The 53344-nt window shown below is 67.2% G+C and carries 62 protein-coding genes and 1 pseudogene (2 of these 63 cut by a window edge); 36 read left to right on the plus strand and 27 right to left on the minus strand.

All coding sequences use genetic code 11. The features are described 5' to 3' along the window. Window positions 1-617, plus strand: partial view of a thymidine phosphorylase gene (gene deoA, locus ACSQ86_RS08465; protein WP_436303311.1) — the end only. The gene continues 724 nt to the left of window position 1, outside the view; the window shows 617 of its 1341 coding nt (coding positions 725-1341); its start codon lies off the left edge, out of view; its stop codon occupies window positions 615-617. 18 nt (window positions 618-635) lie between these two features. Here deoA and fliR read toward each other — a convergent pair whose 3' ends face one another. The 13 genes from fliR to fliF form a co-directional block, all read right to left on the minus strand. Next, on the minus strand, window positions 636-1430 hold the full coding sequence (gene fliR / locus ACSQ86_RS08470) for a flagellar biosynthetic protein FliR (protein WP_436308754.1): 795 nt from the start codon (window positions 1428-1430) through the stop codon (window positions 636-638). A gap of 7 nt (window positions 1431-1437) precedes the next feature. Next, window positions 1438-1707 carry a flagellar biosynthesis protein FliQ gene (gene fliQ / locus ACSQ86_RS08475; protein WP_093102001.1) on the minus strand — a complete coding sequence of 90 codons (270 nt, stop codon included), beginning with the start codon at window positions 1705-1707 and terminating at the stop codon, window positions 1438-1440. After that, entirely contained in the window at window positions 1704-2471 is a 768-nt protein-coding gene (gene fliP / locus ACSQ86_RS08480) for a flagellar type III secretion system pore protein FliP (RefSeq protein WP_436303312.1), read from the minus strand. The genes fliQ and fliP overlap by 4 nt, the downstream gene beginning before the upstream one ends. Then, a complete protein-coding gene (gene fliO, locus ACSQ86_RS08485; RefSeq protein ID WP_436303313.1) occupies window positions 2468-2953 on the minus strand; it encodes a flagellar biosynthetic protein FliO in 486 nt (161 codons plus the stop codon). Before fliO ends, fliP begins: the two co-directional genes overlap by 4 nt. Then, window positions 2950-3393, minus strand: a complete 444-nt coding sequence (fliN, locus tag ACSQ86_RS08490; RefSeq protein WP_093102006.1) for a flagellar motor switch protein FliN — start codon at window positions 3391-3393, stop codon at window positions 2950-2952. Before fliN ends, fliO begins: the two co-directional genes overlap by 4 nt. Continuing rightward, a complete protein-coding gene (fliM, locus tag ACSQ86_RS08495) occupies window positions 3386-4387 on the minus strand; it encodes a flagellar motor switch protein FliM (RefSeq protein WP_093102008.1) in 1002 nt (333 codons plus the stop codon). Before fliM ends, fliN begins: the two co-directional genes overlap by 8 nt. 12 nt (window positions 4388-4399) lie before the next feature. Beyond that, window positions 4400-4882, minus strand: coding sequence for a flagellar basal body-associated protein FliL (gene fliL, locus ACSQ86_RS08500; protein ID WP_436290800.1), 483 nt, complete (start codon window positions 4880-4882; stop codon window positions 4400-4402). A gap of 99 nt (window positions 4883-4981) precedes the next feature. Then, window positions 4982-6289, minus strand: coding sequence for a flagellar hook-length control protein FliK (locus ACSQ86_RS08505; RefSeq protein WP_436308755.1), 1308 nt, complete (start codon window positions 6287-6289; stop codon window positions 4982-4984). Window positions 6290-6310: 21 nt separating this feature from the next. Continuing rightward, entirely contained in the window at window positions 6311-6766 is a 456-nt protein-coding gene (fliJ, locus tag ACSQ86_RS08510; RefSeq protein ID WP_093102012.1) for a flagellar export protein FliJ, read from the minus strand. Window positions 6767-6774: 8 nt separating this feature from the next. Beyond that, window positions 6775-8184 (minus strand): flagellar protein export ATPase FliI, encoded by a 1410-nt coding sequence (fliI, locus tag ACSQ86_RS08515; RefSeq protein WP_436308756.1) that lies wholly within the window; start codon window positions 8182-8184, stop codon window positions 6775-6777. After that, window positions 8184-8945 carry a flagellar assembly protein FliH gene (fliH, locus tag ACSQ86_RS08520; protein ID WP_436308757.1) on the minus strand — a complete coding sequence of 254 codons (762 nt, stop codon included), beginning with the start codon at window positions 8943-8945 and terminating at the stop codon, window positions 8184-8186. The genes fliI and fliH overlap by 1 nt, the downstream gene beginning before the upstream one ends. Continuing rightward, complete coding sequence (fliG, locus tag ACSQ86_RS08525; protein WP_436303317.1) at window positions 8932-9933, minus strand: flagellar motor switch protein FliG; 1002 nt, start codon at window positions 9931-9933, stop codon at window positions 8932-8934. Before fliG ends, fliH begins: the two co-directional genes overlap by 14 nt. Beyond that, window positions 9930-11627, minus strand: coding sequence for a flagellar basal-body MS-ring/collar protein FliF (fliF, locus tag ACSQ86_RS08530; RefSeq protein WP_436303318.1), 1698 nt, complete (start codon window positions 11625-11627; stop codon window positions 9930-9932). Before fliF ends, fliG begins: the two co-directional genes overlap by 4 nt. A 284-nt stretch (window positions 11628-11911) precedes the next feature. On the opposite strand from fliF, the gene fliE reads away from it, so the two are divergent. From fliE to ACSQ86_RS08650, 24 genes are all read left to right on the plus strand, one after another. Then, window positions 11912-12229: a flagellar hook-basal body complex protein FliE gene (fliE, locus tag ACSQ86_RS08535; protein ID WP_436303319.1), complete on the plus strand. Its 318-nt coding sequence runs from the start codon at window positions 11912-11914 to the stop codon at window positions 12227-12229. Window positions 12230-12401: 172 nt separating this feature from the next. Further along, window positions 12402-13691, plus strand: coding sequence for a FliC/FljB family flagellin (locus ACSQ86_RS08540; RefSeq protein ID WP_093102020.1), 1290 nt, complete (start codon window positions 12402-12404; stop codon window positions 13689-13691). Between the two features lie 121 nt (window positions 13692-13812). Continuing rightward, window positions 13813-14172, plus strand: a complete 360-nt coding sequence (locus ACSQ86_RS08545) for a flagellar protein FlaG (RefSeq protein ID WP_436303320.1) — start codon at window positions 13813-13815, stop codon at window positions 14170-14172. A 188-nt stretch (window positions 14173-14360) separates the two neighbouring features. After that, the gene (gene fliD, locus ACSQ86_RS08550) at window positions 14361-15806 is read left to right on the plus strand and encodes a flagellar filament capping protein FliD (RefSeq protein ID WP_436303321.1); all 1446 of its coding nucleotides are present in this window, start codon (window positions 14361-14363) and stop codon (window positions 15804-15806) included. Between the two features lie 19 nt (window positions 15807-15825). Next, entirely contained in the window at window positions 15826-16248 is a 423-nt protein-coding gene (gene fliS, locus ACSQ86_RS08555) for a flagellar export chaperone FliS (protein WP_093102023.1), read from the plus strand. Window positions 16249-16272: 24 nt separating this feature from the next. Then, window positions 16273-16605: a flagellar protein FliT gene (locus tag ACSQ86_RS08560; protein WP_093102025.1), complete on the plus strand. Its 333-nt coding sequence runs from the start codon at window positions 16273-16275 to the stop codon at window positions 16603-16605. Between the two features lie 16 nt (window positions 16606-16621). Further along, window positions 16622-17881, plus strand: coding sequence for a flagellar hook-length control protein FliK (gene fliK / locus ACSQ86_RS08565; protein WP_436308758.1), 1260 nt, complete (start codon window positions 16622-16624; stop codon window positions 17879-17881). A gap of 58 nt (window positions 17882-17939) precedes the next feature. Beyond that, complete coding sequence (locus ACSQ86_RS08570; protein WP_436308759.1) at window positions 17940-18233, plus strand: EscU/YscU/HrcU family type III secretion system export apparatus switch protein; 294 nt, start codon at window positions 17940-17942, stop codon at window positions 18231-18233. Window positions 18234-18490: 257 nt separating this feature from the next. Further along, on the plus strand, window positions 18491-18844 hold the full coding sequence (flhD, locus tag ACSQ86_RS08575) for a flagellar transcriptional regulator FlhD (RefSeq protein WP_093102030.1): 354 nt from the start codon (window positions 18491-18493) through the stop codon (window positions 18842-18844). Between the two features lie 115 nt (window positions 18845-18959). Further along, complete coding sequence (gene flhC, locus ACSQ86_RS08580; protein ID WP_436306275.1) at window positions 18960-19550, plus strand: flagellar transcriptional regulator FlhC; 591 nt, start codon at window positions 18960-18962, stop codon at window positions 19548-19550. A gap of 81 nt (window positions 19551-19631) precedes the next feature. Further along, window positions 19632-20492: a flagellar motor stator protein MotA gene (motA, locus tag ACSQ86_RS08585; protein WP_093102034.1), complete on the plus strand. Its 861-nt coding sequence runs from the start codon at window positions 19632-19634 to the stop codon at window positions 20490-20492. A gap of 19 nt (window positions 20493-20511) precedes the next feature. Then, window positions 20512-21450 carry a flagellar motor protein MotB gene (motB, locus tag ACSQ86_RS08590; protein ID WP_436303325.1) on the plus strand — a complete coding sequence of 313 codons (939 nt, stop codon included), beginning with the start codon at window positions 20512-20514 and terminating at the stop codon, window positions 21448-21450. Window positions 21451-21480: 30 nt separating this feature from the next. Further along, a complete protein-coding gene (gene cheA / locus ACSQ86_RS08595; RefSeq protein WP_436308760.1) occupies window positions 21481-23526 on the plus strand; it encodes a chemotaxis protein CheA in 2046 nt (681 codons plus the stop codon). Window positions 23527-23551: 25 nt separating this feature from the next. Next, window positions 23552-24880 (plus strand): EAL and HDOD domain-containing protein, encoded by a 1329-nt coding sequence (locus ACSQ86_RS08600; protein WP_436308761.1) that lies wholly within the window; start codon window positions 23552-23554, stop codon window positions 24878-24880. A 99-nt stretch (window positions 24881-24979) separates the two neighbouring features. Continuing rightward, window positions 24980-25801: a CheR family methyltransferase gene (locus ACSQ86_RS08605; protein ID WP_093102041.1), complete on the plus strand. Its 822-nt coding sequence runs from the start codon at window positions 24980-24982 to the stop codon at window positions 25799-25801. Next, complete coding sequence (cheD, locus tag ACSQ86_RS08610; RefSeq protein ID WP_436303328.1) at window positions 25798-26406, plus strand: chemoreceptor glutamine deamidase CheD; 609 nt, start codon at window positions 25798-25800, stop codon at window positions 26404-26406. The genes ACSQ86_RS08605 and cheD overlap by 4 nt, the downstream gene beginning before the upstream one ends. Beyond that, the gene (locus ACSQ86_RS08615) at window positions 26403-27488 is read left to right on the plus strand and encodes a protein-glutamate methylesterase/protein-glutamine glutaminase (protein ID WP_436303329.1); all 1086 of its coding nucleotides are present in this window, start codon (window positions 26403-26405) and stop codon (window positions 27486-27488) included. Before cheD ends, ACSQ86_RS08615 begins: the two co-directional genes overlap by 4 nt. Before the next feature lie 31 nt (window positions 27489-27519). Then, complete coding sequence (gene cheY / locus ACSQ86_RS08620) at window positions 27520-27915, plus strand: chemotaxis response regulator CheY (RefSeq protein ID WP_170855469.1); 396 nt, start codon at window positions 27520-27522, stop codon at window positions 27913-27915. Between the two features lies 1 nt (window position 27916). Further along, complete coding sequence (gene cheZ, locus ACSQ86_RS08625) at window positions 27917-28570, plus strand: protein phosphatase CheZ (protein ID WP_093102048.1); 654 nt, start codon at window positions 27917-27919, stop codon at window positions 28568-28570. Between the two features lie 111 nt (window positions 28571-28681). Then, window positions 28682-29824 carry a flagellar biosynthesis protein FlhB gene (flhB, locus tag ACSQ86_RS08630; RefSeq protein WP_093102050.1) on the plus strand — a complete coding sequence of 381 codons (1143 nt, stop codon included), beginning with the start codon at window positions 28682-28684 and terminating at the stop codon, window positions 29822-29824. Next, entirely contained in the window at window positions 29821-31917 is a 2097-nt protein-coding gene (gene flhA, locus ACSQ86_RS08635; RefSeq protein WP_436290786.1) for a flagellar biosynthesis protein FlhA, read from the plus strand. The genes flhB and flhA overlap by 4 nt, the downstream gene beginning before the upstream one ends. Then, entirely contained in the window at window positions 31914-34316 is a 2403-nt protein-coding gene (flhF, locus tag ACSQ86_RS08640) for a flagellar biosynthesis protein FlhF (RefSeq protein ID WP_436303331.1), read from the plus strand. Before flhA ends, flhF begins: the two co-directional genes overlap by 4 nt. Next, complete coding sequence (locus ACSQ86_RS08645; protein WP_436308762.1) at window positions 34313-35152, plus strand: MinD/ParA family ATP-binding protein; 840 nt, start codon at window positions 34313-34315, stop codon at window positions 35150-35152. The genes flhF and ACSQ86_RS08645 overlap by 4 nt, the downstream gene beginning before the upstream one ends. 34 nt (window positions 35153-35186) lie before the next feature. After that, the gene (locus ACSQ86_RS08650) at window positions 35187-35921 is read left to right on the plus strand and encodes an RNA polymerase sigma factor FliA (protein ID WP_436303333.1); all 735 of its coding nucleotides are present in this window, start codon (window positions 35187-35189) and stop codon (window positions 35919-35921) included. Window positions 35922-35924: 3 nt separating this feature from the next. Here ACSQ86_RS08650 and ACSQ86_RS08655 read toward each other — a convergent pair whose 3' ends face one another. Then, the gene (locus ACSQ86_RS08655; RefSeq protein ID WP_093102057.1) at window positions 35925-36104 is read right to left on the minus strand and encodes a hypothetical protein; all 180 of its coding nucleotides are present in this window, start codon (window positions 36102-36104) and stop codon (window positions 35925-35927) included. Between the two features lie 152 nt (window positions 36105-36256). Here ACSQ86_RS08655 and ACSQ86_RS08660 point away from each other — a divergent pair, with 152 nt between their 5' ends. The 4 genes from ACSQ86_RS08660 (at window position 36257) to ACSQ86_RS08675 (ending at window position 39322) form a co-directional block, all read left to right on the plus strand. Beyond that, entirely contained in the window at window positions 36257-37429 is a 1173-nt protein-coding gene (locus ACSQ86_RS08660; RefSeq protein WP_436308763.1) for a DUF3182 family protein, read from the plus strand. Continuing rightward, window positions 37429-38223: an alpha/beta hydrolase family protein gene (locus tag ACSQ86_RS08665; protein ID WP_436303336.1), complete on the plus strand. Its 795-nt coding sequence runs from the start codon at window positions 37429-37431 to the stop codon at window positions 38221-38223. Before ACSQ86_RS08660 ends, ACSQ86_RS08665 begins: the two co-directional genes overlap by 1 nt. A 119-nt stretch (window positions 38224-38342) precedes the next feature. Continuing rightward, a complete protein-coding gene (locus tag ACSQ86_RS08670) occupies window positions 38343-38771 on the plus strand; it encodes an FHA domain-containing protein (RefSeq protein ID WP_436308764.1) in 429 nt (142 codons plus the stop codon). 161 nt (window positions 38772-38932) lie between these two features. Further along, complete coding sequence (locus ACSQ86_RS08675) at window positions 38933-39322, plus strand: hypothetical protein (RefSeq protein ID WP_436303338.1); 390 nt, start codon at window positions 38933-38935, stop codon at window positions 39320-39322. A 39-nt stretch (window positions 39323-39361) separates the two neighbouring features. On the opposite strand, the gene ACSQ86_RS08680 is transcribed toward ACSQ86_RS08675, so the two are convergent. Further along, on the minus strand, window positions 39362-39865 hold the full coding sequence (locus ACSQ86_RS08680; RefSeq protein WP_093102063.1) for a CDGSH iron-sulfur domain-containing protein: 504 nt from the start codon (window positions 39863-39865) through the stop codon (window positions 39362-39364). A 140-nt stretch (window positions 39866-40005) separates the two neighbouring features. Continuing rightward, on the minus strand, window positions 40006-40392 hold the full coding sequence (locus tag ACSQ86_RS08685) for a hypothetical protein (RefSeq protein ID WP_436303339.1): 387 nt from the start codon (window positions 40390-40392) through the stop codon (window positions 40006-40008). 121 nt (window positions 40393-40513) lie between these two features. On the opposite strand from ACSQ86_RS08685, the pseudogene ACSQ86_RS08690 reads away from it, so the two are divergent. Both ACSQ86_RS08690 and ACSQ86_RS08695 read left to right on the plus strand, forming a co-directional pair. Then, window positions 40514-40702: pseudogene (locus tag ACSQ86_RS08690) on the plus strand (winged helix-turn-helix domain-containing protein); the annotation flags it as partial. 58 nt (window positions 40703-40760) lie between these two features. Beyond that, complete coding sequence (locus ACSQ86_RS08695; RefSeq protein ID WP_436308765.1) at window positions 40761-42203, plus strand: hypothetical protein; 1443 nt, start codon at window positions 40761-40763, stop codon at window positions 42201-42203. Between the two features lie 33 nt (window positions 42204-42236). Here ACSQ86_RS08695 and ACSQ86_RS08700 read toward each other — a convergent pair whose 3' ends face one another. The 5 genes from ACSQ86_RS08700 to ACSQ86_RS08720 form a co-directional block, all read right to left on the minus strand. Further along, window positions 42237-42608 (minus strand): hypothetical protein, encoded by a 372-nt coding sequence (locus ACSQ86_RS08700; RefSeq protein ID WP_436308766.1) that lies wholly within the window; start codon window positions 42606-42608, stop codon window positions 42237-42239. 28 nt (window positions 42609-42636) lie between these two features. Beyond that, a complete protein-coding gene (locus ACSQ86_RS08705) occupies window positions 42637-43182 on the minus strand; it encodes a hypothetical protein (RefSeq protein WP_436308767.1) in 546 nt (181 codons plus the stop codon). Window positions 43183-43383: 201 nt separating this feature from the next. Further along, window positions 43384-43989: an Isoquinoline 1-oxidoreductase subunit gene (locus tag ACSQ86_RS08710; protein ID WP_212733603.1), complete on the minus strand. Its 606-nt coding sequence runs from the start codon at window positions 43987-43989 to the stop codon at window positions 43384-43386. Next, window positions 43989-46184, minus strand: a complete 2196-nt coding sequence (locus tag ACSQ86_RS08715; RefSeq protein WP_436303342.1) for a molybdopterin cofactor-binding domain-containing protein — start codon at window positions 46182-46184, stop codon at window positions 43989-43991. Before ACSQ86_RS08715 ends, ACSQ86_RS08710 begins: the two co-directional genes overlap by 1 nt. Window positions 46185-46187: 3 nt before the next feature. Beyond that, on the minus strand, window positions 46188-46649 hold the full coding sequence (locus ACSQ86_RS08720) for a (2Fe-2S)-binding protein (RefSeq protein ID WP_436303343.1): 462 nt from the start codon (window positions 46647-46649) through the stop codon (window positions 46188-46190). A 176-nt stretch (window positions 46650-46825) separates the two neighbouring features. Here ACSQ86_RS08720 and ACSQ86_RS08725 point away from each other — a divergent pair, with 176 nt between their 5' ends. Next, window positions 46826-47560 carry a DnaJ domain-containing protein gene (locus ACSQ86_RS08725; RefSeq protein WP_436303344.1) on the plus strand — a complete coding sequence of 245 codons (735 nt, stop codon included), beginning with the start codon at window positions 46826-46828 and terminating at the stop codon, window positions 47558-47560. A gap of 5 nt (window positions 47561-47565) precedes the next feature. Here ACSQ86_RS08725 and ACSQ86_RS08730 read toward each other — a convergent pair whose 3' ends face one another. Next, a complete protein-coding gene (locus ACSQ86_RS08730) occupies window positions 47566-48237 on the minus strand; it encodes a protein-L-isoaspartate(D-aspartate) O-methyltransferase (RefSeq protein ID WP_436303345.1) in 672 nt (223 codons plus the stop codon). A gap of 216 nt (window positions 48238-48453) precedes the next feature. Between ACSQ86_RS08730 and ACSQ86_RS08735 the strand changes: the two genes are divergently transcribed. From ACSQ86_RS08735 to ACSQ86_RS08745, 3 genes are all read left to right on the plus strand, one after another. Continuing rightward, window positions 48454-49128 carry a Crp/Fnr family transcriptional regulator gene (locus ACSQ86_RS08735; protein WP_436290774.1) on the plus strand — a complete coding sequence of 225 codons (675 nt, stop codon included), beginning with the start codon at window positions 48454-48456 and terminating at the stop codon, window positions 49126-49128. Window positions 49129-49231: 103 nt separating this feature from the next. Beyond that, window positions 49232-50431 carry a DesA family fatty acid desaturase gene (locus tag ACSQ86_RS08740; RefSeq protein ID WP_436303346.1) on the plus strand — a complete coding sequence of 400 codons (1200 nt, stop codon included), beginning with the start codon at window positions 49232-49234 and terminating at the stop codon, window positions 50429-50431. After that, on the plus strand, window positions 50428-50586 hold the full coding sequence (locus ACSQ86_RS08745; RefSeq protein ID WP_093102076.1) for a DUF3309 family protein: 159 nt from the start codon (window positions 50428-50430) through the stop codon (window positions 50584-50586). The genes ACSQ86_RS08740 and ACSQ86_RS08745 overlap by 4 nt, the downstream gene beginning before the upstream one ends. 63 nt (window positions 50587-50649) lie before the next feature. Here ACSQ86_RS08745 and ACSQ86_RS08750 read toward each other — a convergent pair whose 3' ends face one another. From ACSQ86_RS08750 to ACSQ86_RS08760, 3 genes are read right to left on the minus strand one after another with little or no spacing between them, the layout of a single operon-like run. After that, window positions 50650-50916: a glycine zipper domain-containing protein gene (locus tag ACSQ86_RS08750; RefSeq protein WP_436308768.1), complete on the minus strand. Its 267-nt coding sequence runs from the start codon at window positions 50914-50916 to the stop codon at window positions 50650-50652. 20 nt (window positions 50917-50936) lie between these two features. Next, on the minus strand, window positions 50937-51191 hold the full coding sequence (locus tag ACSQ86_RS08755; protein WP_436303348.1) for a hypothetical protein: 255 nt from the start codon (window positions 51189-51191) through the stop codon (window positions 50937-50939). Further along, complete coding sequence (locus ACSQ86_RS08760; protein ID WP_436303349.1) at window positions 51188-52126, minus strand: LysR family transcriptional regulator; 939 nt, start codon at window positions 52124-52126, stop codon at window positions 51188-51190. The genes ACSQ86_RS08755 and ACSQ86_RS08760 overlap by 4 nt, the downstream gene beginning before the upstream one ends. A gap of 91 nt (window positions 52127-52217) precedes the next feature. On the opposite strand from ACSQ86_RS08760, the gene ACSQ86_RS08765 reads away from it, so the two are divergent. Beyond that, a complete protein-coding gene (locus ACSQ86_RS08765; protein ID WP_093102081.1) occupies window positions 52218-52637 on the plus strand; it encodes a nuclear transport factor 2 family protein in 420 nt (139 codons plus the stop codon). Window positions 52638-52677: 40 nt separating this feature from the next. Here ACSQ86_RS08765 and ACSQ86_RS08770 read toward each other — a convergent pair whose 3' ends face one another. Both ACSQ86_RS08770 and ACSQ86_RS08775 read right to left on the minus strand, forming a co-directional pair. Beyond that, window positions 52678-52989 carry a hypothetical protein gene (locus tag ACSQ86_RS08770; protein WP_093102082.1) on the minus strand — a complete coding sequence of 104 codons (312 nt, stop codon included), beginning with the start codon at window positions 52987-52989 and terminating at the stop codon, window positions 52678-52680. A gap of 137 nt (window positions 52990-53126) precedes the next feature. Then, window positions 53127-53344 carry the 3' portion of an OST-HTH/LOTUS domain-containing protein gene (locus tag ACSQ86_RS08775; RefSeq protein WP_436306276.1) on the minus strand. It continues 10 nt past the right edge of the window, so 218 of the gene's 228 nt are visible here — the last part of the coding sequence; its start codon lies off the right edge, out of view; the stop codon is at window positions 53127-53129.

The following is a 53344-nucleotide window of genomic DNA, read 5'->3' on the forward strand; positions in this document are numbered from 1 at the left end:
AGGTGCTGGGCCGCAGCGCGGGCAATGCGCTCGAAGTGCGCGAAGCGATCGATTTCCTGATGGGCGCTGAACGCGAGCCGCGGCTGCTCGAAGTGACCCTGGCGCTCGCGGCGCGGCTGCTGCGCCTGGGCGGCCTCGCGGCCGACCTGCCCGAGGCCAGGGCCCACGCCATGCGCGCGCTCGACAGCGGCGCGGCCGCCGAGCGTTTCGCGCGCATGGTGTCGGGCCTGGGTGGTGCGAGCGACCTCGGGCAAGCAGTGCGCCAACTGCCGGAGGCGCCGGTGCAATGCGATTTGCCGGCACCGCAAGACGGCGTACTGGTGGCGGCGGACGTGCGCGCCATCGGCCTGGCCATCGTTGCCCTGGGCGGCGGCCGGCGCCGCGCCGAAGACCGCATCGATCCGCGCGTCGGGCTCACGCAGGTGCTGCCGCTGGGCAGCAAGGTACGCAAGGGCGAGCCGCTGGCGCGCGTGCATGCGGCCAGCCAGGCCGATGCCGAAGCGGCGATCGCGGCGCTGCAGGCGGCCATGCGCATCGAAGAAGACGGCACGCAAGGGTCGGCAGCGCCTGATGTGCCGGCCCCGGTGATCTGCGCGGAGATCACGCGGGCGCCGTAGCGCGCCCCATGCCTGGACTCAAGGCCGCAAAGCCTGCGTCAACTCCATCACCGACGACAAGCCCGCCGCGATGCGCGGCGCGAGGAAGGCGCCCATCTGCGGTATCAGCAGTTGCAGCATGCCGATGCCCGCGAGCAGCGTCAGCGGAAAGCCCACCGCGAAGATGCTGAACTGCGGCGAGGCGCGGTTCAGGATGCCCATCGCCAGGTTGAGCGTGAGCAGCGCCGTGACCAGCGGCAGCGCCAGCATCAGGCCGTTGGCGAAGATCTGGCCGGCGCCCGCGACGAGGAACATCCAGCCGCGCGCGGCCAGCGGCGCGTCGGCGATCGGCAGGGTCTGGAAGCTCTCGGCGAGCGCGGCGAGCAGCAGCAGGTGGCCGTCGAGCGCGAGGAAGATCAGCATCGCCAGCATGTGCAGCAGGCGCGCGACCACCATGGTGGCGCCGCCGCTCATCGGATCGAAGAAGGACGCGAAGGACAGGCCCATCTGCAGGCCGATGTACTCGCCCGCCGCCAGCACGGCGGCGAACACCAGCCGCATCGCGAAGCCGATGGCGCCGCCGATGAGCACCTGCTGCACCAGGATCCAGACGCCGCCCGCGGACACCACCGGCACCGGCGGCATCGGCCCGATGGTGGGCGCGACTGCCACCGCGAGCAGGGCCGCGATCGCGACCTTGATCTGCCGCGGCACGCCCGGCTCCCCGAAGATCGGCGCGGTGCTGACCAGCGCCAGCATGCGCACGAAGGGCCAGAGGAAGGCCACCATCCAGGCGTTGAGTTCCCCCGAGGTGACCGAAAAGACCGGCGGCATTGCGCCTCTAGGTCACGAGCTGCGGAATGCTCGAGAACAGCGTCCGCATGTAGTCCACGATCTGGCCCAGCATCCAGGGCCCGGCGATCACCAGCACAGCGAACACCGCCAGCAGCTTCGGGATGAAGGACAGCGTGGCTTCGTTGATCTGCGTGGCGGCCTGGAAGATGCTGATGACCAGGCCGACCACCAGCGCCACCAGCAGCAGGGGCGCGCCGAGCAGCAGCGACACATGGATCGCCTGGCTGCCGATGGCCATGACGGATTCGGGCGTCATAGATAGAAACTCTCGGCCAGCGCACCGATCAGCAACTGCCAGCCGTCGGCCATGACGAAGAGCATCAGCTTGAAGGGCAGCGCGATGGAGGCGGGTGGCACCATCATCATGCCCATCGACATCAGCACGCTGGCCACCACGAGGTCGATGATGAGGAAGGGGATGAAGATGGTGAAGCCGATCTGGAACGCGGTCTTCAGCTCGCTGATCACGAAGGAGGGCAAGAGGATGCGCAGCGGCACTTCCTCAGGCCCTTCCATCGCCGGCACCTTGGCCAGCCGCGCGAAGAGCGCGAGGTCGTTCTCGCGGGTCTGCTTCAGCATGAAGGTCTTGAAGGGGCCGATGCCGCGTTCGAGCGCGCGCTCGGCGCTGATCTTGTTTTCGGAGAAGGGCTTGTAGGCCTCGTTGTAGACCTTGTCGAAGACCGGCGACATCACGAAGAAGGTCAGGAAGAGCGACAGGCCCACCAGGATCTGGTTGGGCGGCGACGATTGCGTGCCGATGGCGGTGCGCAGCAAGCCCAGCACGATGAGGATGCGCGTGAAGCTGGTCATGCACAGCAAGAGCGCCGGCAGGAAGGACAGCGAGGTCAGCAGCACCAGCGTCTGCACGCTCAGCGACCAGGTCTGGCTGCCGCCCGGGCCGGGCGTGCTCACGAGGCCGGGCAGGCCCTGCGCCCAGGCGGCGATCGGCAGTGCAGGCAGCACGAGCGCCAGCAGCAGGCTCGCGCGACGCAGGCAACGACGACGGTGGCCCTGCATCATTCGCCCGGCCGCGGCCTGACGCCGAGCGATTCGCGCAGCTTCTGCGCGAACAGGCCGAGCGCCTGGGAGGTTCTCGCATCCAGCGGCGTGGCCGCCGGCGCCGAGGCCACGGCTTGCGCCGGCAGCGTGTGCAGGGTGTTGATCTGGCTGGCCGTGACGCCCAGCACCAGCCAGGTCGCACCCACTTCCACCACCACCACACGCTCGCGCTGGCCGACCATGGAGCTCGACACCACCTTCACGAGATTGCCGCCGCCGAAGCGCTGCAGGCCGAAGCGGCGTGCCATCCATGCGCACGCAAAAATCAGCGCGAGCACCACCAGCATGCCGAAGCCGGCCTGCAGCAGGCCGGAGGCGCCGACTGCCGGCGCGGCCTCGGCGGCGGGTGTCGGCACGGTGGGCAGCGCCGCGCGCGCCGGCAGCGTGCATGCCCACGCAAGAAGAGAGGCCGCGGCCCGCAGCGGTCGCCTGCAAGGAATCATGAGCGGCTGAGCTTCTGCATGCGCTCGGAGGGCGTGACGATGTCGGTCAGGCGGATGCCGTACTTCTCGTTCACCACCACCACCTCGCCCTGTGCGATCAGGTAGCCGTTGATCAGCACGTCCAGCGGCTGGCCGGCCAGGCCGTCGAGCTCGACCACCGAACCCTGCGAGAGCTGCAGCAGGTTCTTGATGGTGATGCGCGTGCGGCCGATCTCGGCCGTGAGCTGCACCGGCACATCGAGGATGCGTTCGATGTCCACCGGCGAGCTGTGGGCCGTCGGCGCGTTCTGGATCGGCTGGAAGACCTGTGCGCCGGCCGGCGCCGCCACGGGTGCGGGTGCGGCGGCCTGCAGGGGCGCAGGCGCGGAGGCCGCGGTCTGCTCGGCCAGCGCGCTGGCCCAGTCGTCCGCATCGCTGCTGGAAGGAGTGTTGTCAGTCATGGTCGTTCTTCAGATCGCTGTCTTGGTGGGAGATCATCTGTTGCACGCGCAGCGCATAGCGTTCGTTCGAGACGCCGAAGCCGCACTCCATCACCGGAATGCCGTCGACGCGCGCGACGACGGAGCTCGGCAGCTCGATCGGCAGCACGTCGCCGACCTGCAGCTTCATCAGCTCGCCGATGGTCGAGGGGATGGTCACGAAGTCGGCGCTGAGCTCGACGTCGGCGCTCTGCATCTGCTGCGACATCTGCTTGACCCAGCGCTTGTCGACCTCGATCTCGTCCTGCACCGGGTTGGACAGCAGGTCGCGGATCGGCTCGATCATCGAGTAGGGGATGCACACGTGCACGAAGCCGCCGACCGGGCCGAACTCGACCTGCAGCGTGGTGGTGATCACCACCTCGTTGGGCGCGACGATGTTGGCCAGCTTGCCGTGCATCTCGGCGCGCACGTAGTCGAAGGCGAGCGGAAACACCGGCTGCCAGGCGTCGCCGTAGCACTGCAGCGTGAGGTTCAGCAGGCGCTTGATGATGCGCTGCTCGGTGCGCGTGAAGTCGCGCCCTTCCACGCGCACGTGGTAGCGGCCGTCGCTGCCGAACAGGTTGTCCACCACCAGGAACACCAGCTTCGGATCGAACACGATCAGGGCGGTGCCGCGCAGCGGCTTGAAGTGCAGCATGTTGATGTTGGTCGGCACCGGCAGGTGGCGCACGAACTCGCCGTACTGCTGGATCTGCACCGGCCCGACCGAGATGTCGGCGCTGCGCCGCATGAAGTTCAGCAAGGAGCTGCGCAGATGGCGCGCGAAACGCTCGTTGATGACCTCCAGCGTGTGCATGCGGCTGCGCACCACGCGGTCGGGCGCACCGAGGTCGTAGGCCGGCAGGCCGTCGGTGGCCGGCGTGGGCGCGCGGGTCTGGTCGACGGCTCCGCCGGTGACGCCTTGCAGCAGCGCATCGACCTCGTCCTGCGAGAGCACCTGTTCATAGGCCATGCCAGGAGACCCTTACTGCACCACGAAGGTGTTGAAGGAAACGCTGGAGATGTCCTGCGCGGGCAGGTTGGGACCGAGCGGCTTGTTGAGCTCGGCGCGGATCTCCTCGGCCAGCCGGGCCTTGTCCTGCGTGGACAGCAGCGACTCGGGCTGGCGGTTCGACAGCAGCAGCAGCAGCCGGCTGCGCAGCTCGGGCATGGATTCGACGATCTGCGTCTTGGCCTGCTCGTCGCGCACCTTGAGCGCCATGCCGATGTGCAGGAAGCGGCCGCGGCCTTCGGACTGCACGTTGACGGTCAGCGGTTCGAGCGTGACGAAGATGGGCTTCTGCGGCACCGGCGCGGCGGCTTCGCGCGCGAAGAGGTTGCTGCGGCTCAAGGCATAACCGCCGCCGCCGAGGGCGCACAGGCCGACGGCGATCAGCAGCCCGATCAGCAGCTTCGACGAGCGCGGCGCGGAGGGAGCGACTTGGGTGAGTGAGGGACTGGTGGCCATGGGTGGGAGCTGCTGCAAAACGATTCGGTCTATTCTTGGCCGGCGCACGCGCAAGCGAAGCGCCGATCAAGCGGGGGAAAGGGCCTCAGATCTCGCGTTTCAGGCGAAGGTATCGAGTCCGGCGCTGCCGGTACTGCGCGCGGCCACAGGCATGCGAGGCGCAATGGCATCGGTGCCCGTGTCCGCGCGCCCGGGATACGCCGCCTGCCGCGAGGACGAGGGCTGCTGCTGCGGCTGGCCGAAGCCGTCGCCTTGTCCGGCCCAGGGCCGCGACTCGGCTCCGACCGAGGTCTGGCCCAGGCTGATGCCCTGCTCGGCGAGCGTGCTGCGCAATTGCGGCAGCGCGGCCTCGACGGCCTTGCGAACGGATTCATGGGCCGACACGAACATGGCCTGCGCCTGGTTGTCGCCGAGACTGAGCGTGACCTTGAGCGGGCCGAGGCCGGCCGGGTTGAGGTTGAGCTCGGCCACCTGATGGCCGCCAGTGCTCATGCGCAGCATCTGCTGGCCGATGGCCGGGCCCCATTCGTCGCTGCCGACCGGCGGTGCGACGGTCAACACGGGTGTGGGGCTGGCGGGTGCGCTGGCGCGCTCCACCGCCTGCGGCATGAAAGACGTCGATGTGGGGACCAGAGTCGGGGATGCCGGGCTCTGAGCTGCGGCTGCATCGGCACGCTCGGTGCTCGTCGCGGCAGCCGGCACCGTCTTCGTCTCGTCGACGGAGGGCAGCGCGGGCGATGCCTTGGCCTGCTGTTGCGCGGCCGTGCCGGCGGCCGGGGCTTTCGCCGAGGGGAGGGCGCTCGCGGCCGGCGGCGGCGGTGTTGCAGCGACGGCTGTCGGCGCGGCGGCGTCGGCAACGCTCGCATCCGCTGCCACGGGCACCGACTTGGCGGTGTTGGCCTGTGCCGCAGCTGCTTGTGCAGGAAGCGTTTTCGCCTCCGGGCCTGCATCTTGCGTTGCGGGGAGGGTCTTGGCTGCTGCTTCGGTGCCGGCTTCGGTCAGGGCGGTCGCCGGCGGCGTCTGCGCAAGCAAGGGGTCTTGGGCAACATCCGTTGCCATCGACACCTCTGCCTTGGCTTCGCTCGGCAGGCTGGCGGCGGGCGTCGCCACGGCCGTCGGTTGAGCCGCGACCGGCGCGGGCGCGAACAGCGCGAAGGCCAGCAGATCGGAGACGAGCTCGTCCTTCTTGTCCGCGCCGCGCTCCGGCTTCGGAAGCGCAGCGGCCTCGGCAGGCGCTGCGTCCGGCGATGCCTCGGACTTCCGCGCACCGGCGGCGCGCGAGCGCTCGAGCACCTCGCCGAAGCGCTGTCCCTGCGGCTCGTCGGCCGGGCGGCCGCGCGGGCCGGAGGATGTGAGCGGCTGGCTGGGCGCGGCCGGGCCGGCAGAAGGAGCGATGAAGGTGGACATGGCGGTTCCAGGTAGATGAGATCAGGGGCTCGAATGCGCCGCGCGGTCGATGAACTTGCGCGCCGCGCGCTCGTCGCTGTCGCGCTGTTCGCGCTTGGCCTGCACCATCGCTTCCTGGCGACGCAGGCGGTCGGCCAGGGTGTCGAAGGAGTTGAGGCGGCGCGCATGGTGCTGCCAGTCGCCACGGCCATGGTCGAGCCGGACATTCGTCTGGACGGCGATGGCGCGTTGCTGCTCGATGGCGCCGTCGAGCGTGCTGAGGAAGTTGCGGTAGTTGCGCCACTGCGAGGCGGGCAGGCCGCTCTCCATCAGCAGCTGAAGCTGGTGGCTGTAGTCCTGGCGGTATTGCAGCAGCAGGTCCAGCTTCTGGTGCGCGCTGACCTGCGCGCTCTGCAAGGCACCCAGGCGCCGCGCGGCCTCTTCCTTCTGCGTGCGGGCCAGTTCGGTCAGGGTGTCGAGGGGGAGCTTCTTGGACATAACAGGTCCTATTTGCTTTCGAACAAACCGGTGATGTGCGCGATCGAGCCCGCGTAGTCGGCGCGCTCGTGCATCGCCTGCTGCAGGAAGGCTTCGATCTTGGGATACATCGCGATCGCCTGGTCCAGCTGCAGGTCGTGGCCGGCCGCATAGGCGCCGACGCTGATCAGGTCGCGGTTGCGCTGGTAGCGCGAGAGCATCTGCTTGAAGCGGCGCACGGTCTCGAACTGCGAGGGCGGAATCAGCGCGGTCATCGCGCGGCTGATGGAAGCCTCGATGTCGATGGCCGGGTAGTGGCCGGCCTCGGCCAGCGTGCGCGAGAGCACCACGTGGCCGTCGAGGATGGCGCGCGCCGAATCGGCGATCGGGTCCTGCTGGTCGTCGCCTTCGGACAGCACGGTGTAGAAGGCGGTGATGGATCCGCCGCGGCCTTGTGCATCGCGCGCGCCGTTGCCGGCACGCTCCACCAGCGCAGGCAGCTTCGCGAACACCGAAGGCGGGTAGCCCTTGGTGGCCGGCGGCTCGCCCACAGCCAGCGCGATCTCGCGCTGCGCCATCGCGTAGCGGGTGAGCGAATCCATGATCAAGAGCACGTCCTTGCCCTGGTCGCGGAAGTACTCGGCCAGGCAGGTCGCATAGGCCGCGCCCTGCAGGCGCAAGAGCGGCGAGTTGTCGGCCGGCGCGGCGACCACCACCGCGCGGGCCAGGCCTTCCTCGCCCAGCGTGTTCTCGATGAAGTCCTTCACCTCGCGGCCGCGTTCGCCGATCAGGCCGACCACGATCACCTCGGCGCTGGTGTAGCGCGCCATCATCCCGAGCAGCACGCTCTTGCCCACACCGGAGCCCGCGAACAGGCCCATGCGCTGGCCGCGGCCGACGGTGAGCATGGCGTTGATGGCGCGCACGCCGACATCGAGCACCGAGTCGATGGGCGCGCGCGAGAGCGGATTGACCGGCGGCGAGGAGAGCGGCACCTTGCGGGCGATGTCGAGCGGGCCGAGCCCGTCGAGCGGGCGGCCGGCCGCATCGACCACGCGGCCGAGCATGCCTTCGCCGACCGGCAGCCGCTTGGTGTGCGAATCGCCGCCGGCGCCGGGCCCGCCCGTGCCGGGCCGCGCGAAGACGCGCGCACCGGGCAAGAGACCCGCCACTTCGCTCTGCGGCATCAGGAACAGGCGATCGCCGGCGAAGCCCACCACCTCGGCTTCGGCATGGCGCTGCGGATAGCCGGGCGGCAGCTCGATCAGGCAGTCGCTGCCCACGGGCAGCTGCAGGCCCACGGCTTCGAGCACCAGGCCCACCGCGCGGGTCAGTCGGCCCGAGTGGGTGGTGGTCGTGCAGTGGCTGACCTCGCTGCGCGCCTGGGCGAGCATGCCGCGCCAGGATTGCAGATGGGGGTTGGGTGTGAGCGTCGACATCAGATGTCCAGCGCATCCACATCGCGGTGCAGTGCGGCAGTCACGCTCTTCCAGCGGGTTTCGAGGCTGGCATCCATCTCGCCGCTGGCGGACTGGACGCGGCAGCCGCCGCGCGCCAGCGTGTCGTCGGCGCGCACCTGCCAGCCGGCGATCTGCAGTTCGTTGCCCAGGCTGTTCTTGACCAGCGCCACGTCCTCGGGATGCAGCAGCAGGCGCGGCTCGCCCTGCAGCGCAGGCTCGGCATGCAGCAGGTCCTGCACCAGCGGCAGCACCCATTCGGGCTCGGCGCGCAAGGTGCGGTGCACCACCTGGCGGGCCACGTCGAGCGCGAGCGTGAGAATGGCATCGGCCAGTTCGCTCTCGGCGCGGCGCAGTGCGTCCGGCAGCGTGGCGGCCAGCGCGCGCAGCTGCTCGGCATGCGCGCTGGCGGCGGCCAGGCCCGAGGCCAGGCCGGCGGTGCGGCCCTCGGCATGGCCCTGTGCCCAGCCTTCGCGGCGGCCTTCGGCTTCGCCCGCGGCGCGCGCTTCGAGGCGCAGGCGTTCGAGTTCGGTGTCGCGCGCCAGCGCCGCGGGATCGATGCGCTGCGCGTTGGCGGCTTCGACAACGTGCTGCGGCGGCGCGGTGTCTTCATCCAGCGTGCCCATTTCCCAGCGCTGCCAGGCGGAGAGCACCGGCTTGGGCGGCGTGGCCGGCCGCGTTGGCGCATAGGCTGCGGACAGCCGTGCACGGGCGCCGAAGGAGGAGTGGCTAGACGAAGTCATCGGTTCCCGGCGCAGCGACTGTGATCTCGCCCGAATCGGCAAGGCGGCGCACCACCTGCAGGATGGCCTTCTGCTCGGCTTCGACCTGCGAGACCCGCACCGGGCCGCGCAGCTCGATGTCCTCGCGCAGCGTCTCGGCGGCGCGCTGCGACATGTTCCGCAGGAACTTGTCGCGCAGCTCCTGCGGCGAGCCCTTGAGCGCGACGATGAGCGAATCGGATTCGATGTCCTTGAGTAGGCGCTGGATGAAGCGGTCCTCGAGATCGAGCAGGTTCTCGAACACGAACATCTCTTCGAGGATGCGCTGCGCGAGGGCCTCGTCGTGCTCGCGCACGTGGGCGATGGCCTCGTCTTCCTGCGCGCTGTTCATGAGGTTGACGATCTCGGCGGCGGTCCGCACACCGCCCAGGCGGCTGCGCTTCAGGCCTTCGCCGGAGAGCATCTCGGTCAGCACGTCGGTCAGCTCGGCCAGCGCCGCCGGCTGCACGCCACCGAAGGTGGCCACGCGCATGATCACGTCGTGGCGCAGGCGCACGGGCAGCTTCTCCAGCACTTCCGAAGCCTTCTTGCGGTCCAGGTGCACCAAGAGCGTGGCGAGGATCTGCGGATGCTCGTCGCGGATCAGTTCCACCACTTCGCCGGCCTCGAGATCGTTGAGCCGCTCGATGCCGCCGTGCGGCTCGTCGGGCTGCAGGATGTCTTCGAGCAGGTTGCTGGCGCGGTCGTCGCCCAGCGCCTTGCGCAGCACCGCGCGGATGTAGCTGCCCGAACCCAGGTGCAGAGCCGAGAGCTGCTCGGTCTCCATGCGGAACTCGGACAGCACGGCCGCCAGCTCCTCCTTGGACACCTGGCTCAGCTTGGCCATCGCGACGCCCAGCGCCTGTACCTCGGTGGTGGGCAGGTGGTGCAGCGTGGCGGCGGCACGGTCCTCGCCCAGCGACATCAGCAGGATCGCGGCCTTGCGGGTTCCCAAGTTGATATTGCTCATGGGTTCATCCAATGCTTGATCAGCGTGGCCACCAGCCGCGGATCGCTGTCGGCGGTCTGGTGGGCGTAGTCGAGGTCGGCCTTCTGGCGCTCGGCTTCGCGCTGGCGTGCGCTTTCCTGCGCGGAGCCGGCGTCGTCGGGATCGCCGCCGGGGGCCATGGCCTTCTGTGCCGGTTCGGCGGAAGCGGGCGCTGCCGGCGGTGCCAGGTGCTTGCGCAGCAGCGGCCGCAGCACGGCGAACCAGGCGAAGAGGGCGAGGGCGGCGAGCAGCAGGTACTGGCCGATGGTCTTGGCAAGCTCGATGTTGTCGGGGTCGCGCCAGTTCGGCACGTCCCGTGCCACTTCATCGTGGCCCTCGCGGGCGAAGGCGCTGTTGACCACGTTGAGCGAGTCGCCGCGCTCCTGGCTGTAGCCCATGGCTTCCTTGACCAGGTTGCGGATCTGCTCGATCTCTGCCGGCGCGAGCGCGCGCGCGCCGGCCTTGCCGTCCGCGCCCTCGCGGTTGTTCACCACCACCGCTACCGACAGGCGCTTGACCGCACCGGCGCCCTGCTGCACATGGCGGATCGAGCGGTCGAGCTCGTAGTTGGTCGTCGTGTCCTTGCGCAGGCTGGAGGGCGCGCCGGGCGCCGTGCTGGTGGCCGTCGTGGTCGTCGATGCGGCCGCGGGCGGCGTCGCGGCGGTGCCGGGCCGCGGCGCTGTGATCGGCGCGTTCGGCGTGGTCGGCGGCTGGTTCGACAGCGCGCCCGGCACGCCGCCCGGGGGCGTCGCGCCGTGCTGGCTCGATTCGCTCGATTGCTGGCTGCGGACCGCGGCATTGCGCGGATCCTGGTTGGGGCTGTATTTCTCGTCGGTGCGTTCGACCACCGAGAAGTCGATGTCGGCCGCGACCTGCGCCCGCACATTGCTCGCGCCGACGATGGGCTGCAGGATGGCCTCGATGCGGCGGATGTAGCCCTGCTCGATCTCCTGCGCGTACTTGAGCTGGCTCACGTCCAGGCCGCGCGCGCCGGCATTGGCCGCCGACAGCAGGTTGCCGCGCTGGTCGACCACCGTCACGCTCTTGGCGTCGAGCTCGGGCACGCTGCTGGAGATCATGTGGACGATGGCGCTGACCTGGCCTTCGTCGATGCTGCGGCCGCGGTGCAGGCTCAGCACCACCGAGGCGGAAGGCTTCTTCTGGTCGCGCACGAAGAGCGAGGGCTTGGGCAGCGCCAGGTGCACGCGCGCCGACTCGACCGTGGCTATCGACTCGATGGAGCGCGCGAGCTCGCCTTCGAGCCCGCGCTGGTAGTTGACCTGTTCGGCGAACTGGCTGGTGCCGAACTTCTGGTTGTCCATCAGCTCGAAGCCGACCCCGCCGCCCTTGGGCAGGCCCTGGGCCGCGAGCTTCAGGCGCACTTCGGGCACCTTGTCGCCGGCGATCAGGATCGCGCCGCCGCCTTCGGCGAACTTGTAGGGCACGTTCATCTGCGTGAGCGACGCGATGATCGCGCCGCCGTCGCGGTCCGAGACGTTGGTGTAGAGCACCTTGTAGTCGGGTGCGCGGCTCCAGAGCATGAAGGCCGCGGCGGCCGCGACCACCGCGGCGGCGCCGACGATCAGCGGCAGCTTCGGCTGCGCGCGCATCCGTTCCATGAGAGGCGGGAGGGCCGGCGCCGTCGGCGCGGCGCCCGCGGGCGCCGTCGCACTCATGTGCGCGCCTCCGGCGCGGCCGGCCGCGCCGGATTCATGGAGAGGAAAGAGAGTCGTCGATGTGGAGGAGTCATGCCGCAGGGCCGTTGATGTCGTCAGCAGGCTTTCTTGTTCGCAGTCGATTCTCGGCAGCCGGTGCGGATTCGATTGGTCGAACAACCGCGGGTTTTGCCGTCAGTTGGGCGCATCTGCCGGCAGCCTTGGCTGATACGCTGAAAACACGCGGGAGTGCCTTGGCGCTTCCTTTGTCAATACGGAAGTTCTAGAAGAGAAAAGGTTTGCTCATGTCGATTGCCGCCATCGAGTCCGTCCTGCAGCAGATGCGGGTCACCGCGCTCCGGTCCGGCTTCACGCCGCCCGCCGCCGAGGCGGCCCAGCCGGGCGGCTTCGCAGCCGAACTCCGGCGCTCGCTCGACAACATCAGCACGGCGCAGACCAAGGCTTACGGCCAGGCCGAGGCCTTCGAGCTGGGGCGTCCGGGCGTGGCGCTCAACGATGTCATGGTCGACCTGCAGAAGGCCAACGTGGCTTTCCAGACCGGGCTGCAGGTGCGCAACCGGCTGGTGGCCGCCTATCAGGAAGTGATGAACCTGCCCGCTTGAGCCCTGAAGGTTGTGGAAAGGGCCGCGCGCATCTTTTTGGCGCACCGGCCTAAATGTTTGGAAAGCCCTGCCGATAACTAATCCAACGATGGCTTGAGTCTCACGGTGGGAAGCGGGTCCAGCGTTGCGGCCATTGGCCGAAGTCCACAACCTTTGTCTACAGGAGTCGAACATGGCGCAAGTCATCAACACCAATAGTCTCTCGCTGCTCACGCAGAACAACCTCAACGCGTCGCAGTCGTCGTTGAACACCGCGATCCAGCGCCTGTCTTCGGGCCTGCGGATCAACGGTGCCAAGGACGACGCGGCCGGCCAGGCGATCGCCAACCGCTTCACGGCGAACATCAAGGGCCTGTCGCAAGCCCAGCGCAATGCCAACGACGGCATCTCGCTGGCGCAAACGACGGAAGGCGCACTGAAGGAAGTGAACAACAACCTGCAGCGCGTTCGCGAACTCGCCGTGCAAGCCGCCAACGGCAGCAACTCGGCCAGCGACCTGAAGTCGATCCAGGACGAAATCACCCAGCGCATGAGCGAAATCGACCGTGTCTCGGCACAGACCGATTTCAACGGCGTGAAGGTTCTGTCGGCCGGCGCGAAGCCGCTGACCGTGCAAGTCGGTGCCAACGACGGCGAAACCATCAAGATCGACCTCAAGCAGATCGACTCGACGACGCTCGGCCTCGGCGGCTTCTCGGTGAGCAACAACGCTCTCCCCGTGAGCGAGGCCATCACGCAGACCAACCTGGCTGCCACGCCTGCCGCTGTCGATCTGAGCGCTGCTGCCACGTCCCTGGGCGTCGCTGCGAGCTCGTTGAGCCTGCACAACGTGAAGGACGCCACCGGCGCCGCCACGGCCAACTTCGTGGTCAAGTCGGGTGACAGCTTCTATGCCGCCTCGGTCGCCGACGCCACCGGTGCCGTGACGCTGAACGTCGCCGACATCGACTTCACCGATCCGTCCAACGGCGTGACCGCTGCCGTGACGCTGGCCGACCAGCTCGTCAAGGTCGGTGTCGATTCCACCGGCGCCACCACCGCCTACGTGGCCGTGCAAGGCAAGAACTTCAGCGTCGGCGCAGGCGCGCTGGCCAACGGCGGTGCAGGCGGGACCGACTTCGACAACACCGCCACCGACATCGTGCTGAGCGGCGCCGGCGCCACGGCCGAATTCACGGGTGCGGCTTCGGTCGACCCGATGAAGAAGCTCGACGCAGCGCTCAAGATGGTCGACGACCTGCGCAGCTCGCTGGGTGCGGTGCAGAACCGTTTCGACTCGACGATCGCCAACCTCGGCACCACGGTGACCAACCTGTCTTCTTCGCGTTCGCGCATCGAAGACGCCGACTACGCGACCGAAGTGTCGAACATGACCCGCGCGCAGATCCTCCAGCAAGCCGGTACCTCGGTGCTGGCCCAGGCCAACCAGACCACGCAGAACGTGCTGTCCCTCCTGCGTTAATCGAAGAAGGAACCATCGCAGGCGTCCGGGCGAAAGCCCGACAGCGCCTGCGCTGTTCTCTGCGGCCTGGTCCTGGCCAGGCCGCAGACGACAGCGAAGCAAGCAACCAAAGGTGAAGACCATGTCGATCCCCGTAGCTCCGGCAGCAGACAACGGCCAGTGGTGGGTGCAGATGCTCTCGGGCCGGCCGATCGGCGCGGGCGCAGCGGCATCGCCGGAGGGCGCGACCACCGCGGCCGATGCCGTGGAGGCGGCGACGCCGACGCAGGTCGAACAGGCGGTGCGCGAGGTCAATGCCTCGCTGCAGAGCCGCTCGGTCGGCCTGCAGTTCGAGGTGGACCAGGATACCGACAAGGTCATCGTCAAGGTGGTCGACCGGGCGAGCGGCGAAATCATTCGCCAGATCCCGACCGAGGAAGTGGTGCGCATCGCCAAGGTGCTGGGCAAGGCGCCCGGCCTGCTGGTGAGCCAGTCGGCTTGATATGAACCACCCCCAGGCTTGCCCACTTCGTGTGGCCTCCAACCCCCTCGCCGGGGGCAACACCAGCGGCCCGGCAAAGCCGGTTCCGCGGTGTTCCCCGAAGGGGCCTGGCTTCGCTGGCCGCGGGTTCGGCCATCGTGGGCCACAGGCATGCGTTTGTCGCACTCATTAGAAACAGGAATTCATTCATGGCATCGATCAGCAGTCTCGGCATCGGCTCCAACCTCGACCTGAGCAGCCTGCTCACCAACCTCGAAACGGCGGAGAGCCAGCCGCTGGTGCTGCTGCAGCAGCGCCAGGTCAGCTACACGAGCAAGCTGTCGGCCTACGGCCAGCTGCAGAGCGCGCTCGGCACGCTGCAGACGGCGGCCAAGAAGCTGTCGGACCCGGCCTTCTTCCTGGGCGTGAAAGCCACCTCCAGCGCCACTGACGTGATGTCCGCGAGTGCCGGCAACACGGCAGCGGCCGGCATCTACAACATCAACGTCACCCAGCTCGCGCAGGCGCAGTCGGTGGTGGCGGCCGGGCAGGCGAGCGCCAAGACGGCCATCGGCACCGGCACCATCACGATCGACTTCGGCACCATCGCCGGCGGCAGCTACGACGCGGTGAGCGGCAAGTACACGGGCGCAGGTTTCACGCCGGACGCGAGCCGCACGGCTGTGCCGATCACCATCGATGCGGCGCACAACACGCTCGAGGGCATCCGCGACGCGGTCAACGCGGCCAAGGCCGGCGTGACGGCGAGCATCGTGAACGACGGCAGCGGCACGCCCAACCGGCTGGTGCTGACATCGACCGAGACCGGCAAGGCCTCGAGCATGCGCGTCTCCGTGGCCGGCGACGCGGCGCTGGCGAACCTGCTGAACCATGATCCGGCAGGCACGCAGAACCTGCAGCAGACGGTGCAGGCGCAGAACGCCGAGCTCACGGTCAACGGCATCGCCGTCACGAGCGCGAGCAACACCGTGAAGGAATCGATCCAGGGCACGACGCTGACGGTGCTGAAGACCGGCACCAGCACGCTGAGCGTGGCGCGCGACACGGCCTCGGTCGAGACGGCGATCAACGATTTCGTCAAGGCCTACAACGCCCTGCAGAGCACGGCCAGCACGCTGACCACCTTCGACACCGACAAGAAGACGGCCGCGGCGCTGGTCGGCGATTCGACCTTGCGCAATCTCCAGACCAGCATCCGCAACACGCTCACCTCGCCGCAGGCCGGCGGTACGGGCGACCTGACGATGCTGTCGCAGATCGGCGTGAGCTTCCAGAAGGACGGCACCATGAGCGTCGACTCGGACAAGCTCAAGAGCGCGCTCGCCACCAACCTGGACGGCGTCTCCAAGCTCTTCTCGAGCGCGACCGGCAGCACCACCGGCTACGGCAAGCAGCTCGACGCGCTGGTGACCAAGGCCACTTCCACCGGCGGCGTGCTCAAGGTGGCGACCGACGGCATCAACACCTCGCTCAAGCAGCTCGACGAGCAGTACACCGACATGCAGGCGCGCGTGGATGCCAAGGTCGAGTACTACCGCGCGCAGTTCACCCAACTGGATCTGCTGGTCAGCAAGATGAACAGCACCAGCAGCTACCTCACGCAGCAGTTCGCGAGCATGAGCAGCGACAACTAAGCCCCACGCGGAGCAGCGCATGTACACACCCCACACCTTCAGAACCGGCGCCAACGCCTATGCACGCCTCGGCGTGGAAACGCAAGCGATGAGCGCGTCGCCGCACCAGCTCATCTGCATGCTGTTCGACGGCGCCGTCACGGCCATCGGCATGGCGCGGCACCACATGGCGAGCGGCGATGTCGCGGCCAAGGGCAACGCGATCTCCAAGGCGGTCGGCATCGTCGACAACGGCCTCAAGGCCAGCCTCGACGCCAAGGCGGCCGGGGCGGCCGGCGAGGGCCTGGTCGCCAATCTGTCGGCGCTCTACGACTACGTCATCCGGCGCCTGCTGCAGGCCAACCTGCACAACGATGCGCAAGCGCTCGACGAAGCCGAGGCGCTGCTCGAGAACATCGCCTCCGCATGGCGCGAGATCGATGGCGTTGCCGCCGGCCACTGAATACGAATCGAAGAAAGAAGAGACATGGCCGCCCGCAGTGAAATCGTCCATTGCTACGTGCAACTCGCCTCGACCACGTCGCTGATGGCGGCGCTGGCGCGGGCCAAGGAGTGGGACCGCCTTCCGGCCCTGGAAGAGCAGTGCGCGACGGTGGTCGAGCGATTGAAGCAGATCGGCCCCACGGAAGCGCTGGAACCCGCGCAGCTCGACCAGGCGCAGCGCCTGATGGAGCGCATCCGCGCCGACCAGGATGAAGTGCGTCGGCTGGTCAAGCCGCAGCTCGAACGCCTCGTCGCCACGATGGCCCGGCTGCAGAAGCAGGGCGAGCTTGACAAGGCCTACGGGCTGCCGCGCTGAACGGTATATCGCTGCCATGAACAGACTTTCCGGCCTGGTCGATACGCTGCTGAGCGCAAAGCTCGCGCCGCGGCTGGAACTGCTCGCGCTGCAGCAGAGCCAGGTCGGGACGGATGCGGCCACGGGGCCCGTGGTGGGGGTGCGGGAGGTCGTCAACGACATTCGCCTGCCGCCCGAGATGGCCCTGGGCCGGCACGCGCCGACCGCGGGCGCAGCGGCAGCGCCAGGCCAGTCCGCTCCAGGCCAGCCCGATGCGGCCGGGCCGGCCGCCGCGCGGTTGTCGGTGGCGGCGCGCGTCATCGGCGCCTTGCTGGCGGAGTTTCCCGACGCCGGCCCGCTGCGGGGGGCATCGCCGATGTGGCCGTCCTCGCAGCAGCAGCCTTCGGCCGCCGCGCTCGCCGGCACGCTGGCGCAGACCGTGAACGCGAGCGGCCTGTTCTACGAATCGCATTTGCGCGAGTTCGCAGCCGGCACCCGCACGCTGGCGCAGCTGGCGCAGGAGCCGCAAGCGCGCTGGGCGCCTGTAAGGAGCGCGGGGCCCGAGACCGCCGCCCAACCCCTTGCTACCGCCACAGCCATCGCGGCCGAGACGCTGAAGCCGGTGCTGCCGGCGGCCGGCGCGCCCGGTGCGCCCGGTGCGCCCGGTGCGCCGCGCTCGCCCGCCGAGGCCGGCGCGAGCGATGGTGCGCTGCCGCCGCGCGCACCGGCGCCTCAGGTTCACGCCGAGACCGTCGCGCCTGCGGCCGATGCCGCGCGCGTGCAGGCGGCCTATCGCCGGGGCGAGGCGGCACCGTCCGCCGCACCACCGGAGGCGCCGCCTGTGCCGCGTGCGGAAGAGGCGACGCTGCGCCATGCCGCCGCGGCACCGGTTCAGGCGCTGCCTGCCGGCGAAGTGATCCACCCGCAAGCCGCGACCGTGGTGCACCAGCAGCTCGACCTGCTGGCCACGGCGGTGTTCCGCTGGAGCGGTCAGGCGTGGCCGGAGGTCCCGATGACGTGGTCGATCCAGGAAGAGGATGCAAAGCCGCAGGGCGATGCGCCTCATGAACCCGCTGCGCGAAGCTGGACCACCACGGTCTCGCTGGGCTTGCCCCGGCTGGGCGCCGTGGACTTGCGCCTGAGGCTCACCGGCTCCCAGGTCCAGGCGCAGTTGGCGGCCAGCGAGGCGAGCACCGCAGCGCGCCTGCGCGCCGACAGCAACCGGCTGGTGCAGCGTTTCGAGGCCGCGGGCCTGCGGCTGCAGGAACTGCAGATCGCCGCGAAGGACAAGTCATGAGACGCCGGGCCGCTCCCAAGTCGAATAGCACCGCAGCGCATCGCGCGGAGGTTGCTCAATGACTCCCGGCACCGACGAACGCCAGAGCGCGGTGGCCCTGTCCTATCTGGACAAGACCCGGGCCCCCGTGGTCGTGGCCAAGGGCTACGGCGTGACGGCGGAATCGATCATGCGCGAGGCGCGCGAGAACGGCCTCTACGTCCATGCCTCGCCGGCCCTGAACAAGCTGCTGATGCAGGTCGATCTCGACCAGCAGATCCCGCCGCAGCTGTACCTGGCGGTGGCCGAAGTCATGGCCTGGATCCACCGGCTGGAGGAGGCCGAGTCCGGAGGTTCAGGGCATGGAAATTAATACTTTTTATTATTCATATTCATTGACATATTTTTGTCTTGGTGAATTAGAACTTTTTTCTTCCGAATTAAGCGAGGTCGATCGTTATTAAAGTGAATGAATTTGGTCTACGAAATAAATCACACAAAACCGGGTATCGCACGGAGGGCGGAGACAAGGCGTAATTTATTTCTCACTTTCAGATACATAAATCTGAAGAAGTTACATTTGTAAATAACTCTGGATAGACTGAAGCCTTGATTGAACGGAGTGCAAAAGTGGAACCGGATAACGTGAAGAACGCCGCGAGCGGCGAGATTTCCAAGGAAATCGGCGACCTCAACCTCGCCTACATGCTGCTGGCCCAGAAGCTCGTCAAACAGGACCGCGCGGCCGCCATGTTCAGGCTCGGGGTGAGCCGCGAACTGGCGGACATGCTCGCCAACATGTCGCTGGCCCAGATCCTCAAACTGGCGGCATCGAACTTCCTGCTGTGCAGCTTCCGCCTCGACGACCATCCGTCGATGTCGGCCGTGGTCGGCGAGGGGAAGGACACGACCCTGCAGCAGGCGCACATGTCGATCCTGATGTCGGCGCGACGGCTGTCGATGCTTGAAGGCGTGGCTGCATGAGCCGCAGGGCAGTTCCCAAGGCGAATACCGCAGCGCGCAAGCGCGGAGGTTGCTCAATTTGCCGCAGGGCAGTTCCCAAGGCGAATACCGCAGCGCGCAGCGCGGAGGTTGCCGAATGACGACTAAAAGCGTCCTCGGAGAAGTGCGCGAGGTCCAGCTCGCGATCGAGCTGATTGGGCTCGGCGCACGCCTCCAGTTCCTCGAGGCCGAGGTGAGCTTGAGCCGCGAGCGCCTGATCCGTCTCTACAAGGAGCTCAAGGGCGTTTCGCCGCCCAAGGGTTTGCTGCCCTTTTCGACGGACTGGTACATGACCTGGCTGGCCAATATCCATTCGTCGATGTTTTACAACATGTATCAATTCATGTTGACGCACGCAAACGAGAACGGTTTGCAGGCACTGATCAAAAGCTACCGGCTATATCTGGAGCAAATTGAATCGCAGGGCGGCGAAATTGTGCTGGATTTCACACGCGCCTACACGATGGTGCGATTTTTCGACAGCGACATGCTGCAGTTGAGTGCGTGTTGCCGGTGCGGCGGCAAGTTCGTGGCGCACGCGCACGACAGCAAGAACGGCTACGTGTGCGTTCTGTGCCGGCCGCCTTCGCGCGCGGGCAAGGTGCGCGGCGCGAAGCGCGCGGCGCTCGCAGTGGGACACGCTGGGTTTGCCGTGGAATCGACGCTGGAGGCCGGCGGATTGCACTGAAAGGGTCCTTGATTCCCCGGCGTTCGGTTTGGGAGGCGAGGTTTTTTGATTCGACGCCGGAAGCGGCATTAGGGGAAGCGCGTGCTCGTTCTGGTTGGTTATCTGGTGGTCCTGGGGGCCGTGTTCGGCGGCTACGCCCTGATGGGCGGGCACTTCGGCGTCCTGTTCCAGCCGGTGGAGCTGTTGATGATCGGCGGCGCCGCGGTGGGCGCCTTCGTGGCGGGCAACAACGGCAAGACCATCAAGGCCACGCTCAAGGAGCTGCCGCTCCTGCTGCGCTCGTCCAAGCACAACCGCCAGCTCTACATGGACCTGCTGGCGCTGCTCTACGAGCTGCTGGCCAAGGCGCGCAAGGAAGGGATGATGAAGCTGGAGACCGACGTCGAGGACCCGGCCCAGAGCCAGATCTTCACGCGCTATCCCACCATCCTGGCCGACGCCAGCGTCATGGAGTTCCTCTGCGACTACCTGCGGCTGGTGATCAGCGGCAACACCGACGCCTTCGAGATCGAGGCGCTGATGGACCACGAGATCGAGACCATCAAGCACGAGGCCGAGATGCCGGTGCACAGCCTGACGCGGGTCAGCGATGCGCTGCCCGCGCTGGGCATCGTCGCGGCCGTGATGGGCGTGGTCCATGCGCTCGGCTCGGCCGACCTGCCGCCCTCCGAGATGGGGGCGCTGATCGCGCACGCCATGGTCGGCACCTTCCTCGGCGTGCTGCTGGCCTACGGCTTCGTCTCGCCGCTGGCCTCGCTGATCGAGCAGAAGGTGTCGGACGGCATGAAGCTGTACCAGTGCGCCAAGGTGACCCTGCTCGCCAGCCTCAACGGCTATGCGCCGCAGCTGGCGGTGGAGTTCGGCCGCAAGGTTTTGTTCTCCACGGAGCGGCCCTCCTTCACCGAGCTGGACAGCCACGTCCGCGAAGTCAAGGCCCGGTGATCCGGACGAGAGCAGCACCATGAGCGCAGAAAAGGGCCGGATCGTCGTCAGACGCGTTGCCGCGGCCGGTGGCGGCGGGCACGGCGGCGGCGGGTGGAAGATCGCCTATGCCGACTTCATGACGGCCATGATGGCCTTCTTCCTCGTGATGTGGCTGCTCTCCAATGCGAGCCCGAAGCAGCGCGAAGGCATCGCGGAACACTTCCGCATGCCGCTGAAGGTGGCCATCAACGGCGGCGAGAAGAGCAGCACCAGCGACAGCGTGATTCCGGGCGGCGGCACCGACCCGACGTCGAACGTCGACGGCGAAATGCGGCGCGTCAACGCCGATGCCGACGACGAAGCCGATGCGAACCGCCTGGAGAGCATGAAGAAGCGGCTCGACGCGCTGATCGAGAACAGCCCGGTCTTCAAGCAGTTCCGCTCGCAGATCCTGATCGACATCACGACCGAGGGGCTGCGCCTGCAGATCGTGGACAACGAGAACCGTCCCATGTTCGACCTGGCCAGCGCGCGGCTGGTGCCGCACATGCGCGCCATCCTGCGCGAGATCGGACCGGCGCTCAACGAGCTGCCGAACAAGATCACGCTCTCGGGCCACACCGATGCGATCGTCTACACCAACGGCGACAAGTCCTACGGCAACTGGGAGCTGTCGGCCGACCGGGCCAACGCCTCGCGGCGCGAGCTGGTGATGGGCGGCATGGCCGAAGACAAGGTGCTGCGCGTCGTCGGCCTGGCCGACAGCATGCACCTGGACAAGGCCGAACCGCGCAACCCGATCAACCGCCGCATCAGCATCATCCTGCTCAATCACCGCACGCAGCAGCAGATCGAGCGCGAGAACAGCGGCGACGGTGCCGCGCCCACGCGGGCCGGCAAGCCGCCGGTGCGCATTCTCCCGGTCGACAACGTCAAGGTGACGGCCTACAGGCCGCCAACACCTGCACACCCCTAGCGAAAAAAGAAATCCGGTTTCGGAGCAACGATGGACCTCAGTCAGTTTACCCAGGCCTTTTTCGTCGAAGCCATCGAGCTTCTGGCGGAGATGGAGCAGCTGCTTCTCGAACTCGACGTCGAGTCGCCGGACAGCGAGCAGCTCAACGCCATCTTCCGCGCCGCGCATTCGATCAAGGGCGGCGCGGCCACTTTCGGCTTCACGGCGCTGACGGATACGACGCACCTGCTGGAGACCCTTTTGGACCGGGCACGCCATGGCCAGCTGAGCCTGAGCAGTCCGATGATCGACGCCTTTTTGGAAACGAAGGACGCCTTGCAAGAACAACTCACTGCCTATCAGGCGGGCAAAGAGCCTGAAACCGAAACGGTCGCGCACATCTGTGCGGTGCTGCAGCAGCTGGCGCGCGAAAACGGCGCCGCCGAGGCCGCTCCGGCGTCACTGCCGGCTGCGCCCGCGCCCGCCCCGGTGGTTGCCGCGCCGGTTGCGGCGGCCGCCCCAGCAGCGGAGGGCGCGCTGCGCATCCGCTTCGCGCGTCTCTCCGACAGCGAGTGCGATCTGCTCGCCGACGAACTGGGCAACCTCGGCCGCGTGCTCTCGCGCACGCGCAGCAATGACCAGTTGACCGTGATGCTCGAGACCACCTGCGCGCCCGACGACATCGTCGCCGTGTGCTGCTTTGTCATCGACGAATCGCAGATCGAGATCACGCGCGAGGCGGCGCAGCCCGAGGAGGCGGCAGCAGCGATCGCGCCGGAAGCGGCGCCGGCGGCAGCGAGCCCGGCCGTCGCTGCGCCGAAGCCGGCGAGCGCATCCGCCGCACCGGTGGCTGCAGCCGCGAACGCCAAGGAGTCCAGCTCGATCCGCGTCGACGTGGAGAAGGTCGACCAGCTCATCAACCTGGTGGGCGAGCTGGTGATCACGCAGTCGATGCTGACGCAGGCGGCGACGATGCTCGACCCGGTGGCCTACGAGCGCTTCCTGAGCGGCCTCGGCCACCTCGAACGCAATGCGCGCGATCTGCAGGAGTCCGTGATGTCGATCCGCATGATGCCGATGGACTACGTGTTCAGCCGCTTCCCGCGCGTGATCCGCGATGTCAGCGCCAAGCTCGGCAAGCAGGTTCGCCTCGACACCTACGGCAAGGAAACCGAGCTCGACAAGGGGCTCATCGAACGCATCGTGGATCCGCTCACGCACCTGGTGCGCAACAGCCTGGACCACGGCATCGAGACGCCCGAGCAGCGCCTCGCCAAGGGCAAGGAGGCCACTGGCCAGCTGCTGCTGTCGGCCCAGCACCATGGCGGCAACATCGTGATCGAGGTCAGCGACGACGGCGCCGGTCTCAACCGCGAGAAGATCCTCGCAAAGGCGCAGCAGCAAGGGCTGGCCGTGAGCGACGCGATGCCCGACGAGGAGGTGTGGCAGCTGATCTTCGCGCCCGGCTTCTCGACGGCGGAACAGGTCACCGACATCTCCGGGCGCGGCGTGGGCATGGACGTGGTCAAGCGCAACATCCAGGAGATGGGCGGCCATGTGGAGATCAGCTCGCGCGAAGGCCGCGGCACCACCACGCGCATCGTGCTGCCGCTGACGCTGGCCATCCTGAACGGCATGTCGGTCAAGGTCGGCGAGGAGGCCTACATCCTGCCGCTCAGCTATGTGATCGAGTCGCTGCAGCCGCTGCCGGAGCATCTGCATTCGATCACCGCCGACGGCCACGTCATCAAGGTGCGCGGCGAGTACCTGCCGCTGATCGAACTGCACCGCGTCTTCGACGTGGCCGGTGCGCAGACGCAACCGACGCAGGGCATCCTGGTGATCGTGCAGGCCGACGATGCGCGCTTCGCGCTGCTGGTCGACGAGCTGCTCGGACAGCACCAGGTCGTGGTCAAGAACCTCGAGACCAACTACCGCAAGGTGCCAGGCATCTCGGCCGCGACCATCCTGGGCGACGGCAGCGTGGCCTTCATCATCGACGTCGGCGCCATGCCGCGCATCCAGCGTGCGCAGGCGGCAAGCGCCGCCGCGCTGGCCGGTGCCTCCAGGATCGACGCCGCCGCCACCGCCCACTGAGCGAGACACAGACGGAGACAAGAACATGCGCTTCGATTTTTTCCGGCGTCACGATTCCGACAACGCTTCGGTCGGTGACGCAGCGACGGAAGAGGTCTCCGCCGCGCAACTGCCGGCTGCGCAGGAGCGCAGCACCGACGGCTATCTGACCTATGCCTTGCTGCTGGACACGCAGAAGCGCGTTGCGGGCTACAGGCTCGCATGGCAGCCGGCGGCGCAATACAACGCCGCGGGCGCGGCCGAGCTGTTCAAGGCCTTCGTGAGCTGCGTGGCCAGGCACCTCAATCCGCCCAAGACCGGATGGCGGCTCGGCCATACCGTGCTCTTCTTCGACGTGACGGCCGAGACGCTGGCGGCCAGCGAGCTGCAGGGGCTGCCGCCGGACAACGTGGTGCTGTGCCTGGGGCCGGATGCGCTCATGGATGCGGACGTGCGGCCCATCCTGCTGTTCCTGCGCGAGCAGGGCTTTCGCTTCATGCTGTGCGGCGCCGAGGCGCTGCCGGAAGATCCCGAGCTGCGCGGCCTCGTCACCCACTTCGATGTCGGCACCGGCCATCTCGACCTGGTGGCCAAGCTGCGGCGCGAGGAGCCGCCGGGCGAGCCGCTGCACCTCATCGCCACGCGCATCGCCACCTGGAAGGATTTCGACGCCTGCGCGGCGCGCCGCGTCGATGTGTTCCTCGACGGGACCGGCATGCAGCCGGAGAAGGAGGAGGCCGGCCGCACCCTGCAGCCCGAGTCGATGCTGATCGTGCGGCTGATGCAGATGATCCAGCGCAACGAGGACCTGCGCGAGATCGAGGCGGCCCTCAAACACGACGCCGCGCTGACCTACAGGCTCCTGCGCCACATGAATTCGCCCGCCATCGGCGTGGGGGTGGAGATCCATTCGCTGCGTCACGCGGTGACGATGCTCGGCTACTCGCCCCTGTTCCGCTGGCTGTCGCTGCTGCTGGCGACCAGCAACGCCAAGGCCAGCCCGCCCTTCCTGATGAAGAAGGCGATCATCCGCGGCCGCTTCGTCGAGTTGATGGGCGAGGGGATGCTGCCGTCCGGCGAGGCCGACAACTTGTTCGTGGTCGGCATGTTCTCGATGATCGACCAGCTGCTGGGCGTCACCATGCAGGAGGTGCTGGGCAAGGTGCAGCTCAGCGAATCGGTGCAGCAGGCCATCCTCGCGCGCGAGGGCATGTACGGCCCCTTCCTCGCGCTCGCGGAGAGCTGCGACGAGGACGGTGTCCGGGCCGCGCAGCTGTCGGAGGCGCTGTTCATGAGCACCGAACAAGTCAATGCAGCGCATCTCTCCGCGCTCGTCTGGGCGCAGGACGTGAGCCCCGCCGAAGCGACGTACTGATGAAGGCGTGGCCCGAGATGCAGGACTTTTGCACCCCTGATCGGGCCATTGGAAAAGGTGAGCGCTGTGTACATTGAAAGTCATGTACCGGCGCTGACTTTGAACTCCGAATTCCTCTTTACCGATAGCGACTTTTCCAGGATCCGGACGCTGATCCATCACCGCGCCGGCATCGCCCTGGGCGAGCAGAAGCGCCAGATGGTCTACAGCCGGCTTTCGCGCCGCCTGCGCGAGCTGCGCCTGCCCGAGTTCTCGACCTACCTGGAGCTGCTCGAAGCCAGCCGCGACGGCGAGGAGTGGCAGGCCTTCATCAACTCGCTGACCACCAACCTCACGTCCTTCTTCCGCGAGGCCCATCATTTCCCGGTGCTCGCCGCGCACGTGCGCAAGAGCAAGCAGCCGGTCACGATCTGGTGCGCGGCCGCATCCACCGGCGAGGAACCCTATTCGATCGCCATCACCCTGATCGAGGCGCTCGGCGAGCGCGCGAGCACGGCCCGCGTGATCGCCACCGACATCGACACCGCGGTGCTGGCCAAGGCCTCGGCCGGCGTCTTCACGCTGGAGCAGGTCAACCGGCTGTCCACCGAGCGGCTGCGGCGCTTCTTCAGCAAGGGCACCGGCAGCAACGCCGGCAAGGTGCGCGTGCGTCCCGAAGTCGCAGCAATGGTCAAGTTCGGGCGGCTCAACCTGCTCGATCCGACCTGGCCTGTGAAGGAGCCGGTGGACGCGATCTTCTGCCGCAACGTGATGATCTATTTCGACAAGCCGACGCAGAAGAAGGTGCTCGACCGCTTCGCGCCGCTGCTCAAGCCCGAGGGCCTGCTGTTCGCCGGCCATTCGGAGAACGCCTCGCTGGTCAGCCCGAGCTTCAAGGCCGTGGGTCAGACCGTGTACGAGCTCAGCAAGGGCAAGTCATGAGCGCAGCGGTGCCGGGCTCGGTGGCCAGCCATCACTACTTCGACCGCGACCTCGACTGCATGGCGGTCAAGCTGCTGCCTTCCGAGTACTACGTCACCACCACCGACATCGCGCTGACCACGGTGCTGGGCTCCTGCGTGGCGGCCTGCATCGTGGACCTGGACGCCGGCGTCGCGGGCATGAACCACTTCATGCTGCCGGAAGACGGCGAGCCCGGAACGCGCGGCCAGGTCGAGTCGATGCGCTACGGCGCCTATGCGATGGAGGTGCTGATCGGCGAGATGCTGCGCGCCGGCGCGCGCCGCGATCGGCTGCAGGCCAAGGTCTTCGGCGGCGCCGCGGTGCTCGCCAACATGACCACGCTCAACATCGGCGACCGCAATGCCGACTTCGTGCTGCGCTACCTGAAGGCCGAGCGCATCGCCGTCGCGGCGCAGGACCTGCGCGGCCAGCATGCGCGCCGCGTGTGCCTGCTGCCGCGCAGCGGCAAGGCCGTGGTGCGCAAGCTGCGCACGCGGATCGACGTGCAGTCGATTCAGCGCGAGGAGGGCGAGCTGCTGCGCCGGCTCTCCGTCGCCAATGACAAAGGGAGTTGGGTGGCATGAGCGGCAACAAGATCAAGGTGCTCTGCGTCGACGATTCGGCGCTGATCCGCAGCGTAATGACCGAGATCATCAACAGCCAGAGCGACATGAGCGTGGTCGGCACGGCGGCGGACCCTCTGGTGGCGCGCGACCTCATCAAGCAGACCAACCCCGACGTGCTCACGCTCGACGTCGAGATGCCGCGCATGGACGGGCTGGAGTTCCTCGAGAAGCTCATGCGCCTGCGGCCCATGCCGGTGGTCATGGTGTCCTCGCTGACCGAGCGCGGCTCCGAGATCGCGCTGCGCGCGCTGGAGCTCGGCGCGATCGATTTCGTCACCAAGCCGCGGCTCGGCGTGCGCGACGGCCTGCTCAACTACACCGAGCTCATCGCCGGCAAGATCCGCGTCGCCGCCAGCGCGCGCCTGCTGCCGAGCCGGCATGCGAGCGCGCAGCGGCCCGCGGCGGATCATGCGCAGGAGCCGCTGCTGCGCAGCCCGCTGCTCTCCACCGAGAAGCTCATCATCATCGGCGCCTCGACCGGCGGGACTGAAGCGATCCGCGAGGTGCTGCAGCCGCTGCCGCCCGACGCGCCGGCGGTGCTGATCGCCCAGCACATGCCGCCCGGCTTCACGCGCTCCTTCGCCCAGCGGCTGGACGGCCTGTGCCGCATCCACGTGAAGGAGGCCGAGCACGGCGAGCGCGTGCTGCCGGGCTATGCCTACATCGCGCCCGGCGGCTACCACCTGTCGCTCGCCCGCAGCGGTGCCAACTACGTCGCGCATCTGGACCAGGAGCCGCCGGTGAACCGGCATCGGCCCTCGATCGACGTGCTGTTCGATTCGGCGGCCAAGCACGCCGGCAAGAACGCGATCGGAATGATCCTCACCGGCATGGGCAAGGACGGCGCCGAAGGCCTGCTGCGCATGAAGCGGGCCGGCGCCCACACCCTGGCGCAGGACGAGGCGAGCTGCGTGGTCTACGGCATGCCGCGCGAGGCGGTCGCGCTGGGCGCGGTGGACGAGGTGTCGCCGTTGAACGAGATCAGCCGCCGCGTGCTGGCGCACCTGCGCACCTTCGGCGAGCGCGCGAACCGGGTTTGAACCTTTTTGAACTGTCAGTGGAGAAATCGTGATCGATAAGAGCATCAAAATTTTGGTCGTGGACGACTTCCCGACCATGCGCCGCATCGTGCGCAATCTGTTGAAGGAGCTGGAGTTCCTCAACGTCGACGAGGCCGAGGACGGCGCGGCCGGCATCGAGAAGCTGCGCGGCGGCAACTTCGGCTTCGTGGTCTCGGACTGGAACATGCCCAACATGGACGGCCTGACCATGCTGCAGACCATCCGCGCCGACCCGGAACTGGCCAAGCTGCCGGTGCTGATGGTCACCGCCGAAGCCAAGAAGGAAAACATCATCGCCGCCGCACAGGCCGGCGCCAACGGCTACGTGGTCAAGCCCTTCACGGCCGCGACGCTCGAGGAAAAGATCGTCAAGATTTTCGAGAAGCTCCAGAAAGAAGGGGCATGACATGACGCACAACGTGCCCGATGCCGGAGGGCAGACCAACACTCACGAGGAACTGCTGGGACGCATCGGGCAGTTGACGCGACAGCTGCGCGAGGGCCTGCGCGAGCTGGGCCTGGACAAGCAGGTCGCCCGCGCCGCGCAAGCCATTCCCGACGCGCGCGACCGCCTCAACTACGTCGCCAGCATGACCGAGCGGGCGGCGCACCGGGCGCTCAACGCGATCGAGCTCGCGCAGCCGCTGCAGGAAGAACTGGCCGACCGGGCCAAGGGCCTCACGAAGCGCTGGGACCAGTGGTTCGAGAACCCGATCGAACTGGACCATGCGCGCGAGCTCGTGATGGACACGCGCGGCTACCTGCAGCACGTGCCGCAGCAGGCGAGCGCCATCAACACGCAGTTGATGGAAATCATGATGGCGCAGGATTTCCAGGACCTGACCGGCCAGGTCATCAAGAAGATGATGGAAGTGGTCAACGACGTCGAGACGCAGCTGTTGCAGGTGCTGATCGACAACACGCCGATGGAGAAGCGCCACGAGCCGGCACCGAGCGCGCAGAACAACCTGCTCAACGGCCCGCAGATCAACACCGCCAATCCCGAGGCGGTGACCGACCAGGCACAAGTCGACGATTTGCTGGAAAGCCTGGGGTTCTAAGGCCCGAGTTGGAGGGCAATCCGGGCCTTGATCGAACGATTGTTCCAAGGCACCGAATCCAATAATTCAGCCATGAGCTGAGGTCTTCGCCGATGCTCTTTCGGAGCATGAATGGCTGAAGAAAGCGATCTCGAGAAAACGGAACCTGCCTCGCCGCGGCGCCTGGAGAAGGCGCGCGAAGAAGGCAATGTGGCCCGTTCGCGCGAACTGGTCACTTTCGTTCTGCTCGCCACCGCCGTCGCCGGCCTGTGGCTCACGGCGGAATCGGTCGGCAACACCATGCGCGGCGCGCTGCGCCACGGCCTGCACTTCGATCGCACGGCCGCCTTCGATCCCTCCTACATGCTGGCCCAGACCGGGCTGATGGCGATGCAGTCGCTGATCGCGCTGGCGCCGCTCGCCGGCATGATCGTGCTCGCCGCGCTGGTCGCGCCGCTGATGCTCGGCGGCTGGCTGTTCTCTGCCAAGGCCATCGGCCCCAAGTTCGACAAGCTCGATCCGATCGCCGGCGTGAAGCGCCTGTTCTCCGCGCAGTCGCTGGCCGAGCTGCTGAAGGCGCTGGCCAAGTCGCTCCTGATCGGCGGCGTCGCCTGGCTGGTGATCATGGACAACATGGACGAGGTCACGGCGCTGATGGCGCAGTCGGAGCGCGCCGCGCTGCCGCAGACGATTCGGCTGGTGGGGCGCAACTGCGCGCTGATCACGGCCGCGCTGCTGCTCATCGCGCTGGTCGACGTGCCCTTCCAGCTCTGGAGCTACTACCGCAAGCTGCGCATGTCGCGCGAGGACCTGCGCCAGGAGCACAAGGAAAGCGAAGGCGATCCGCACATCAAGGCGCAGATCCGCCGGCAGCAGCAGCAGATGGCGCGCCGCCGCATGATGTCCGAGGTGCCCAAGGCCGACATCGTGGTCACCAACCCGACGCACTTCGCCGTCGCGCTCAAGTACGTCGACAACGACATGCGCGCGCCGCGCGTGGTGGCCAAGGGCGTGGACGCCGTGGCCGAGCGCATCCGCGAGATCGCGCGCGAGAACAAGGTCGCGATCCTCGAGGCGCCGCCGCTCACGCGCGCGCTCTACAAGCACACCAGGCTGGGGGACGAGATTCCCACCGGCCTCTACACCGCCGTGGCCGAGGTGCTGGCCTGGGTCTATCAGCTGAAGCGCTGGCAAAGCGAAGGCGGCGAAGCGCCGCGCACGCCGGCCGACCTGCCGGTTCCCGAGGCCCTCGCATACAACGTGAAAGCTGCATGAACGCCCTCGCAAGCCTGATGCGTCAACCGGCGCAGCTCTTTTCCGGCAGCCAGTTCAAGGGACTGGCCGGCCCGATCCTCATCATCATGATTTTGAGCATGATGGTGCTGCCGCTGCCGCCCTTCCTGCTGGACCTGCTGTTCACCTTCAACATCGCGATGTCGGTGATGGTGCTGCTGGTGAGCATGTACACCATGAAGGCGCTGGACTTCGCGGCCTTCCCGGCGGTGCTGCTGTTCTCCACGCTGCTGCGCCTGTCGCTCAACGTGGCCTCGACGCGTGTGGTGCTGATGCAGGGCCACACCGGGACCGATGCGGCGGGCAAGGTGATCGAGGCCTTCGGTCACTTCCTGGTCGGCGGCAACTTCGCGGTCGGCGTGATGGTGTTCATCATCCTGGTGCTGATCAACTTCATGGTCATCACCAAGGGCGCGGGCCGCATCGCCGAGGTCGGCGCGCGCTTCATGCTCGACGCCATGCCCGGCAAGCAGATGGCGATCGACGCCGATCTCAACGCCGGGCTGATCGGCGAGGACGTGGCGCGCAAGCGCCGTACCGAGGTGGCGCAGGAAGCCGACTTCTACGGCTCGATGGACGGCGCCAGCAAGTTCGTGCGCGGCGACGCCGTGGCCGGCCTGCTCATCATGGTCATCAACATCATCGGCGGCCTGGTGGTCGGCATGGTGCAGCACGGGCTGGACTTCTCCACCGCCGGCAAGACCTACACGCTGCTGGCCATCGGCGACGGCCTGGTGGCGCAGATCCCGGCGCTCGTGATCTCGACCGCAGCCGGCGTGATCGTCTCGCGCGTGACCACCGAGGAAGACGTCGGCCGCCAGCTGACCGGCCAGCTGTTCTCGAACCCGCAGGTGCTGTTCCTGACGGCGGCCATCATCGGCCTGATGGGGATGATCCCCGGCATGCCGAACGTGGCCTTCCTGCTGATCGCGGGCGGCCTGGTCTGGCTCGGCCGGCGCCTGCTGCTGCGCGCACCGCAGAAGGCCGCCGAACAGGCCGCCGCGGCGGCGCAGGCGACGGCGATGCCGGCGGCCGAATCGGCCGAAGCGACCTGGGACGACGTGGCGCTGGTTGACCCGCTGGGCATGGAAGTGGGCTACCGCCTGATTCCGCTGGTGGACCAGTCGCAGAACGGCGAGCTCTTGGGCCGTATCAAGAGCATCCGCAAGAAGATCGCGCAGGAGCTCGGCTTCCTGGTGCCGGTGGTGCACATCCGCGACAACCTCGAGATCCAGCCCAACACCTACATCATCAGCCTCAAGGGCGTCGAGATCGGCCGCGGCGAAGCCTTCCCCAACCAGTGGATGGCGATCAACCCGGGGCAGGTGACGGGCACGCTGCCCGGCACGCCGACGCAGGACCCGGCCTTCGGCCTGCCCGCGGTCTGGATCGACGCCAGCCAGCGCCAGCAGGCGCAGGTCTTCGGCTACACGGTGGTCGATGCCTGCACGGTGATGGCCACCCATCTCAACCACCTGATCCAGACCCACGCCGCCGAGCTGCTGGGCCGCCAGGAAGTGCAGCAGCTGCTCGACCAGGTCGGCAAGACCGCGCCCAAGCTGACCGAGGACCTGGTGCCCAAGGTGCTGACGCTGAGCACGCTGCACAAGGTGCTGCAGAACCTGCTGGAGGAAGAGGTGCCGATCCGTGATATGCGCACCATCCTCGACGTGATGGCCGAGCATGCGCCGACCATCAAGGACGCGACCGAGCTGACCACGCTGACGCGCCTGGCCCTGGGCCGCGCGATCGTGCAGCAGCTGTTCCCGGGGGACACGGAGATGCAGGTGATCGGCCTCGACGGCACGCTCGACGGCGTGCTGCAGCAGGCCCTCACCAGCAACAGCGGCATCGAGCCGGGCCTGGCCGACAGCCTGCTGACGCAGGCCCAGGCCGCCATCGCGCGCCAGGAGCAGATGGGCCTGGCGCCGGTACTGGTCGTGCAGCACGCATTGCGCGTGCTGCTCTCGCGCTTCCTGCGGCGCAGCCTGCCGCAGCTCAAGGTTCTCTCGCACGCCGAGATTCCTGATTCCCGCCACATCAAGATCACCGCCACCATTGGAGGAAGAGTTTGAACATCATCACGGACGTGCGGACCACCGCACGCAGGTTCATTGCCACCACCAGCCGCGAAGCGCTGCGCCTGGCGCGCGAAGCCCTCGGCGGCGAGGCGATGGTGCTGACCAACCGCGTGCTGGCCGACGGCGTCGAGATCGTCGCCATGGCGCCGGACGAAGTGGAGCAGGTGCTGGAGCAGGCCGCGCCCGAGGCGCCTGTCGCATCGCTTGCGCCGGTTGCACCGGCCTTGCCTCCCGCGCCTGAAATGCCCGCGATGCGCGAGCAGCCCGCGGCCCCGATCGCCGCGCCTGTGCCCACCCCCGCGCCCCAGCCGGCACCCGCGCCAGCGGCCCCCACCGACAGCGTGCTCAGCGAATTGCATTCGATGCGCGGCATGATCGAAGAGCAGCTCGCCAGCGTGGTCTGGAACGACAAGCAGCGCCGCGATCCGATGCGCGGCCGCCTCCTGCGCACCCTGCTCGGCGCCGGCTTCAGCGCGCGGCTTTCGAAGGCGATGCTGGAGCATCTCCCCGCGAACCAGAGCTACGCGCAGGGCATGGCCTTCGTGCGCTCCGAGCTGATGCGCACGCTGCCCATTCTCGAGAACGAAGACGCGCTCTTGGCCCAGGGCGGCGTCTATGCGCTGATGGGGCCGACCGGCGTCGGCAAGACCACCACCACCGCCAAGCTCGCGGCGCGCTGCGTGATGCGCTTCGGCGCCGACAAGCTGGCGCTGGTGACCACCGACAGCTACCGGATCGGCGCCTACGAGCAGCTGCGCATCTACGGCCAGATCCTCAATGTGCCGGTCTATGCGGTGAAGGACGCGGCCGATCTGCACCTGGTGCTGGAAGACCTGCGCGACAAGCACATGGTGCTGATCGACACCGTCGGCATGAGCCAGCGCGACCGCGCGGTGTCCGACCAGATCGCGATGCTGTGCAACAGCCACCGGCCGGTGAAGCGGCTGCTGCTGCTCAACGCCGCCAGCCATGGCGACACCCTCAACGAAGTGGTGCATGCCTACCGCCACGGCGGCGCCGGCAACGAGCTGGCCGGCTGCATCTTCACCAAGGTCGACGAGGCCACCCATCCGGGCGCGCTGATCGACACCGTGATCCGCCATCGGCTGCCGGTGCACTACATCTCCAGCGGCCAGAAGGTGCCGGAGAACCTGATGCCGGCCGAGCGCGCCCAGCTGGTGGACAGCGTGTTCCAGGCCAGGAGCCACAGCGCGCTCTTCGTGCCCGGCGAAAGCGATCTGCAGCATAAGCCCGCCGGAGCGGAAGTCGAGCAGGCGCAGGCCGAGACCGACCGGCTGCGCATGCAGTACCAGCGGCTGATCCAGGCCATGGCCCACGATGCGCAGGAAGTCGCTGCGGCCGCCACGGCGCTCACCGGCGCCGAGCTGGGCTTCGAACATGCGCGCGAGCTCTGGCGCCAGGCCGCCGACGAGGACGTGCTCCACAAGGCGGTGCTGCAGTCGCTCATGACGCATGCGAAGAGCGAGATCGCCGCCGGCTGCGACACCCACGTGCTCGCGCTCAGCGGCCAGGTCGGCCTCAAGTCGAACGAAGGCGGCGACGCTTACGAATGCCAGGGCAGCCTGCTCTTGTCCGACAGGAGCGGCCTGCCGCTGGCGGCGCCGAACCAGTGGCTCTCGACCGCGGCATTGCGAGGCGCTGGCGGCGCCGGCGATGCCGCGCGCAAGCCCGGCATGCGCCAGGCCCAGTGGCTGCGCCAGCAGGATTTCGGCAAGACGGTGGTGCACGTGCTGCCCCGCCTGCCCGGCAGCGAATTCATGGCGCAGGGCCAGCTCTGGCTGGCGCGCGCGCCGGGCTCCACGGCGGTGAGCGATCCACGCTCCGGCAAGGCCGGCACCCTGGCGCGACTGGCGCTCGTGTTCGGCGAAACGCGGCCCGTGCGCTTCAAGGGCAAGGCGGCGCTGCAATCCGAGGCGCATGCCGACGTGCTGCTGCGCGGCGACGCCGAACTGCCGCCGCTGCGCTGCGTCGCGACGCGCGTGACCGACGCGAAGACGCGCAAGATCCTCGCGCAGAGCTATGCGTTGTCGAACGTCGGCAGCGAAGTCACGGTGCGCCAGCTCGCGCAGTGGCAGGCCTGGGCCGCCGAGGCCGAGCCCTGCTTCCGGCTGATCCGCCAGGGTTTGCAGCTGGTCGGCGGCATGGGCGAGCTCGGCGATCCGCACATGATGAAGCGGCTCCTCGTCGCAGGCCAGGTGACCACCACCGTCTGGCGCCTGCTGCATGCGCGCGGCGACTGGACCGAGCGCACGCGCGCGCTGCTGAACCAATTGACCGGCCGCCCGGCACGGCCCGACCGCGCGCCCTCGGGCAATGCGCTCTACGTCGGCGTGGGCAAGCTGTTCCTGCTGCTGGAAGCCCTGGGCACGTGAGCAACAAGATGGTTGCCGATCAAGCTGACGGCCTGCGGCGCCTGCTGGCGCACACGCCGACGCGCGTCGTCGCCGTGGCCGGCATGGCGCGCGAACTGGGCGCCACCACGACGGCGATGAACCTGGGGGCGGCCCTGGTGCTGCAGGGCAAGGACGTGCTGCTGCTCGACGAGCACGGGATGGCGGTGGACTCCGCCTGCGCCCTCTGGTCGCTCGATCCGCTCGGCACGCTGGCCGACGTGGCCTTGCGGCGGCTGACCTGCGAAGGCGCCGCTGCGCGCGCGAGCTGCGGCGTCAGCGTGCTGCCGGCACTGCCCGGCGCGCAGGACCCGAGCGCGGACCCGCGCCGGCTGTGGCAGGGCGACGTGATCCTGATCGACGCCGTGTTCGACGGGGAGGGCCGGCTGTCGGAGCTGGCGCAGATGGCCGACGAACTGGTGCTGGTGCTGCAGCCCCATGCGGCGTCCATCACCTCCACCTACTCGGGCATCAAGCGGCTGCACTACGCGCATGCGCTGAAGCAGCTGCGTTTGCTGGTCAACGGCGTCGCCGATCCCGAGGCGGCGCAGCAGATCATGGCCAACCTGGTCCAGACCGGCAGCCGCTACCTGGCCGTGTCGCTGCAGCCGGCCGGATGGGTGCGTGCCGATCCGCACCTGCGCGACGCCAGGCGCCTCTGCCGCACCGTGGTCGAGGCCTTTCCGGCCAGCCCGGCGGCGGTGGATTTCCGGCGCATCGCGGCCGACATGGGGCAGTGGCCCTGGCGCCCGGGCGCCAGCCTCGCCGTGCCGCCCGCGCGCGAGACACTGGGCTCGAACATCGCCGCGGCCTCCTGAGGCCGCGGTAACTTGGAGAAGGAAAAGAACGGCCGTGTACACCGCACAGGGAACCATCGAGAAGTCCCATCTGCTGAAGCAGCACCAGCCGATGGTGCGCCGCATGGCGCTGCAGATGATCGCCAAGCTGCCCGCCAGCGTCGAGCTCGACGACCTGATCCAGGCCGGCATGATCGGCCTCCTGGACGCGTCGAGCCGCTACGAGGACAACCGCGGCGCGCAGTTCGAGACCTTTGCCAGCCAGCGCATCCGCGGCGCCATGCTCGACGAGCTGCGCGCCAACGACTGGGGCTCGCGCGGGCTGCGCCAGTCGGCGCGCAAGGTGGAGGCGGCCATCCAGGCGCTCGAGCACCGGCTGGGCCGCGCGCCTTCCGAAGGCGAGATCGCCAAGGAACTGAAGATGAGCCTGGACGCCTACCAGGCCCAGCTGCAGGAGATCCAGGGTTGCCAGCTGCTGTACGTCGAGGACTTCACGCAGGGCGAAAGCGACAGCCCCTTTCTCGACCAGAACGCGCGCGGTGCGCGCAGCGAGCGCGGCGGCAGCGACGACCCGCTGGAGCAACTGCTCGAGAGCGGTTTTCGCCACCAGCTGGTGGATGCCATCGGCACGCTGCCCGAGCGCGACCAGCTGCTGCTCAACCTCTATTACGAGGAAGAACTCAACCTGCGCGAGATCGGCGCCATCCTCGAAGTGAGCCAGTCGCGCGTGTGCCAGCTCCACAGCCAGGCGATCACGCGGCTGCGGGTGGCGCTGAAAGAGATTCTGTAGCGTTCAATGCCCCGTGGGTGTCGCGCCCTTGCGTACCTGTGTCTGGTTGCTGCCGCCGACCTGGCTCTCGCGGTCGTGCCGGCTTTCGGGCGTGCGCTTCGGTTCGTTCCTCTGCGTCACGGGCTGGTGGCCGCCCTTGTTGTGTTCGGTGTGGCCCTTGCGATCGTTCTGCGAATTCGACATGGCAGCTCCTTGCTTCTGCATGGACATGAGCCCATGTAGCCCCAGGCGATTTGCGCTTGCACCGGACCGGTGCCGGCCCCGCGTGTAGGAAAACGTCGCGAGCATCGTGGCAATGGTTGATCTCCGCTGCGCAATCGCCCACATTGCCAGCCATGGACATGCTCATCAGCGCGCTGCCAGGCACTTCCGAGATGCTTCCCGGCGACCAGGCCGTGCTCGTCGAGCCGGGGCTGGAGGGCACCGTGGTCGCGCTGACCGCGGACCATCACGCCTACTGCAGCGAGCATGAGCGCGCGACCCGCACGCAGATCGCATGGCGGCTCGCGCGGCTCAAGAAGTCCAGCTTCCAGGGCGAGTACGACAAGTCCCGCAGCTATGCCGCGCCGGTCTATTTCGTCCCGAGCGACACGCTGGTCGGCGACGAGCTGATCGGCGCCTTGGGCATCGCCAGCCACCACGGCCTGTTTGGCGGGGTTGTGTCGCATCCCTTCGTGCTGACCAAGGTGATCACCCATCCGCTGATCGACACCGGCGCCGCCGCGCCCGAGGGCTGGAAGCCCGGTTTCGCCCGTCGGGTGGCCAGTGCGGTGCTGGAGGGCTTCTCGGTCTTCCGGCGCGACGACGCCGATCGCGCCGGCCTGCGCCTGCTGGAGCACGGCGCGGTGCGCATCAAACCGGTGCGTGCGACCGGCGGCCGCGGCCAGCAGGTCGTGCGCGACAAGCGCGCATTGGCGCGCTGCCTGGACGACATGGATGCCGCCGAGATCGCGGCCCATGGCCTGGTGCTGGAGGAGAACCTCCAGCAGCCGGTCACCATCAGCGTCGGCCAGGTGCACGTGGGCCGGATGATCGCCAGCTACTACGGCTGGCAGCGGCTCACGTCCGACAACCATGGCCACCAGGTCTACGGCGGCTCGGACCTCACGGTAGCGCAGGGCGGCTTCGATGCGCTGCTGGCCTTGAGCTTTCCCGCCGAGATCAGACTGGCCGTCGAGCAGGCGCGTGTTTTCCATCGCGCCGTCGAGGCTTCGTTCCCCGGCTTCTTCGCCTCGCGCATCAACTACGACGTGGCGCAGGGGCCCAACAGCGCCGGCCGGTGGTGCTCGGGCGTGCTCGAGCAGTCGTGGCGCGTCGGCGGGGCGAGCGGCGCCGAGATCGCCGCGCTCGAAATCTTCGAAGAGCAGCCCGAGCGCGCCGTGGTCAATGCGTCGTGCTTCGAGGTCTACGGCGAGGACGTGGTGCCGCCGCCGAACGCCACCGTGTATTTCAGCGGCGCCGATGCAATCGCCGGCCCGCTCACGAAGTACACCGTGGCCGAGCCCTGATGCCCACCCGTCATGCCCTCATCGACATCCCGGTCGACGGCGTGCACATCGCCGGAACGCTCATCGCACCATCGACCGTGGTGCCGGGCGTGCTGCTGGTGCACGGCTGGGACGGCAGCCAGCAGCAGGACATCGCGCGCGCCCACGAGCTCGCGGCGCTGGGCTGCATCTGCCTGACCTTCGACTTGCGCGGCCATGCGCGGCACCTGGCGCAGCGCGAGGCCGTCACGCGCGAAGACAACCTGCGCGACGTGCTGGCCGCCTACGACGTGCTGGTGGGCCATCCAGCCGTGGACCCGAGCGCGGTCGCCGTCGTCGGTGCCAGCTACGGCGGCTACCTGGCGGCGGTGCTGAGCTCGCTGCGCCCCGTGCGATGGCTGGCGCTGCGCGTGCCGGCCATCTACCGCGACGAGAACTGGGAGCACCCGAAGCGGCGCCTCAACGGCGACGACCTCACGCTCTACCGCCAGACCGCGATCGAGCCCGAGAAGAACCGTGCGCTGGCCGCCTGCGAGGACTTCATCGGCGACGTGCTGGTCGTCGAGTCCGAGCACGACACCATCGTGCCGCACCCGGTCATCGAGAACTACCTGGCCGCCTTCAAGCACGTGCGCTCGATGACCTACCGCGTGCAGATGGGCGCCGACCACGCGCTCTCGAAGAAGGCTTGGCGGCAGGAGTACACGCAGATCCTCCTGGCCTGGATGAACGACGTGAGGCGGTCTGCGAAGACCGAAGAAAAAGCCCTACCACCGCAGCATCCAAAGCGCTATGAGTCTTGGGTCGAACCTTAGTCACCTTAGTAGACGGAAGTGCAAAAAATTTCCGCACGTGTAGTGCTTGCGACTTCAGAAATTGCACCCGGACGCCGAAATGTCATGCAGGTGCAATTCAAACAGCGAGCAGAAAGAAAATGTCCAGACTCATCGTTCTCGCCCGACATGGCAGCGTCAGGCAGTTCAACATCACCGGGCCGATCACGACCATCGGCCGCGACCAGGCTTGCGAGGTGCAGATCGACAGCATCGGCGTCAGCCGGCGCCATGCCACCATCCACTGGACGGGCGACCGCTTCGTGCTGACCGACATGGCGAGCTTCAACGGCACCTTCGTCAACCGGCACCGCATCTTCGAACATGCGCTGAAGAACGGCGACGCGATCACGATGGGGGCGTGCCAGCTGCGCTTTCTCTACACCTCGAAGGCGCTGCCGAGCGAAGACGCGCTGCGCCTGGTGACGCAGTCCGACGAACCGATCGACATCGACGCCGCGCGCGCGAAGAGCGACTGGGCCGCCTTCTTCCGCCGCAGCGGAAGCAGCGTGTCGGCCAGGCTGCGCTGAGGGTGGAACTCGCGGGTGCGCGACGGGATGCGAGGAGTCATGGCTGTTGACCATGACCCTCCAGCATCTCGTCGGATTTGAGGATGCGCTACCTGCTCGAAGGGGACACAGTTGTTCGGTCGGCAGAAACCGATGACGCAATACCTCGAAGGAGCAATTCGATGAGCAAGCTGGCAATCGTCCTCGCCGTTGCAGGAATTGCAACGGGCATGACCGTTCCGTTTGAAACCGCCAATGCCTTTCCGGCGCTTTGGTTGGACAGAAAGCAGTTGCGCATCCCGATGGGGCATTGTGCTGGTGCGGCGTTCGAGGCTGTCAAGAAGGTCGGATTGCGCGAGGCCAACAAGGATGCGGAGGGTGCCGGCGGGACGACGGCTTCGGTCCGCGGCACCATTCGATGCGTGCGATTGCCGCGTGCGGGACCTTGCAATGCCGACGGCGCGACTGCCGTGTTCATTGCCACGAGCGATAGGAGCCTGCAAGACGCCAAAGACATTGTTCAGCGCATGAGTAGGGCGCTGGGAGATCCAGTACTTTTCGACTGCAACTGAAGGACGTGTTGCGCGCGTGCGTGTCGCCCGTCCTGTGATTCAGTTGTTGTCGTCCTGAAAGTTGATGCTCCGGTGCGTGCCATCGCAAAACGGCTTGTTCTTCGATCCGCCGCACCGACAGAGGGAATAGCGCTCGCGCGAGGCGCCTTCGCTCCAGTTGTCGGTGTCGAGATCGAAGCCCTGAACCTCATAGGGGCCGTTTCGTGCGATGCGAATGCTCGGAGCAGTCAGGTCGCTGGATCCGGGTTGGGCGGCGCCCCGATCGTCCACGACCCCGCAAGGCGTGCGGTCCGGGCGCGGGTCGTCCGAAAACCCGATTCGAATATGGGAGCTGTCACAAAACGGCTTCCTGTGCGACGCGCCGCAGCGACACAACGCGACGCCGTTCCACCCCTGGAGCCGCTCGCCCTTTGAGTTTGTCAGATCATCGACGGTGACCAGATAGGGGCCATTGCGCGACAGCCTGATGCGAGGTCTTTGCTTGTCTGGAGGGGATTGACCCACGACTGCATGCGAGAACGGCGCGACTGGTTCCTGCTTCATCTTGCAACTCCTTCGAGCCCAACGCTTGCGGCAAATATGAGCGAACGCCAGCCGAGCGTACACCTGATGAGCGATGAAAAAGCTTCGGCCCCTTGAAGACGAAGCTCGCCTGCCTGGCGGCCGCCGCGCGCGGGCCTTGGTCAGCGAGGCGACGACGACTCACGACCGGCAGGCAAGAGATCCCGCTGGACCGAGCTATCCCTCGAATCGGTGAGCCGGTCATCGCGGTGCAGCCGCCACCATGCGAGCAGGGCGTCAAAGTCGCCGGCGAAACTGCGCGCTTTCAGAACGTCGGCCGCGATCGAGCAATGGGCGGCTTCATCAAAAGCGAGCATGCGGCGGCTTGATACGCGGGCGCAGAGCAGATACAGCGCCTTAAGATCGGCCTCGGCGACGCGCTCGAAATGCGCCAGTAGGCGTTCGCGATCACCCGGCGCGGGCGCTCCGGGCAGGTTCTGGCCAAGGGCTGCCGCGGACAGCAGCGCGCAGGCCATGGCGGTCGAACTGCGTCGATGTTCCGATTTCATGGAGATGACTCCGTGAGGGGTTCCGGAGTAATCTAGGCGACCCGCTGCGCCTCGCGTCGAAACTCGGCCGAACCTTCGTCGAAGCTTCGCCGCAAGAGCCCACCGAGCAGGAGGGCAGGCGATGTTGACGAGCTCTGTGGGCATCGAGCCCGGTTCGGTGTCACTGTTTGGGCCGTTCGCGCTGGACGCGGGCCGAGCGGCGCTGACCCGTGGCGGCGCACGCGTGGCCTTGCGTCCGAAGACCTTTGCGCTGCTGTCGTACTTGGCCGCACATCCCGGCCGCGTGGTCGGCAAGGACGAGTTGCTGGCAGCGGTCTGGCCCGGCGTCGTCGTCAATGAAGAGTCGCTGTCGCAGTGCGTGCGCGAAATTGCGCGCCGCGCTGGGCGACGAGGGGCAGCAGCTGATCAGGACCGTCGCGCGTCGCGGCTATCTGTTCGACACGGCCGTCGAGGCGCCAGCGCCACCGGTGGCAGACGCCGCCTCGCCGCAGCACGACCGCCACCGGGCAGGATGGGCGATTGCCGGCGCGGTGCTGCTCGCCGGATTGACGCTCGCCGTGCAACGGACCGATCCTCCGGTTGGCGTCGACCAGGCGCTCAAGGCGCGCCGCTCGATCGCGGTGATGCCATTCAGCGAGCTCGGCGCCGACGGCCGCGGCTATTTCGCCGAAGCGATCACCGAAGATCTGATCACCGACCTCGCCAAGCTGCCCGACACGCTGGTGGTGGCACGGGCTTCCGCCGCCGCGGTTGCTGTGCGCGAGACCGACATCGTGAGGATCGGGCGCGAGCTCCGCGTGCGCCATGTGCTCAATGGCAGCGTGCGGCGCGACGGTGCCGCGGTGCAGATCAACGTGCAGTTCGCCTCGAGCGACAACGGTGCAGTGCTATGGTCCGAGCGCTTCGAATATCCCGATCTCGCTGACTGGGCATGGCAACGCGACATCGGCACTCGCATCGCGCGCGTGCTCGACGTGCGGATGACGGCGGCAGCCGCAGGCCAGTCGGCAGCGCACAGCGGCAAGCGGCTCGACGCGATCGATGCGACGCTCCAGGGACAGCACGCTTTGCGCAATTTTGTCGGCCGCGCCGATCTGCTGCGGGCCCGCGCGCATTTCGAGAATGCGTTGGCCATCGAGCCCGACTCCGCCATTGCACTGACCGGATTGGCGCAGTCGTACCTGAGCGAAATGGAAGCCGGGCTGGGCCTCGGCGTCCAGTCGGTCGCACTCGCCGAACAGGCGATCGCCCGGGCGCTGGCGGCGGCTCCGGACTATTTGCCGGCGCAATGCCTCACGGGTCACGTGCTGCGCGAGCGAGGCGACCCGGAAGGCGCGCTGCGGGTGTACCAGAAAGTCGTGGCCGCCAATCCCAGCGAGGCATGGAGCCATGCACGCATCGGCGCGATGAAGCTGCGCCTCGGCCGAGCCGAGGAGGTTGCGGCCCATACCGACGCAGCGATGCGGCTGAGCCCGTTCGAGACTTCGCTGGTCGGCTATAGCCACTTCCATGCCGGCGCCGCCGAGTACTACCTCGGCCGCGAGGACGCGGCCTACGAGCGCATGCGCCAGTCAGCCGCGGTCGGCCCGCATCCGGCGCAATACGCCGCGTTCCTCTGGCTGGCCTCGCTCGATGCGCTGCACGGGCGGGGGCAAGAGGCTCGGCAACATGCCGCACAGGTACTTCGCCTGCGGCCGTACTGGACCATCCACTTGTGGCGAATCGGGACCGCGCCGGTGCATCCCCGGCTTCAGGCTGGCAGGGAACGGTTCGACGAGGGGTTGAGGAAAGCCGGGTTGCCCGAGTCGTGACATTGCACGCCTAGGGGCGGCTCGTGGGCCCCTCTAACCCGCAATGAGAACGCGGACAAGAACGACGAGGAACCCCGCAGCGATGAACGCTGCGACGGTCGTCGTCACCAGGCCAGACGTTCCGTCGTCCTCTTTTTGCTGCGCCGGCGTGGCGTAGGCGTAGGGTTTCGCCGCAGCCGTGTCGAAAGCGGTGCTGAACGGGCTATAGAGCGCCCCGCCGAGGCTTTCCGGGCCAGATCCATCGTCTTGAACATCAACACCCGCTGATTGCTCGAACACGCCAGCTTTGATGGAGGAGGCCTTTTCAGCTTCGGCTGCCAACAGCAGTTCACCTGGGAGCGCCGACAGCGCTGCCAGGCAAAAGCCTGCCAGCGCCCGGCGCGTTCCATGTTTTTTTGTCGACACGGTGCACTTCGGTTTGCCGAGACCGCCGTTACTGGGTGCCGTCAGTCGCCTTGTGCGCCTGATGATTGCCGAAGGTCAGCGGCGTGGCCGTATCGCACTTGAGCGCGGGAGTCGCCGACCCCGCCAGGGTGATGATGACCAGGGCAGTGTCTTTGGTGCCAGGCTCTCCGCCGTCGGTGAACGTGAATGTTATCGACGCAGGCTGACCATTGAAGGTGCCGGTGCCCGCTCCCTCGAAGGTGTCGAAGGGCGCAGTCGGAGGTTGTGGTTCGATATTCGGGTCGTTGGTGCACAGGCCCTTTGACAAAGTGGTCAGATGGAAATTGTCGCCACCGGAAAAATTGATTTCCAGATTGTTCGGCTCCGCGGGGTCGGATCCTTCGAATTGAGTGCCCTGTCCGCAGTGCAACTCGAACCCGTGCGTCACCCTCTGCTGTCCGGTAGCGAGTTCGCTGCAGAAAAAGCTTCCGCCACCGGTCATCCGGCCGGGTTCATGAGCCCAAGCCGAGCCAACCATCATCGCCGCCGCTGCCGCGGCACCGCAGAGCACGGCTTTACCGCAAGGTCTGTTCATGATCTTCCCTTTGCCCCGCCACGGGCGGTGATACCAGGGCCAAAGCATTCACTTCAGGACGTTGAACAAACGGACGCACAGGCCCATCGGGCGCAATTGTTGTACGCCCCAAAGAGACCTTTCTCCATACAACGAATGGCCTATCGTTGCTGAGCGAGAGCGGCGTCGCGCCGTCGGCTACCCAGAGCCCAGCCGAACAACTCAGGAGCGCGGGCAGAAAGCCCCAGCCTCGGCCCAGGCCTTGATCAGCGCGCCGAACTCCTTCTGCGTTCCCGGCGCCGGCGTGCGCCACGCGCCCGGGTTCCAGGCCCAGCCGACCAGCGAGTCTTCGGCCATGTGGTGCACCAGCTTGGCCATGTCCATGTTGTCGTTGCGCGACTTGTCCTTGATCTGCTCGCAGATCTGGCCCAGCGTGCGGCCCTGCCAGGCCATCGAGGCCGGCGCCAGGTGCCACTTGGGATGGCCCGGCATGCGCGCGTTGTCGTAGTTGGCGGCCTGGTGGCAGGTGGCGCAGCGCATCGCCGCCGCGCCGAAGCCGTCGGCGCCGCGCACCACCCAGGGCTGGTGCGGATTCAGCGCATTGCTCTGCGTCGGCCGGTCGCCCGACGGATGGCAGTTGAGGCAGCGCGGGCTGTTGATGACCTTGCCGGCCTCGGTGAAGAGGGCGATGGCGCGCTCCTGCTTGTCGGCGATCTTGTCGAACTCGGACACGGGCTTGAGCGTGTTGTTGCTGCCCTGCTGCTGCGCGGCCGCGATGCCACCGAGGGCGAGCAGGGCGGCAAGAAAGAGCTTCTTATTCATCATCATCACGCGGCCTCCCTGACCATGGGCAACTGCCGCGGCCGTTCGCCGCCCGCGAGCCGCGCGAGCGCATTGGCCACCGCCGGCCCGATCGGCGGCACGCCCGGTTCGCCGACGCCCGTGGGCTTCTCGGTCGAGTCGACGATCTTCACTTCGATCGCCGGCATCTCGTGGATGCGCAGCGAACGGTAGGTGTCGAAGTTGCGCTGCACGCGGCGCCCGCCTTCGAGCCGGATCTCGCCGTAGAGGATGTGGCCCAGGCCGAAGCCGATGCCGCCTTCCATCTGCGCGCGCACGATGTCGGGGTTGACCACGCGGCCGCAGTCCACCGCGCACCACACCTTGTGCACGCGCGGCTCGCCGTTCTCGCCCATCGACACCTCGGCGATGTGCGCGACATAGGTGCCGAAGGCCTTGACGATCGAGACGCCGCGTGCGCGCCCGCTGCCCGCGGCCGGCCCCGACCACTTCGCGAGATCGGCCACGGCGCGCAGCGTGGTCTTGAAGCGCGGGTCGTCGCCGAAGAGGGCCATGCGGCCTTCGACCGGGTCCTGCCCCGCGGTCTGCAGCAGCTGGTCGACGAAGCACTCCACCGCGTAGCCGGTGTGCGTGGAGCCCACCGAGCGCCACGACAGCGTGGGCACGCCGACCTTCTGGATGTGCAGATCGCAGCGGAAGTTCTCGATCTTGTAGGGGATCTCGTTCGCGCCTTCGACCATGGTGGCGTCGATGCCGTTCTTGAACAGCATGGATTCGAACATCGTGCCCTGGATGAAGGACTGGCCCACGATGGTGTCGGACCAGGCCACGACCTTGCCGCCGCGCAAGCCCCCGCGCATGCGGTGCACGAAGAGCGGCCGGTAGCGCCCGCCCTGCACGTCGTCGTCGCGCGTCCACATCAGCTTGACGGGGCGCGCGGAGCCAATGGCCTTGGCGACCTGGGCCAGCTCGGCAGCGAAGTCAGAGCCCATCTCGCCGCGGCGGCCGAAGCTGCCGCCGGCCAGCATGGTCTCGACCGCCACCTGCTCGGGCTTGAGCCCCAGCACGCCGGCGATGACGGCTTGGTCGAGGGTCTGGATCTGCGAGCCGAAGCGCGCCGTGGCGCCCTTGTCGTTCCAGCGCAGGAAGCCGTCCAGCGGCTCCATCGGCGAATGGGCCAGGTAGGGGAAGGCGTACTCGGTTTCGATCACCCGCTCGGCCGAGGCCAGGCTCGTGTCGACATTGCCGTGCGCCTCCGCAACGGCACCCGGCGAGCGGGCGGCGGCGCGGTATTCGGCGAGGATCTGTTCGCTGCCGCGCTTCTCGGCCGCCGACTCGTCCCAGGTGATGCGCAGCTTCTCGCGCCCCTTGATGGCCGGCCAGGTGCTCTCCGCGTAGACGGCCACGCCGGTCGGCACCTGCTTCACCTCCACCACGCCCTTGACCGCCAGCGCCTCGATCGCGTCGAAAGAAGCGACCTTGGCGCCGAAGAGCGGCGGATGCGCGACCACCACGGTGAGCATGTTCGGCTCGTGGATGTCGATGGTGAACTGCGCCGTGCCGTTGGTCTTGGCCGGCACGTCGAGCTTGCGCACCGCGCCTTCGCGCCCGATCAGGCGGAACTCCGAGGGGTCTTTCAGCCGCACCTCGGTGGGCGCGGGTGCGGGCAATCGCGATGCGGCGAGCGCGAATTCGCCGAAGCGGCCCTGCTTGCCCGACGCCGCATGCCGCAACACGCCGCGTTCGACCGTGATGTCCTTTGCCGGAACGCGCCAGCTGTTGGCCGCCGCCTGCACCAGCAGCGCCCGCGCGGTGGCGCCAGCCTGGCGCAGCTGGTCGTAGGAATTGGCAATCGCCGTCGAGCCGCCCGTGCCCTGCACCGGACCGAAAGCGAGGTTGTTGTAGAGCTTGGCATCGGCCGGCGCGTGCTCGGCGCGCATCTGCGCCCAGTCGGCATCCATCTCCTCGGCCACGATCGTCGCGAGACCGGTGAAGGGCCCCTGGCCGAACTCGATGTGCTTGACCAGCACCGTGACCGTGCTGTCGGTGCCCACGCGAATGAAGGCGTTGGGCGCGAAGACGCTCTGGGCCGCCTTAGCCTTGGTGGCCGCCAGCGCGCTGCCGGCGAAGGGGGCGAGGTAGGCGGCGACCACAAGGCCGGACGTGCACTTCAGCACCGTGCGGCGCGAGAGCTTCAGGGTGGTGCTGTCTGTGGGGGCCATGGCTCAGGCTCCCAGCGTGCGCGCCGCGTCGTGGATGGCGGCGCGGATGCGGTCGTAGGTCGCGCAGCGGCAGATGTTGCCGTTCATCGCGAGGTCGATGTCGCGGTCGGTCGGCTTCTTGTTCTGCCTGAGCAGCGCCACCGCGCTCATCACCTGGCCCGACTGGCAGTAGCCGCACTGCGGCACGTCGCGCGCCACCCATGCCGCCTGCACCGCCTTGGCCTCGCGGCCCGTGAGGCCCTCGATGGTCGTGATGGCTCGCTTGCCGACCGCGGCGATCGGGATCGAACAGGAGCGCAGTGGCTGGCCTTCCATGTAGACGGTGCAGGCCCCGCACTGCGCGATGCCGCAGCCGAACTTGGTGCCCGTGAGCTTGAGTTGATCGCGCAGCGCCCACAGCAAAGGCGTGTCTTCGTCAGCGTCGACGCGTCGCTCCCTGCCGTTCACTTTGATGAGGTAAATCATGGCTTCCCCTCGGGGTGGCTGGATGGACTCTCGGAGTGCGCAGGCAATTTAGCGCGAACTACTTCACGAAGATAGAGGACGCGGCTGGCATTCCTTTCCTGCCGCCAGTCGGCAGTAAGTCCTTCTGCTACGCTCGCGCAACAATATTTAACAATCGGCGGAGAAGGTTCTTCGGTATGAATTCAGCGTATGTGATCCTGGGCATACCGGGCAACGCCACGGCGGCCGACATCGAGGATGCCTTTCAGCGGGCGCGCACGACCTACACGCCAGAACGGATGGCCGAGGATTCGCGCGTCGCGCAGCAGTTGACCGATGTGATGGACGCGTACAAGGTGCTGCGCGATCCCGAAGCCCGCGCCGCGCACGACAGAAAGCTCGCGAGCCAAGTCCGGGTGCAACAGGTGCAGCGGAGCAGGATCGACCCGCAACCTGTCATGGAGCGCGAGTCGAGCATGCCCAAGGTGCTGATGTTCATCGGCGCGTTGGTGGCTGCGTTGTTTGCGGGCGGTTTCTACGTTCAGCACCAGCGCCAGGCCGCCCAGGCCGAGCTTGCGGCCAAGGCACTGGAAACGGCGCGCCAGCAGGCGATTGCCGAAGCCGAGAATCAAAAGACGCTGGCATTGGAAGTCCGCGAAAGCGCCCGCCGAGAAGCCGCGGAGCAAGCGCGGGACCGCGCGTTCCGCCGCGAAAGCGACGCGGCGATCGCGCGTGCGCAGAGCAACCAGGCGCGCCAGAATGCACTCGATGCCCAGCAACAGTCCGCGGCGCTGCGGGAAGAGCAACGCAAGGAATACGAGCGTCGAGCGGATGAGCAGCGCCGCGCCAATGAAGGGCAGCGGCGGGTGGCTGCGGATCGGCAGCGGATTCGCGAGCTTTGCTATATCAACTATCGGCGCTATGACTGCTAGCTTAGCTAGGACTCCTCGTCCTCGAGCGAAGAGAACAGCACCGGAAAGATGTCCTTCGTCGATACCGAACCGTCGAGATCCTTCTCGGCCAGCATGAGCTGCTGCGACTCGGGCAGGCCGGCGGGAATCACCATCTTGCCGCCGGGTTTCAACTGGTAGATGAGCGCCGGCGGAATCAGCTCCGGCGCCGCCGTCACGATCACCTTGTCGAAGGGCGCGTATTCGGGCCAGCCATGGCAGCCGTTGCCGATCTTGATGTCGACGTTGAGATGGCCCTGCCGCGCCAGCCGGTGCATCGCCCGCGTGGCCAGCTCTTCGATCAGCTCGATGCTGAAGACCCGCAGCGCGAGCTCCGCCAGGATCGCCGACTGGTAGCCCAGCCCGGTGCCGATTTCCAGCACCGTGTCGGTCGGCTGCACGTCGAGCAGATCGGTCATCACGGCGACGATGAAAGGCTGTGAGATCGTCTTGCCGTAGCCGATGGGCAAGGGCGTGTCGACGTAGGCAAACGGCCGCAGCTCGAGCGGCACGAACTCATGGCGCGGCACCTTGGCCATGGCATCCATGACCCGCGGATCGAGCGCAGCTTTGCCCAGGTACGAGGTCGAGAAAATCGTCTTCGCGGCGATTTCCGCGAGCATGTGCTGCTGCAGGGCCGTGAAGTCCGGGTCGCTCATGGTGGCTGCTCGAAGGCGGGGACTGAGACGCCAACCATCCTACGCTTTCCGGATGAAAGCAGGAGCCGAATCAGCCGCTGACAAACCGCTGCAACAGCGCAAAAACGGCGCTACATTCCCCGCACGTGGTGTTCAATTTCGGGACTTCGGCTCGTCATGGCATCGACTGCGACTTCACCGCGCTCTGCTTCAGCGCACAACGACCTCCTGGAGGTGATGCCCCTGGATGTGCGGGTCGGCTTGGAGCCGCTTCTCGAACTGGTTACGCTCAACTTGGGCGATGTTCTTTACGAGTCGGGGGTAGTTCAGGAGCACGTGTACTTCCCGACCGACTGCATCGTTTCGCTGCTGTATGTGCTCGAGAACGGGCAATCCGCCGAGATCGCGGTCGTCGGGTTCGAGGGCATGGTCGGCGTCTCGCTCCTGATGGGCGGAGGCAGCACGCCGAACCGCGCGGTGGTGCAAAGCGCAGGGCATGCGTTTCGGCTGGGCGCCAGCCATATCAAACAACTGGTCGAGCAGGGAGGGCCGTTGCTCCATCTCCTGCTGCGCTATACCCAGGCGCTCATCACGCAGATGTCGCAGACGGCCGTATGCAATCGACACCATTCGCTCGAGCAACAGCTGTGTCGCTGGCTCCTGCTGAGCCTCGACAGGCTGCCGGGCAGCGACCTGGTGATGACGCAGGAGCTGATCGCCAACATGCTCGGCGTGCGGCGCGAAGGCGTGACGGAGGCGGCCGGCAAGCTGCAGCGCCTGAACCTGATCCAGTATGCCCGGGGTCACATCACGGTGCTGGACCGTCCAGGTCTCGAACGGCACGTGTGCGAATGCTACGAAGTGGTGAAGCGCGAGACCGATCGTTTGCTGCCCCATGAAACAGCGACCTGATCCGGCGACATCGGTTTCACCGTGCGGTAGCGTACAGACGATCGCCTTCGTTTGACTAGCATTGCAAGTGGGGGCATTGCGCAGCCCCGCAACGGACCTTGTGATGCAACTTAACCTGCTCGATCTGCCCTGGTGGGGTCTTGTGCTGGTCACGCTGGGCTCGACCCACGTCACCATCGCCGCGGTCACCATTTTTCTGCATCGGCATCAGGCGCATCGCGCGCTGGAACTGCATCCCGTCGCCAGCCACTTATTCCGTTTCTGGTTGTGGCTCACCACCGGAATGGTGACCAGGGAATGGACGGCGATCCACCGCAAGCACCACGCCAACTGCGAAAGCTCCGAAGACCCCCACAGCCCGCAGATCCATGGCATCAGGAAAGTGCTGTTCGAAGGCACCGAGCTCTATCGCATGGAAGCCAGAAACGCCGCAACGCTCAAAAAATACGGCCACGGCACCCCTGACGACTGGATCGAGCGCAAGCTGTACGCGAGGCACACCCGACTCGGCATCGGCCTCGTGCTGGGCATCGACATCGTCCTGTTCGGCCCGATCGGACTCAGCATGTGGGCGGTTCAGATGCTGTGGATTCCGTTCTTCGCCGCGGGCGTCATCAACGGCGTCGGCCACTATTGGGGCTACCGCAATTTCGCGCCGAACGACAGCTCCAGCAATGTCGTGCCGTGGGGCATCCTGATCGGCGGCGAAGAGCTGCACAACAACCATCACGCCTATGTCACCTCTGCCAGGCTGTCCAGCAAGTGGTGGGAATTCGACATCGGCTGGATGTACATCCGCATCCTGGAAATGATTCACCTGGCGAAGGTGCGCAAGGTTGCGCCCAGGATTCGCTACAACACATCCAAGACCCGTTGCGACGTGGGGACCCTGCAGGCTGTCATCACTCACCGCTACGACGTGCTGGCCAAGTTCGCCAGGTCCGTGCGCCCGACTGCCGTGGCGGAGATCCTCAGCCTGCGGGCCGGCGCGATCCCGGGCTCGAGGGACTCCAAGGCGCTGGACCCGGTCAACTACCTGCTGCAAAGGGATGCGAGGGAATTGCCGGAGAAGGAGCGCGCAGTCCTGCAACAGGCTCTGCACTCCAGCACGGTGCTGAGCACCATTTACTCGATGCGGCAGGATCTCACTGCCGTATGGAGCCGATCCGCAGCCTCGAAGGAGCAGCTGGTGAAACAGCTGGAAGACTGGTGCCGGCGCGCCGAGGAAAGCGGGATTGGTGCGCTGCGCGAGTTTTCTCGAGCGCTGCGCCGCTACGACTCACTGATAGGAGACATGCCATGACATTGGGAACAATTCTGTTGATCATCGTGGTCCTGCTGCTCATCGGCGCGATTCCAAGCTGGCCCCACAGTCGGGGATGGGGCTACGGTCCCAGCGGTGGCATCGGGCTGGTGCTGGTGATCCTGGTGGTTCTGCTGTTGGCCGGCAAGATATAGCGAGCTGCCTCGACCGGGGCAAAAAAAACGTGCCTCATGGCACGTCTGTGAAAGCGGGAGCGCTCAGTAGCGGGGGCCGTTGTAGGGGTAGTAGCCACGGTTGTTGTAGTTGCGCTGGTCCGCGTTCCGCCCCACTTCGTTGCCGATCAGGCCGCCGATGGCGGCCCCTCCCACTGTAGAAGCCGCGTTGCCGCCGATCGCGTTGCCAAGCACCGCTCCGCCGACGGCGCCACCGGCGATACCGAGCTGCTGGTTGGGACCGGTCGCGCATCCGGCCAAAGTCAGGAGCGAACCGACGGCCGCTGCCGTCATCCAGGATGTTGTTTTCATGATGTCCACCTTTCAGTGAGTTATGCAGGAGCTGGTTGGAGCAAGGCACACACGGCCGGCCGCTCAGCCGCCGCGGCGACTCCGATGCCTGTCGGCGGCGCGATGGCCTGGTTGTCGATGTCTGTGCGCAGGGTCTGGTCGAGCACCGGCATCCTGCCGCTGCTCAGCCGTGCTTCGGCCACCCACACAACCGCAGCGTGCAAGACTTCTGGCAAGGTGCGTCCACGCAGGTAGACACGAACCATGGCGTCGGCAGTGAATTCGGAGGGGGTCATCCGGTCACTGTGACCGGATGCGCGTACTCCGTCTGTACGGCGTCGCGCATAGGTGGTGTGTGTGCACGCTGCCGCAAACTCGCGATGACAGGCCCCAGCAGTCGGCGCGATCGCGTCGGCGTGAACAGATGCATCTCGTAGCGCGGAAGGGCCTCACGCAGACGCAGCGGCACAACCTGGCCCTTCGCTGCACTCTCCAGCAGCGCCGGGTGAGGGAGCACGCCCAGCAAGTCGCTGTCGGCCATCAGATGCAGAAGGCTGGCGTAGTCGGGGCACGACGCCACCACACGTGGCGCCCGCATCCGGCGGACGGCAAATGCCTCATGCAGCACGTCTACGGGCCCGCTCACGCTGGGCCCGACGATCGCCCATGACGCCCCCTGCAGTTCCTCCAGTGATTGCGCCTTGGCCAAGGGGTGCGCGCGGCAGGCGTAGGCCAGCGGCGTGAGCTGGTACAGCGGCTGACAGGCCAGGCCGGCGGCAGGGTACCCACGAGGCAGCGGTGAAATCACGAGGTCAAGTTCGCCGCCCTGCAACTTCGCAAGCATGTGGCCTTCGTCGGCGCTCGACATGTCGAGGCGACGGCGAGGGTGGCCATGACACCAACCGAAGTGCAAGGCCGGGCCGCAGACCAGCGCGGCGGATGGCGTCACCCCAACGCGCAGCGTGTCGCGATGGGCCGGAGTGGCACTCGCCATTCCAAGTGCTTCGATCCGCGCTGCGAGATCCGTGCTCTTCAACGCCGCTTGCAACGCTGACTCGGTGGGCAGCAGCCTGCGCCCGGACGCAACGAAAAGCGGTGTGTCGAACTGTCGCTGCAGCTGCCTCATGCCGTAACTGATCGCCGGCTGCGACACACCACCGGCCCGCGCCGCAGCAGCGAAGCTGCCATGTTCGATCACCAGCCTGAGGTACTGCAGGTAGCGCAAATTCATAAACGACTCTTATGGATTGACGGCCATTCTGACTTGTCGGCGAGCGCCGTGTCTGGAACGATTCAGCCGTTAACCGACAAGGAGCCCACACATGAGTCAAAGCCAACTGGATACGGTGCGCAGCTACCTGCAATACCTGCACGCAAGCGATACGGCGGGGTTGATTTCCACTTTCGAGAACAACGGCGTCGTGCATTCCCCGTTTCTCGGCACCATGAAGGCGCGCGACTTCTTCCCCAGGTTGGCGCAGGCATCGCGCCAGAGTGTGATCACGCTGATCGATCTGTTCGCGTCCGTACAGCCTGTAGACGCCACGGTACGCGTGGCGGCCTACTTCCGCTATGACTGGACGCTGAGCGACGGAAGGCTGGTCGACTTCACCTGCGTGGACGTGTTCGGCTTCCGCCCGGACAGCGACCGCATCGATAGCATGCACATCGTCTACGACACGCATCCGCTGCGCGAGGGCGTGGGTGACAAGTACGCGCCAAACCCTGTGTTGAACGGCTGAGCGGGGCGGCGGACAGCAAGGTCAGCATGAGCGCCCCGCACTAGTCCCACTTTGGAAGGTTCTGCAAAGCGTCGTTGGGCTGGTCGACGATGTCGACGCCGGTAATGCCGTTGCCGCCCGGCAGCGCCTTGACGTCGCAAACGATCTCCCAGGCATGGTCTTCGGTGCGCCGCGCGATGCAGACCTCCTCGCCGGCGGCAAGCAGATCGACGCATTCGCCGACCTTGACGCGCCGTGCCGCGCCGAGCGCCAGTTCTGTCGAACCGAATTCCTTGTCCACAACCGGGTGAAGCGCGACGAGATCGATCTTCCCGCCCCCGTAGTGAACAGCGGTGATTGCGTGCTGGGCCATGGTGACCTCCGTTTGTGGAGAGCCCAGTATGGCTGCGGCGGCTGCTCTTGTCAGTCTGCCTACCGCGGCCGTGGGTACGGGCCCGGTCTTGTCCCCTCTCCCTCCGGGAGAGGGCCAGGGTGAGGGCAGGGGCCCCTTCAACGCAGGCGCACCACCTGGTCCGAATCACCCTTCCTGACCTCGACGAAGTCGTCCAGCGCCTTCACCATCGCGGGGAAGTTGGGGTGGCCGTATTCCTTGGTGTCGAAGGTCGGGTCGAGCCGCTTGATCATGTGCCAGATCGAGCCTTTGTTGACCCACGGGTCGCCCTTGGTTTCGGCAAGGAGTTTGATGGCGCGTTTGAGGACATCGGCGG

The organism is Variovorax sp. LjRoot130 (assembly GCF_964253755.1).
Taxonomy (GTDB): Bacteria; Pseudomonadota; Gammaproteobacteria; order Burkholderiales; family Burkholderiaceae_C; genus Variovorax.

What these genes read in the sequence shown, in the direction of transcription:
- ACSQ86_RS08740 (WP_436303346.1), top strand. Translation starts at nt 49,232, where the DNA reads ATGCAACTTAACCTGCTCGATCTGCCCTGGTGGGGTCTTGTGCTGGTC.
- ACSQ86_RS08540 (WP_093102020.1), top strand. Translation starts at nt 12,402, where the DNA reads ATGGCGCAAGTCATCAACACCAATAGTCTCTCGCTGCTCACGCAGAAC.
- fliK (WP_436308758.1), top strand. Translation starts at nt 16,622, where the DNA reads ATGAACAGACTTTCCGGCCTGGTCGATACGCTGCTGAGCGCAAAGCTC.
- cheZ (WP_093102048.1), top strand. Translation starts at nt 27,917, where the DNA reads ATGACGCACAACGTGCCCGATGCCGGAGGGCAGACCAACACTCACGAG.
- flhA (WP_436290786.1), top strand. Translation starts at nt 29,821, where the DNA reads ATGAACGCCCTCGCAAGCCTGATGCGTCAACCGGCGCAGCTCTTTTCC.
- fliF (WP_436303318.1), bottom strand. Translation starts at nt 11,627, where the DNA reads ATGAGTGCGACGGCGCCCGCGGGCGCCGCGCCGACGGCGCCGGCCCTC.
- fliE (WP_436303319.1), top strand. Translation starts at nt 11,912, where the DNA reads ATGTCGATTGCCGCCATCGAGTCCGTCCTGCAGCAGATGCGGGTCACC.
- motB (WP_436303325.1), top strand. Translation starts at nt 20,512, where the DNA reads ATGAGCGCAGAAAAGGGCCGGATCGTCGTCAGACGCGTTGCCGCGGCC.
- ACSQ86_RS08725 (WP_436303344.1), top strand. Translation starts at nt 46,826, where the DNA reads ATGAATTCAGCGTATGTGATCCTGGGCATACCGGGCAACGCCACGGCG.
- ACSQ86_RS08770 (WP_093102082.1), bottom strand. Translation starts at nt 52,989, where the DNA reads ATGGCCCAGCACGCAATCACCGCTGTTCACTACGGGGGCGGGAAGATC.
- ACSQ86_RS08615 (WP_436303329.1), top strand. Translation starts at nt 26,403, where the DNA reads ATGAGCGGCAACAAGATCAAGGTGCTCTGCGTCGACGATTCGGCGCTG.
- flhB (WP_093102050.1), top strand. Translation starts at nt 28,682, where the DNA reads ATGGCTGAAGAAAGCGATCTCGAGAAAACGGAACCTGCCTCGCCGCGG.
- fliR (WP_436308754.1), bottom strand. Translation starts at nt 1,430, where the DNA reads ATGCCGCCGGTCTTTTCGGTCACCTCGGGGGAACTCAACGCCTGGATG.
- ACSQ86_RS08675 (WP_436303338.1), top strand. Translation starts at nt 38,933, where the DNA reads ATGAGCAAGCTGGCAATCGTCCTCGCCGTTGCAGGAATTGCAACGGGC.
- fliD (WP_436303321.1), top strand. Translation starts at nt 14,361, where the DNA reads ATGGCATCGATCAGCAGTCTCGGCATCGGCTCCAACCTCGACCTGAGC.
- fliN (WP_093102006.1), bottom strand. Translation starts at nt 3,393, where the DNA reads ATGACTGACAACACTCCTTCCAGCAGCGATGCGGACGACTGGGCCAGC.
- ACSQ86_RS08660 (WP_436308763.1), top strand. Translation starts at nt 36,257, where the DNA reads ATGGACATGCTCATCAGCGCGCTGCCAGGCACTTCCGAGATGCTTCCC.
- ACSQ86_RS08730 (WP_436303345.1), bottom strand. Translation starts at nt 48,237, where the DNA reads ATGAGCGACCCGGACTTCACGGCCCTGCAGCAGCACATGCTCGCGGAA.
- ACSQ86_RS08570 (WP_436308759.1), top strand. Translation starts at nt 17,940, where the DNA reads ATGACTCCCGGCACCGACGAACGCCAGAGCGCGGTGGCCCTGTCCTAT.
- fliG (WP_436303317.1), bottom strand. Translation starts at nt 9,933, where the DNA reads ATGAGCAATATCAACTTGGGAACCCGCAAGGCCGCGATCCTGCTGATG.
- cheA (WP_436308760.1), top strand. Translation starts at nt 21,481, where the DNA reads ATGGACCTCAGTCAGTTTACCCAGGCCTTTTTCGTCGAAGCCATCGAG.
- ACSQ86_RS08750 (WP_436308768.1), bottom strand. Translation starts at nt 50,916, where the DNA reads ATGAAAACAACATCCTGGATGACGGCAGCGGCCGTCGGTTCGCTCCTG.
- ACSQ86_RS08600 (WP_436308761.1), top strand. Translation starts at nt 23,552, where the DNA reads ATGCGCTTCGATTTTTTCCGGCGTCACGATTCCGACAACGCTTCGGTC.
- fliI (WP_436308756.1), bottom strand. Translation starts at nt 8,184, where the DNA reads ATGTCGACGCTCACACCCAACCCCCATCTGCAATCCTGGCGCGGCATG.
- ACSQ86_RS08715 (WP_436303342.1), bottom strand. Translation starts at nt 46,184, where the DNA reads ATGGCCCCCACAGACAGCACCACCCTGAAGCTCTCGCGCCGCACGGTG.
- ACSQ86_RS08680 (WP_093102063.1), bottom strand. Translation starts at nt 39,865, where the DNA reads ATGAAGCAGGAACCAGTCGCGCCGTTCTCGCATGCAGTCGTGGGTCAA.
- fliP (WP_436303312.1), bottom strand. Translation starts at nt 2,471, where the DNA reads ATGATGCAGGGCCACCGTCGTCGTTGCCTGCGTCGCGCGAGCCTGCTG.
- fliS (WP_093102023.1), top strand. Translation starts at nt 15,826, where the DNA reads ATGTACACACCCCACACCTTCAGAACCGGCGCCAACGCCTATGCACGC.
- ACSQ86_RS08545 (WP_436303320.1), top strand. Translation starts at nt 13,813, where the DNA reads ATGTCGATCCCCGTAGCTCCGGCAGCAGACAACGGCCAGTGGTGGGTG.
- fliO (WP_436303313.1), bottom strand. Translation starts at nt 2,953, where the DNA reads ATGATTCCTTGCAGGCGACCGCTGCGGGCCGCGGCCTCTCTTCTTGCG.
- ACSQ86_RS08705 (WP_436308767.1), bottom strand. Translation starts at nt 43,182, where the DNA reads ATGAACAGACCTTGCGGTAAAGCCGTGCTCTGCGGTGCCGCGGCAGCG.
- ACSQ86_RS08760 (WP_436303349.1), bottom strand. Translation starts at nt 52,126, where the DNA reads ATGAATTTGCGCTACCTGCAGTACCTCAGGCTGGTGATCGAACATGGC.
- ACSQ86_RS08765 (WP_093102081.1), top strand. Translation starts at nt 52,218, where the DNA reads ATGAGTCAAAGCCAACTGGATACGGTGCGCAGCTACCTGCAATACCTG.
- ACSQ86_RS08560 (WP_093102025.1), top strand. Translation starts at nt 16,273, where the DNA reads ATGGCCGCCCGCAGTGAAATCGTCCATTGCTACGTGCAACTCGCCTCG.
- cheD (WP_436303328.1), top strand. Translation starts at nt 25,798, where the DNA reads ATGAGCGCAGCGGTGCCGGGCTCGGTGGCCAGCCATCACTACTTCGAC.
- ACSQ86_RS08505 (WP_436308755.1), bottom strand. Translation starts at nt 6,289, where the DNA reads ATGTCCACCTTCATCGCTCCTTCTGCCGGCCCGGCCGCGCCCAGCCAG.
- fliH (WP_436308757.1), bottom strand. Translation starts at nt 8,945, where the DNA reads ATGACTTCGTCTAGCCACTCCTCCTTCGGCGCCCGTGCACGGCTGTCC.
- ACSQ86_RS08755 (WP_436303348.1), bottom strand. Translation starts at nt 51,191, where the DNA reads ATGACCCCCTCCGAATTCACTGCCGACGCCATGGTTCGTGTCTACCTG.
- ACSQ86_RS08735 (WP_436290774.1), top strand. Translation starts at nt 48,454, where the DNA reads ATGCCCCTGGATGTGCGGGTCGGCTTGGAGCCGCTTCTCGAACTGGTT.
- fliL (WP_436290800.1), bottom strand. Translation starts at nt 4,882, where the DNA reads ATGGCCACCAGTCCCTCACTCACCCAAGTCGCTCCCTCCGCGCCGCGC.
- ACSQ86_RS08685 (WP_436303339.1), bottom strand. Translation starts at nt 40,392, where the DNA reads ATGAAATCGGAACATCGACGCAGTTCGACCGCCATGGCCTGCGCGCTG.
- fliM (WP_093102008.1), bottom strand. Translation starts at nt 4,387, where the DNA reads ATGGCCTATGAACAGGTGCTCTCGCAGGACGAGGTCGATGCGCTGCTG.
- ACSQ86_RS08710 (WP_212733603.1), bottom strand. Translation starts at nt 43,989, where the DNA reads ATGATGATGAATAAGAAGCTCTTTCTTGCCGCCCTGCTCGCCCTCGGT.
- ACSQ86_RS08720 (WP_436303343.1), bottom strand. Translation starts at nt 46,649, where the DNA reads ATGATTTACCTCATCAAAGTGAACGGCAGGGAGCGACGCGTCGACGCT.
- fliQ (WP_093102001.1), bottom strand. Translation starts at nt 1,707, where the DNA reads ATGACGCCCGAATCCGTCATGGCCATCGGCAGCCAGGCGATCCATGTG.
- ACSQ86_RS08665 (WP_436303336.1), top strand. Translation starts at nt 37,429, where the DNA reads ATGCCCACCCGTCATGCCCTCATCGACATCCCGGTCGACGGCGTGCAC.
- flhC (WP_436306275.1), top strand. Translation starts at nt 18,960, where the DNA reads ATGACGACTAAAAGCGTCCTCGGAGAAGTGCGCGAGGTCCAGCTCGCG.
- ACSQ86_RS08745 (WP_093102076.1), top strand. Translation starts at nt 50,428, where the DNA reads ATGACATTGGGAACAATTCTGTTGATCATCGTGGTCCTGCTGCTCATC.
- ACSQ86_RS08670 (WP_436308764.1), top strand. Translation starts at nt 38,343, where the DNA reads ATGTCCAGACTCATCGTTCTCGCCCGACATGGCAGCGTCAGGCAGTTC.
- fliJ (WP_093102012.1), bottom strand. Translation starts at nt 6,766, where the DNA reads ATGTCCAAGAAGCTCCCCCTCGACACCCTGACCGAACTGGCCCGCACG.
- ACSQ86_RS08655 (WP_093102057.1), bottom strand. Translation starts at nt 36,104, where the DNA reads ATGTCGAATTCGCAGAACGATCGCAAGGGCCACACCGAACACAACAAG.